The sequence below is a fragment of the Janthinobacterium sp. GW823-FHT06H09 genome (assembly GCF_058794735.1).
This window is the reverse complement of sequence record NZ_JBXAHC010000003.1, coordinates 55578-112532: the sequence shown is the minus strand read 5'-3', so window position 1 is coordinate 112532 and position 56955 is coordinate 55578. Positions and strand designations below refer to the sequence as shown.

The window sequence follows — 56955 nt, the reverse complement described above, 5'->3', positions numbered from 1 at the left end:
CCGATCGCGCCGCTTGCGCCGGGCCGCCCGGCAAAAAAGCCGCGCAGGTCAAAAAATGCCGCCCTGCGCCTTCATTGCGGCTGCAACAGGGCCGCCACTTGCCAGCGCATGTCCGCCGCCAGCTGCACCAGCATGGCGCCGCGGCGGCGCGCATCGGCGCGTTTTTTCGACGGCACCAGCTCCAGGTCGGGCATCCGGCAAGGGCCGCATGGCAGGCGGTAATTGCCGTCGCCGGCAGGCAGCGCATGCAGTTCGCGCCACGCCAGGTCGTAGTCGCACGAGATGTGGCGACGCCGGCGCCAGTTCAGCGCGATGCGGTTGGCGTTGCTGACCAGGTCCAGGTGGCCGCAGCCGAAAAAATCGCCCAGGTCGCGCAAGGCGGCCACCATCAGGTTCTTCGGCCGGCAGCCGTGCAGCGCCCGCGTCGCGTCCTTCACCGCCTGCGCGCCCGCCTGCGAGCGCAGTCCCTGCAAGGCACCCAGCTGGATGACGGCGCCTCCGGGCTGGGGACGGAACAGGAAACTGGCCAGGTACAGCGACACGCCGTCGCGCGTCAGGCGCAGGCACAGGTCGCCCTCGCGGTGGCTGTCGTGGATGGCCGTCAGCTGCAGGCGGTAGGTGGCGCCATCCTTGCCCTCGATGGCGGCCAGCACCAGCGCGCGGCGCGCCGCGTATTCCACCAGCGGCCGGGCGCCCGCCTGCCACAGGAAACGGTAATGCCCGCGCAGCAGCTCCACCCGCGCCGCGCAACCGAGCTGGCGGCTGGCGTAGGGACGGTAAATCTTGTACAGCAGGCTGGGATGGGCGTGCGCGAGCGCCGCCAGGCCAGGCGTGCCTGCGACAAAGGCTTGCCAGCGCGCGCGCTGCAGGGGAAAGACAACGGCGCCCAGCGCGGCCTTGAGGCGGTGGCCATGCTGGCGCAGTGCGGGCAGCGCGGCGCGCTCCTCGATGATGGCAAAAGTATGCATGCGTATGCTTCTACAACAGGTCTCGGCAAACAGAACGCGGCGGGGCCGCGGCAGCCCGAAACAGGCGGCAGCACGCATGCAGCCGCTCTACGCCGGGTAGAGCGGATGATAGGTGGGAGCTAAAACAATGGGGGTTACAAGTTGGTAATGTGCTGCCTGCCTACGCTAGCGCAGCAGGTGCAGGCGCAGCCGCAAGCCCGGCGCCGCATCCTCGATTTCCAGACTGCCGCCATGCAGGGCCGCGATGGCCGCCACGATGGACAGGCCCAGGCCATTGCCGGGCAAATGGCGGCTCTTGTCGAGGCGGTAGAAGCGCTGCGTCAGCTTCGGCAATTCCTCGGCAGGCACGCCGGGGCCGTTGTCGCGCACGGCCAGCCAGCTGCCCTGCGCATCGCTGCCGGCCGACACTTCCACCGTGGCGCCCTGCCCCGCGTACTTGATGGCGTTGTCGACCAGGCTGGCCAGCGCGCTGCCCAGCAGGTTGCGGTCGCCCCGCGCCGGCACGGCCTCGCCATACATCTGCACCAGCAGCACGCCCTGCTCGTCAGCCGTCGCTTCATACATTTCCACGATGTCGGCGCCGATCTGGTGCAGGTCGATGTCGTCGAAATTCTCGGGGCGCATGCCCGATTCAGCCGCCGCGATCTGCAGCAGCTTGTCGAACACGCGCGTCAGATCGTCGATGTCGTCGATGGCCGCCTGCGCCGCGCTCTCGTAGCCGGCCACGCCCTGCTGCTGGCGCAAGGCGCCATCGAGCTTGTTGCGGATGCGCGCCAGCGGCGTGCGCAGGTCGTGCGCGATGGCGTTCGACACGTGGCGCACGCCTTCCATCAGGTGTTCGATGCGGTCGAGCATGCGATTGATGTCGCGGCTCAGCAAGCCGAATTCATCCTCGCTGGAGACGGGAATGCGCCTGCTCAGGTCGCCCGCCTCGATCTCGCCCGCCGTGCGGCGGATCTGCCCGATGCGCGCCTCGAGCTGGCGGCGGAACAGCCAGGCGCCCGCCACCACCAGCACGATGGCCACCCCGCCGCCATAGGCCAGCGAGCGCAGCACCAGCGTGCGGATCGACTTGCCCTCCTCCATGTCGCGTCCGACGAACAGGCGCGCGCCGCCCGTCAGGTCGCGGATCAGCATGCGCGCGGGCACCCGGCGCCCTTCGCGCGTGACGTCGCGGTGCAGCAGGCGGCCCACGGGGCTGCCCAGGTCGGGCCAGGACGACAGATTGCCCGCCACGCGGCGGCCATCGGCATCGACCAGCAAGAAGATTTCCGTGTCGCTGTCGGTGCGGTCGGTCAGCAGATGGGCGATTTCCGCCGTCGTGCGGCTGCTGCCGCCCTGCTCGTACAGCGCGGCGAGGCGCTCCGAGAGCAGGGTCAGCTTGCGATCCACGCTGCGATCGAGCACGCCGATGGTGCCGAAATAGAACACGGCGCAGACGATGCTGATCGACACGACCACCAGCACGCCATAGCCGAGCGCCAGCCGGGCCGCGATCGAGCGGTGCAAGTTACGCACTGTCGAGCACGCCCAGGGTGTAGCCGACGCCGCGCACCGTGTGGATCAGCGGCGGAGAAAACTCCTTGTCCACCTTGGTGCGCAAACGGCTCACCTGCACGTCGATGACGTTGGTCTGCGGGTCGAAATGGTAGTCCCACACGGCTTCGAGCAGCATGGCGCGCGTGACGGACTGCCCCTGGTGGCGCATCAGGTATTCGAGCAGGCGAAATTCGCGCGGCTGCAGCGCGATTTGCCGGCTGGCGCGCGTCACGCGCATGGTACGCATGTCGAGCACCAGGTCGGCCACCTGCAGCTGCGTCGATTCGGGCACGGGCGCGGCGCGGCGCAGCAGCGCCTCGATGCGCGCCAGCAGTTCGGCGATCGCGAACGGTTTCGACAGGTAATCGTCGCCGCCGCTGCGCAGGCCGCGCACGCGTTCGTCGACGCTCGACAGGGCCGACAGCACCAGCACGGGCGTGTTGCGGCCCATGCCGCGCAGGCGCGCGACGATGGCCAGGCCGTCGATCTCGCCGGGCAGCAGGCGGTCGAGCACCAGCGCATCCCAGTCCTCGCCGCAGGCCAGGCGCATGCCGTCGATGCCATTGTCGCAAGAGGTGACGTCGTGGCCCGCCTCGCGCAGGCCGGCACAAATGTAACGGGAAGTTTCGGCTTCGTCTTCGATGACCAGGCAGCGCACGGGGAATTCCTTGTAAAGATCAGGCAGCAAATACGCGCAGCATACGCCAGGCGCGCGCCACTTGCCAGCCCCGGCGTGCGCCGCCAGGCGGCGGCCGGCTAGTTACATTTGCCGCGCAGCTTGGCGATCGCCACGAAGGGCAAGGCATACACGCCGCCGATGCCGATCGGGCCGATGCTGGTGGGCTGGCGCTTCAAGCCGTCGGCGTGCAGGCAGTCGGGCACCTTCGCCTCGGCGAAGGCGGCGGCGAACTGCTCGTATTTCCGGTCGGCGCGTATCGTCACCTGCTGCATGGCCGGCTGCGGCAGCGCGTCGCGCGCCTGCGCCTCTTCCGCCAGTACGGCGCGCACGGCGTCGCGTATCATCGATTGCGTCAGTGGCGGTGCCGCTCCTGCTCCCGGCGTCGTCTCCAGCGCCTGGGCCCCGGCCTGCACCGCCGCGCACAGCCAGACCGCGGTGACAAGCTTGCAAGCTATTTTCATCGTCATCATCCACACATGCCAGGTTTGCAATATTTCCATCAATATAGCAGCATTCGTGCGCGCCGGGGCGTGCGGCGAACGTTGACGGGGTCGGGTACAATACAGCCTCGACAATGTTTGGCCGCGCCCGCGCGCGCATGTTTTATCGGCGCTTCCCGGCTTGCCGCGGCCAGCATCGCCACCACTGCCACTAACGAACATCAGGCGCGCCTGGCGCGCGCCACAGACCAATACAGCCATGAAATCGACCCACTCTCTCGCACTGGCGCTGGCCATGGCCATCACTTGCGGCAACGCCGCCGCAGCAGACACCAAACAAAGCATGCTGTTCGATGAAATCCCCATCGGCAGCTGGAGCACTTCCGCCGAACTGGGCGCCATCACCACCTCGGGCAACACGGTCGGCACCTCCGTCACGGGCAAGATCGACGCGCGCCAGGAACTCGACGACTGGAGCAACCAGTACATCTTCAGCGGCTACTTCAAGGAAGACGAAACGACGAACGACGAAGGACAAAAGATCCGCGAACGCTCGGCCGAACGCTTTTCCGCCTCCGCCAAGGCCGCCTACAAGCTGATGGCCGACCATGAAAAACTGTTCGTGCTGGCCTCGCACGTGAACGACAAGTTCGGCGCCTACACCAAGTACTCGACCCTGGCCGTCGGTCACGGCTCGCGCTGGTACCAGTCCAGCGACAAGAGCGTCGACGTGGAATTCGGTCCAGGCTACTTCAGCGGCACCAATGACGCGGGCGAATCGGAACACGGCCTGACGGTGCGCGGCGCAGCCGCCATGAAGTGGAAGATCAGCCAGTCGGCCATGTTTACGCAGACGGTCAGCGTGGAACGGGGCACCTCGAACACCCACTCGATCGCCGAAACGGCCCTCAGCACGAAGATCAACGGCACCATGCAGATGAAGGCCGCCTTCAGCGCCCGCAACGATACCCGCGTACCGGACGACAAGAAGAACACGGATACGCAAACCTCGCTGACCCTGGTCTACTCGTTCTGAGATGCCGGCCACGCTGATGCGGCGCTTGCGCCTGGGCGCCCTGCTCTGTGCCGCGGCGCTGCTGAGCGGCTGCGCCGCCGTCACCGTCAGCGCCATTTCGCCGGCCGACTACCTGCAGCAGCGGCGCGGCGACATCCTCACCACGGGCAAACTCAGCGCATCGGCCAGCGAAGTGCTGCGCATCATCGGCAGCGACATCGCCGCCTGCGAAGCCAATACGGGCAGCTGTCGCGCCGACCTGGCCCGCTCCGAGCTGCTCAGCGACGAACAGCGCCTGGCAACCCTCTCCGAATTGTGGCTGGAAAGCGCCCTGGCCGAAGAAAAACAGGGCGGCCACCCCAGCGCCGAGCTGCTGGCCGCGTGGCTGGAATCGGCCCGCTATGCCTACGCCTACCTGTTCTACACGACGCGCACGCCGGGCCAGCGCGCCTTCGAGGAACGCCAGACGCAGATCCGCGACTACTATAACTACGCCGTGCAAAAGGCCGTCGGCAACCTGTTCCGCCACCGCGGCGAATACCGCCCGGACGGCCATGTGATCCGCGTCGCCGGCTGGCAGATCGACAGCGAACTGTCTGCCCTGCGGCTGCCCGCAGACGGCACCCTGCCGGAAGAACTGCTGCCGGCCACCTCGCTGACGTTTTCCGGCCTGCGCAATGTGTACCGGCGCGACGGCTTCGGCGCCGACCTGGTGGCCGTCATGCCCAAGCCCCCGGCGTCGACAGGCGACTATGTGCCGTACCAGGAAACCCGCTTCCCCGTCGTCACGGCGCTGATCCGCTTCGACGGCAACAGCCTGCAGGAAGTCCTGGCCACGCAGCAGCTGCTGGTGATGCTGGTCGACCCGACGCGCAGCGAATCGACGCGCATGGCAGGCCAGGAACTGCCCGTGGCAGCCAACTTCACGGCCGGCTATGGCCTGTGGCTGGCCCGCTCCGGCTTCGGCGTGCAGGCGCTGCGCACCCTGTTCGGCCGCGCCGACGGCATTTCGCGCCCGCAGGTGCACCTGATGCAGCCCTACGACCCGAACAAGCGCACCATCGTCATGCTGCACGGCCTGGCCAGCAGCCCGGAAGCGTGGATCAACGTGGCGAATGAACTGATGGGCGACGAACAGCTGCGCCGCCGCTACCAGATCTGGCAGGTGTACTATCCGAGCAATGCGCCGCTGGCGGCCAATAACGCCGCCATCCGCAAGGCGCTCGCCGCGACGCTGGCGCAGTTCGACCCCGCTGGCAAGGCGGATGCCGCGAACGAGATGGTCTTGATCGGCCACAGCATGGGCGGCGTGCTCGCGCGCCTGATGGTGTCCGACGCCAGCAACACCCTGCTCGACGCCATCACGGAAGAATACAATTTGAAGGGCAAGAAGGCGGAAAAAGTGCGCGCCGGACTGGCGCCCTACCTCAATTTCACTGCCATGCCGCAGGTCAACCGCGCCATCTTCATCGCCGCGCCGCACCGCGGCACCTCGTTCGCCAACCACAAGGTGGCGCGCTGGATCGCCAATCTCGTCACCTTGCCCATCACCATGCTCGACCAGCTGTCCGACGCGGCCGGCAGCCTGGCGCAGCTCGACACGGGCAGCAGCGAGCCGCTGCGCATCCCCAACAGCATCGATAACCTCAGCGACAAGGACCCGTTCGTGCGCCTGGTGGCCGACTTGCCCATCAGCCCGAAAGTGCGCTACTACTCCATCATGGGCAACGACACGCCGGACCTGCCGCTGGCCGAATCGAGCGACGGCGTGGTGCCCTACGCCAGCGCCCACCTCGACGGCGCCCTGTCGGAAAAAGTCATTCCGTCCTGGCACAGCGTGCAGGAAAGTCCGCAGGCGATTCTGGAGATACGGCGGATCTTGCGGTTGCCGGACAGCTTGCCCTGACATACAGCGCTGCCTGATGCAGAAAAGATGCGTTTTTCGCTTGATAAAGTTGCGAAACATGATAATCTTGTGTGTAAGACGCCTGGCGCATATACCCGAGGAGCGAACATGACAGCGCATCTGCATCACGACACTCTGGCGCCCGCGCGCCGGGAATGGACCGACAACGACCTGCGGGTAGTGGAACAATTCTCGCAATTGGTGAGCGCACAGCTCGACCTATTGGCGCAAGGTCCCGAGCGCGAGCGCCTGATCGACCTGGCCACGCGCGCGCTCGATGCGGCGCGCGCCTCTCTGCGCGCCACCCCGCCATCGATACCGCTGCAACTTCCCGTGTCAAAACTCAAGGTATCCGATGTCATTGGGCAAGGATGGGTGGAACTGTCGCAGGCGTCGCTGTATCGCGCAGTGGAAAGCCAGCGGTTTTATTGCGTGACGCCCAAGGGGCGCAGTATCGGCAAGGAGTTTCCGGCGTGGCAATTTGTCCAGCCCGTGCCGGAATTGATCGCGCCCGTGCTCGCCATTCTCGCCGGCCAGCCCGGCAGTGACATTCATGCCTTCTGGGTCAGCAGCGCAGACGAACTCAACGAACTGTCGCCGGCAGAGCTGCTTGCAGGCAAATCGTTCGAAACGCGGGCCGAAGTGCATCCCAGTCAGCAGGCGCTGCTGGATCTGCCCGCCAGCGAGAGATTGCGCAAGGTGCTGGCGGCGGCGAAGTGGCAGCATAGGGGCATGGCCGATATCGTAGGCTAGCCTCGCATGACGCTACAACTGAAAGATACGCTTGTCCCGCCAGAAATGATCACGCGCCTGCCGGCGCTGGCATTGCTGCGCGCTGAATTATTGAGTCATATCATCACCCATCCAGCAGGCCAGGCCGTGGTGCGCGCGGCGTGGAACATGGCATCGATCTGGCCATTGAAAGTCCAGCGCACCTACCGCTTCGGCCCGCCCGCCGAACTGGCAGATGCGGCCGGCTTCCCCTATCACTGGGCGTATCTTGCGGACGATGCCTATACGGCTGCCTGGGAAGCCCAGCTTTGCCAGAACGACGTGACGCGTCCGGGCACCTTTTATATCACGCATGGTGCGGAACTGGCCCTGATCGCCACGCTGTCGTTCAGCGCCCCGCTGCAATTGCTCGACCTGACCGGGCTGGCCGCCAGCCGCCTGGGTATCTACGATCAATTGCGCAGTCCCGACCACGGCTGGTGCCAATGGCTGGGCTGGCAGCTGGATCAGATCATTGCGCAGGAGGCAGGCGCGATTCATGGTTTCGTGTATCCATCGCGGCGACAACCCGGCAAACTTGCCTATGCAATATCCTCTCGCCACATGGCAGCCTTGGGCACAAGCATGACATGCGCCCATGTGCAATTCGACAGCACTGAAGCATATGCGCGCTTGCTCGACGACCGCCTGCGCGTGGACCCGCCCTGAGCAGATGCTCCCTACGCCGGCTCGCGCCACTTGTCCTTGATCTCCAGCATGGCCGGCAGCTGCTCGATGAACAGCGCCAGCAGCGCGGGATCGAAATGCGTGCCGCTGTCGCGCTGCATGGTGGCGATCGCGTCCGGCACCGTCCAGGCGCGCTTGTACGGGCGCTCGCTGGTGAGCGCGTCGAAGACGTCGGCGATGGCGACGATGCGGCCTTCATGCGGGATTTCTTCGCCTTTGAGGCCTTGCGGATAGCCACTGCCATCCCATTTTTCGTGGTGCGTCAGGGCGATGGTGCGCGCCATTTTCAGCAGTCCGCCCGCGTGCTCGCCGATGATGGCCGCGCCGATTTCCGCGTGGCGGCGCATGACTTTCCATTCTTCCGCATCGAGCTTGCCCGGCTTTTGCAGGATGGCGTCGGGGATGCCGATCTTGCCCACGTCGTGCATCGGTGCCGCATTCAATAAATCTTCCGCCCTGGCCGCGCTGTAGCCGGCCGCCAGTGCCAGCTGGCGCGCGTAATAGCTCATGCGGATGACGTGCATGCCCGTCTCGTTATCCTTGTATTCGGCCGCCTGGCCCAGGGTCTGGATCACCTGCAGGCGCGAGCGGCGCAATTCCTCGGCGTCCACCAGCGACAAGTGCGTGCGCACGCGGGCGCGCACGATGGGCGGGCTGACGGGCTTGGTGATGTAGTCGACGGCGCCCGCGTCGAAGCCGTCCGCCTCGTCCTTCACGTCGCACAGGGCGGTGACGAAAATGACGGGAATCGCGGCAGTGACCGGCATGGCTTTCAGCTGGCGGCATACTTCATAGCCCGTCATGGCCGGCATCATGATGTCGAGCAGGATCAGTTCGACGGGGTTGTTCTGCGCCAGTTCCAGCGCCTTCTCGCCATCCTTGGCGTACAGCAGGCGGTAATCGTCCTGCAGGATCTGGCGCAGCACCTGCAGATTCGTCGCTTCGTCGTCGACCAGCAGCAGGATCGGTTTGTCTTCTTGTAAGGTCATCGTCAGTCCAGTATCAGGAAAGGTCGGCAGGCGCAGGAGCCTCGAGCCACGCCAGCAGCTGGCGCAGCACGCCCACGGCGCGCGCAAATTCAAAGTCGTCGATGGCGCTGGCCAGCGCCTGCAGGCGCGGCTGCTGGCCATGCGGCGCCAGCATGGCGGCGATCTGCGCCATCAGGGCGTCGTCGAGCTGCCCGCCCTCCAGGCTGGCGATGGCTTGCCGCAGCAAGGCGCCGGCAGCTGGCGCATCGAGGGGCGCGCCGGCGGGCGTCGCGTCCATGGCCACGGCCGGCATATTTACCTCTTCCAGTTCACCGGCCAGCGCCATGAAGGCGGCGGCCAGCTGCACCAGCAATTCGGTGGCCGGCAACTGGCGCGCGATCGCTTGTTCGATGCGTCCCAGCAGGCTTTCGACCTGCACCAGGCACAGATTGCCCGCCGCGCCCTTGATACGGTGCAGCAGGTGGCCGGCCACGCTGCCGCCGCCGCGTTCCAGTTCCGCCGCCAGCATGGCGGCGCAGTCGCCATTGGCCTGCACGAAGCGGCCGATCGCCCGCTGCAAGGCTTCGCGGCCGCCCCACAGGGCGATGCCGCGCTGCCAGTCGACCTGGCCGGCGGCCACGCGCGCCGCCGCGCCGGCGGCCGGCGGCGGCATGGCCACGGCGATATCGAGCAGGCGCGCGATTTCCGCCGTCAGCTTGTGCATTTCCAGCGGCTTCGAGGCAAAGCCGTTCATGCCCGCCGTCTGCGCGGCGCGGCGGTCCTGTTCCAGCACGCTGGCCGTCAGGGCGATGATGGGCGTCGCCTTCAGGCCCTGCTCGCGCTCGTACACGCGGATCAGGCGCGTCGCTTCCAGTCCATCCATGCGCGGCATCTGCACGTCCATCAGGACGATGTCGAAGCTGCCCTTGCTGAACTCGCGCACGGCGCTCTCGCCATCGCTGGCGGCGATCACCTGGTGGCCCGCCGCGCCCAGGCTGATCAAGAGCAGCTCCACGTTCTGCGGCACGTCGTCGGCCGCCAGGATGCGCAGCGGCGGCAAGGCCGCCACGGGCTGCTCGCTGCGGCGCGCCACGGCCTTGCCCGGCGCCAGCGGCAGCAGCACGTGGAACACGCTGCCCACGCCCAGGGTGCTTTCCACCGTGATGGTTCCCCCCATCAGCTCGACCAGCTGCAGCGAAATCGTCGTGCCCAGGCCCGTGCCGCCAAAGCGGCGGCTCATCGAGGAATCGGCCTGCGTGAATGGGGCGAATATCTTGTCCAGGCGGTCGGCCGGAATGCCGATACCCGTGTCGTGCACGGCGATATGCACTTGCTCGCCCTGCATGCCGGCGGCCACGCGCACATGGCCCACTTCCGTGAACTTGACGGCGTTGCCGATCAGATTCGTCAGCACCTGCTGCACCCGGCGCGCGTCGCCGAGGAAGAACTGGCCCATGCCGGGATCGACGTCGACATGCAGCACCAGGTCGCGCGCGTGCGCCGTGACGCGCAGGGAGGCGGCCACGTGGTCGACCAGGTCGGGCAGCGAGAAGTCCACCAGTTCCAGCTCGGTGGCGCCTTTTTCCAGCTTGGCCGTGTCGAGGATGTCGTTGAGCAGCTCGAGCAGCGAACGGGCCGACTGGCGCACGGTGCCCAGGTGGCGGCGCTGCAGGCTGTCCAGGGCCGTCCCCAGCAGCACTTCCGTAAAGCCGATGATGGCGTTCATCGGCGTGCGGATTTCATGGCTCATATTGGCCAGGAAGCTGGTCTTCGATTCGGCGGCCAGCTCGGCGCGGTCTTTCGCCGCGCGCAGGTTTTCCTGCATGGCGCGCCGCTCGCTCACGTCGGTGGCCAGCTTGACCACCTTGAACGGCTTGCCGTCCGTGTTGAAGATCGGATTGTACGACGCCTGTATCCACACTTCGCGGCCATCCTTGCCGATGCGCTTGTACTCGCCCGTATTGAATTCGCCGCCCGCCAGGTGCTGCCAGAACGCGATGTAGTCGGGCGAGATCACGTGGGCGGGTTCGCAGAAGATGCTGTGGTGCAGACCCAGCACGTCGTCGAGCTGGTAGCCGACCAGGTCGAGGAAGTTCTGATTGGCCGCCAGGATGCGCCCCTGCAGGTCGAATTCCGCCACGGCCGTCGCGCGCGAGATGGCTGTCACCTTGCCTTCGTATTCGGCGTTGCGCAATTCGCTTTCCGTGATATCGAGGATCACGCCGTCGATCCAGCGCACCACGCCGTCGTTGTCGAGCACGGGGCCGCTGCTTTCGCGCACCCAGCGCTCGCGCCCGTCGCGGTGGATCAGGCGGTAGACGTTCTCGAAGTCGCGCTGTTCGCCGGCCGCCTGCACGCAGGTGTCGTTGACGCGCTGGCGGTCGTCCGGATGCACGAGGTCGAACAGCCTGACCCGCCCTTCAATGAAGTCCTGCGGCGTCCAGCCCGTCAGGTTGAAGACGGCGTCGCTGATGAAGATCATCTTCCATTCTGGCGCGAAGCTGCAGTGGAAGGACACGCCCGGGATATTGCGGATCAGGGTACGGTACTGGCGCTCGCTGTCCTTGAGCGCCTGCTCCATGCTGCGCGACGAGCGCATGTCCGTGACAAACGCCACGAACAGGGGCTGGCCCGGCGTATCGATCTTGCCGATCGCCACGCGCATGGGCAGCACCGCGCCGTCCTTGTGGCAGCCATCGAGTTCGCGTCCGCTGTCGAGGATGCGCGAAGCGCCCGTTTCCAGATAGTCGCGCAGATAGCCCTCGTATTCGGCCGCGTCGGCCGGTTGCAGCAGCACGCTGGCGTCGCGCCCCACGATCTCCGCTTCGCGCCAGCCGAACAGGCTTTCCGCGGCGGGATTGAAGGAGCGCACCTTGCCCTGGCCATCGATGGTAATGAGGCCATCGGCCGCCGTGTCGACGATGGCGCGCAGGCGCGATTCGCTGGCGCTGGCGTGGCGCAGCAGCTGGCGGTAGCGCAGCAAGCCATTCGCCGCGGCCACAAAGACGGTCAGCGTGACGGTAATCAGGGCCACGGCCAGGGCGACGAACGAGGCTTGCACCGTGATCGTGTTCTCGCCTGCCGTGGGCGTGCCCGAAAAGCGCGCCGCCAGCATGCCCGTGTAGTGCATGCCAGAAATGGCCAGGCCCATCACCACGCTGCTGACCAGCAAGGATGTAAGCGGACTGAGGCGCTGGCGCATGGCGTTCAGGCCGAAGCGCACCCACAGCGCCAGCATGGCCATGGTGACGGCCACCAGCAGCGAGAGCACAAACAGCCAGGGTTCGTAGCGCAGGGCCAGCGACGTCTGCATGGCGGCCATGCCGCTGTAATGCATGGAGCCGATCCCAGCTCCGACGAGCACGCCGCCGACCACCAATTGCCGCCAGTTGATGCTCGGACGGGCCAGCAGGTGCAGCGCCACCCACGAAGCGGCCATGCCTGGAAGCATCGACAGCAGGGTCAGGCCGGGCGCGAAGGACACGCGCGTGCAGATATCAAAGGCCAGCATGCCGATGAAGTGCATCGACCAGATGCCGCCGCCGAGCGCGATGGCACCCGTGATGATGGCCGTCTGGCGCTGGAAGCCGCGCTCGCTGCTGCGCGCCATGCCGGCGATCTGCAAGGCCATGAACGAGGCAAAAATGGCGATGCCGATAGAAAACAACACCAGCCAGGCATTGTGCGTGCCATAGATGTACGGCAAGGTATCGTTCGATACGGCAAAGATGGAACTCAGCATACTGTCGTGAACCGAATAGAGTGAAACGTGACGTCGCAAAACATGACGGCGCACCGCGCGCCGGCGCCGGGCTTTTTAGTAAAGCGGCAACACAGCGAAAATGACAACGGCAGCAGTCGACCAGGGCAAGGCTCGGTCATCACGCCCGCGCCTGCCGCGCGGGGGAAAGGTGCTTTTTACAGAGGGAAAAAGCGGAATGCGTACGAACTCTGGCGCGGATATCTGGCCGCCAGCGTGACGATGATTTTTTAAAGAATCATGAGTATAGTTGCTTTGCGAACATATTCATAGGACTTCAGCAATATAGTTGCCAAAAGAAAAATATTCCGCAGCCCTGATGCGACAATTTCCGGCCGCTCAGCCTGTCGGCCACTGCGCGCGTATCGCGGCAGATTCCTGATAGGTGGGACCGGCCCGCACGGCGACAGGAATACCGGCCAGCTTGCAACGGCGGCTCAACTCGTCCTTGATCTGCCGCAAGGACCAGCGCTGCGGCACGGGCAGATCCATGCCAATCACGCGAATCAGCGGGCAGTCGTCGAGGGTCGTGTGCAGCAACAGCTCCAGGCGCGCCATCGGTGGCCCGCCCCGGTAGACGGTTACCGCGCCCGCGTAGGCGACCACCTCGAGCGCGCGTATCTGCCGCAGTTCCAGCTGCAGCGTCTTCTCATGGCCAGGCAGGCGCCGCGCCACCCGGCGCAGCAACAGGCCGGCGTCGTTGATTTCGACATCAAAGGACAGATGGCGATCCGGCAGCAGGACCAGGCCGACGGTCCAGGCGGCCAGCGCCGGCAGAAGCAGCAGCACCGCATCGCCCGCGTATGGCACGTCGCGCCAGACGGCTTGCAGGACAAAGGCGAGGATCAGGGCGCAGCCGCCCAGCAGCACGCTGCGCCACAGCACGGGACGCAGATTGGCCATCATCGCTGCCTGGGAACCTGCATCGTCGGCCGGCGCAAAGCGTATCCATTCGGCGCGTGCCCCTTTGAGCTTGCGCGACGGCGCTGCGCTCAAGCGGTAGGCGCCAGCATGCCGCGGAACCACGCCAGCTGTTCGCGCGTCAGGTAGTTGGCACCATCGCCGTGCAGAATGACGATCTCGATCTCGGGAGGAATCGACGCGATCAGCTGCGCGCCCGTGACGGGAATCTTGGGAAAATTGATGCCGGCCAGGAAGGCCGGGTCTTCCGCCACCGTCACGCACTGGCGCTCGGGATTCGGCGACGGCACGAGGAACAGGTCGATCTGCTCGCTTTGCCCGCCGATCACGACGTGCAATTGCGCGGCCAGCAGTTCGGGCAGGATCAGCTCGATGTTATTCTCGGCGCGCGATTGCTGGAAAGCGCTTTTCAGGGGCGTGAGGACAGGCGTGGCGGACATGGGAACCGTGTAAAAGTGAAGACGGCGGCAGTGTAGCAGAGGCGCCCGGCCGGGCGCGCTCCGCTGGCGTCACCCCTACAGCTTGTAGTTCAGGGACAGCAGCACGCTGCGCGGCGCGCCGTAGCGTTCCAGCCCGCCCGACCACGCATAGCCGAGGCCCTGGTAGTAGCGGCGGTCCAGCACGTTGTCGACGCTGACGCGCAGCTGCACCTGCTCGCTCAGGCGGTAGCCGGCCGTCAAGCCGACGATGGCGTAGCCGCCCTGTTGCGTCAGGTAGCCCGTGTCGCGGCGGTAGATCTTGTCCTGCGCGTACACGGAGCCGCCCAGATTCCAGCGCGCCAGGCTGCCACGCAGCTGCACAGTCGTGTACAGCTTGAACAATTGCTTCGGCTCATCCGTGGCGATGCGCTGGCCGATGTTCGCCGCCACGCTGTCTTTCGTGTATTTGGCCAGCACATAGGTGTAGCCGCCGGCGATCTGCCAGCCCGGCAAAGGCGAGCCCGAGAGTTGCAGATCGACGCCTTCGCTCTGCACCTGCCCCGCCGCGCGGGCGCAATAGATGGCGCCGCCCGTGGGGCAATTGACTTCATCGGCCATCGCGCGGTTATTCTGCTTGATGCGGAACAGGGCGCCGCCGGCATTGAGGCGGCCGCCGAAGTACTCACCCTTGACGCCCACTTCCAGGTTGGTGCCGCTCAACGGCGGCAAAGTATTGCCGCGCACGTCCAACGAGCTTTGCGGCTCGAAGATCTGCGTGCCGCTCGCGTACACGGAGTGATGCTGGTCCAGGTCGTAGACGAGCCCCGCATACGGCGTAAACTTCGCGTTTTCCGTCAGGCCGCGCCGCCACGTGGGGTTGCTGGCATACCAGCCCGTCACGTCCTGCGCATACCAGCCGAAGCGCCCGCCCAGCACCAGGCGCAGCGGATCGGCCAGACTGAAGTTGCCGGCCGCATAAATTCCCTTCTCATCCGTCTTGCGGCCCCAGTTGTACGGCTCGAACAGCGCGCCGTTCATGCGGTAGGCATGGGGATTCCACTGGCGGATGTCGATCACGCGCGTCCCGGCGCCCTCCCAGCTCTGGCCCGCATCCGAATCGTCGTGGCGGTAGCTGGCGCCCACGATGAGGTCGTGCTGGCGGCCGAACCAGGTGACGGGGCCGCTCAGGCGCCAGTCAGCCACCACCTGTTCCGTGTTGTACTTCCAGCCCGTTTCCGACTGGCTGAGGCGATAGATCTCGCCATCGATGCGGCTGTTGGTGGTATTGCGCGTGCTGGAAGAGGCATCGATGCGCGTGATGGCAAAGCGGCTGCGCCAGCCCTTCTCCAGCCTGGTTTCCAGGTCGGCGAAGACGACGTTGTTGTCGCGTTTCTGGAACGAGTCGGCATTGTTCAGGAAGGTCGAGCGCGGCAAGTCCATGTGGCGGCCGTCGGCAAACGTCGGCAAGCCGACAAACACGCCATCGGTGCGGCTGTGCTGGCGCGAAAAGCCGATGCCGGCCGTGGTGGACGGCGTCAGGTCCGCTTCGACGATCGCATACACGGTGCCATTGCTGTTGTTGACCACGTCGACGAAACTGTCGCTGTCGCGCCAGCTTGCCGCCACCCTGCCGCGCACGCTGCCCGAGGCGTTCAAGGCATTGCTGGCGTCCACCGTCAATTGCCGGTCCTTCCAGCTGCCCAGGTGAGCGGACGCGTTCAGCAGGGGCGTGGCCGTGGGGCGCTTGCGTATCATGTTGATGCTGCCCGACGGCGCGCCCGCCCCTTCCATCAAACCCGTGGCGCCGCGCACCACTTCCACCCGGTCGTACATCAGCATGTCGGCGGAAACATTACGCTCATTAAAACCTGTGACATCGAGCGGCAAGCCATCGACGTTGACGTGGCTCAAGGCAAAACCGCGCGCAAAATACGTGGTTTCCTGGTCGGACACGCCCTGCGTCTTGCCATAGATGCCAGGCGTGGCGCGCGCGACGTCCTGCAAGGTGGTCAAATCGAAATCTTCCATTTGCTGGCGCGCAATCACGCTGACCGTTTGCGGCGTGTGGCGCTGCGACAGGTTCAAGCCCGTGGCCGTCGACATGGCGCGCGCCGTATATAAACCCGTGCCTTCCGTAGCGCGGTCCGCCTCGGCGCTGACGACCACGGCGGGCATGCTGGCCAGGCCGCCATCGGCCGTGCTGGCATTCATTTTGCGCAACATATAATTGCCGCTGCCGCCGTCCACCACGTCCAGGCCGCTGCCTTGCAGCAACGTTTGCAAGCCGGCCGCGACGCCATAACGGCCCTGCAAGCCCGGCGTCACCAGGCCGTCGAGCGCCACGCCCTGCGTGGACAGGTTCACGCCGGCGGCGATGGCAAACGAGGCCAGCGCATCGCGCAGGCTGCCGGCGGGGATGCTGTAGTCGCGTGTGCTGGCTGCCTGGCTGGCCTCGGCCGCCAGCGCCAAGTGCGGCAAAGTGGCGCCGGCGCCGCCCACGGCGAGAAACAAGACCAGCGCGGCGCGCACGGCGCCGGTGGTGGGATGGAGCGTCATGCGTGCTGCTGTCAAAGTGCGGTGCTGCAAAGCCATGTAAACCCTTTCGATGGTTCGGATTGTTCGTTCTCTACCTTGTATGACGAAGCAATTCGAAAAAAGGGACAGGCAAGAAGTAAATTGGAGCACGTCGGCTTACGCCCTGCGGGCTAAGCCGACCTACCATACCCGACAGGCGTAGGTCGGCTTAGCGTGGCAAGGCCACGCGTAAGCCGACAAGCTCAAGCCGCCTCGACACTGATCCAGTAGCGCGTGCGGCGCGCCAGCCGGATCGGCAAGGCGCGCTGCAGCAAGAGCAGAATGTTCTCCGGGTCGTGCAACTGGAAGATGCCGTCCACGGGCATGGCGGCGAGCGCCGGATCGCAGCGCAGCACGCCATAGCGGTAGCGGGCCACCTGTTCGAGCACCTCGCCCAGCGGCATGCGCTCGGCGATCAGCACGCCACGCAGCCAGGCGTCCGCATGCGGCGCCAGCGGCGTCAAGGCGGAAACGGCCGCGTCGTCAAAACTGCCCTGCCGGCCCGCATCGACCCTGCGCAAGGCGTCGGAAGCTTCCCTTGGCCGGATCTCGACGGCGCCCTCGCTGACCCTCACCTGCGTGCGCGGCGCCAGCACGCTGCCGCCCTGGCGCACGCTGAAGTGCGTGCCGAGCGCGCGCACGACGCCATTGCTGCTGCGCACGAGGAACGGGCGCGCCGGCACGGCCCCGTCGTGCGCCGTGGCGACGTGGATTTCCCCGGCATGCAAGACCACCAGCCGCGCCGCGCCGTCAAAGCGCACGTCGATGGCCGTGTCCGTATTGAGTACCAGTTGCGTGCCATCGGGTAATGTCATGTGGCGGATTTCGCCCCTGGCCGTGCGGATGGCCGCGCGCCACGCCTGCCACGGCGCCGACTGGCTGGCCAGCCACAACGCCGGTCCGGCGACGATCAGCCCGGCCAGGCCGTAGAGCACGGCACGCCGCTGCGGCGACTGCGGCGCCCCGTCCGCCGCCTGGCGCAGCGCCGGCGGCACGCTGGCCAGGGTGCCGCACACGAGCTCGGCCCGTTTCCAGGCAGCTTCGTGCGCGGGATCGCTGGTGCGCCAGGCCTGGAAGGCTTGCTGTTCGTCAACGTTCAAAGGCCCCCCGTGCAAGCGCACCAGCCATTGCGCCGCTGCGTGGGCGGCGCGCGGGTCGATGGCAGCCGTGCTGGCGTTCACAGGATCAAGAGGATGCAGCGCTCGAACGCCTGCACCATGTAGCGCTTGATGCTGCGCTCGCTCACGCCCAGGCGACGGGCGATTTCTGCATAGGCGAGGCCATCGACATGCGCCAGCAGGAAGGCGTTGCGCACCAGCGGCGGCAAACCGTCGAGCATGGCATCGATGCGCTGCAAGGCTTCCAATACCAGCAAACGCTCTTCCGGCGACTGCATCAGCAGATCGGGCTGCTGCGCCAGGGTTTCCAGCCACGCCTGCTCCAGCGACAGGCGCCGGTAATGGTCGATCAGCAGGCGCTGCGCCACGGTGGTGAGATAGGCGCGCGGTTCGCGCAGGCTGTGCCTTCCCTCGGGCGGCGCCGTCAGCAGGCGGACGAAGGTATCCTGCGCCAGGTCGGCCGCATGGTCGGCGCACTGCAGCTTGGCGCGCAGCCAGCGCATCAGCCAGCCGTGGTGGCTGCTGTAGATGCCTGCTATCGACTCGCTGGACTGCGCAATGTTCACTCGGGACTCCAATGCGCGCAAGGCAAGGCGCGACTAATTGATAATAATTCTCATTATCACAAATCCTGGCCTCCGGCGTCAATGCCGGCGCCCGCCTATCGCTGAAAACCGTTGTTTCAGCGCGGTTGCCGGCTGCTAAGTAACCCCCAATAAATTATTGTGATTTCTGACTTCCATAACCGGCGCTCTGCAAGGTGGCCGACGAGGCTTGCTCACTGCTAGCAGTGCTCGCACTGCGTCGCAGCGAGCGCCTTGCATAGCATCCGGTTCTGTTTGTCATAAATTCACACTAATTTTCCGAGGATTACTTAGCGGTTGATATACACGCTCTTCATGACCATGCCGCCGCGCATTTTCTTCGCGCCCGGCGCCAACCCGGCGGGACAGGCACCGAGGAATACGCCCGCCAGTTCCGTGCGTTGCACCTCGGTCTTGCCGTTCAGTTCGATAGTGGTATCGGCGGTCAGGGTATAAGCCTTGGCCAGGTCGCCCTTGAAACTGCCCGCCAGCCTGGCGCCAGGACAGCTGGACTGGAAAGTATAGCTGTCGCCCTGGCGGCTTTGCGACGCGATCTGGCATTCCTGCTCGAAATCGCTCCACAAGTCGTCGTCGATCAGGCGGTCGCGTTGCTGATCAACGCAAATTTCCCAGGAAAACGGCGAGGTGGCGGGCGTCACCTTCCACAGCCCCGTGGCACGCTGCAAGCGCTGCGCCGGTTCCGCCGCCGAGGCGGACGCGGCTGCGCACAGGGGAAGGATCATCGTCAGGAACAGGGACGCGCTGCGTTTCATGGGCATTCCATTCGCTAAAAGTTTAAATATAGCAAAGAGGAACGCTCGCAGGCCGCACGCTTAGCCGTGCATCCCGGGCCTGGCGGCCAATACGAAGGGAATGGCAAACGGCCCCAGGAGCACCACCAGGATGGCCCTGACAGCCGTAGTTTTCAAGGAGCGGCGCTTGGCAATGAAGAGGCAAACGAAAGCCGACAGCGACCAGATCAAGGCAGGCAAGTATTCAGTCATCATGCTCTCCAGATGCGCCTTGCAAGGCAGGAGAACCATGCTGACACGGAAACGCGGGCATCGCAATGGCAGATTGGGCATCTGCCATTGCGCCTTGCGGCCAGCGGCCTCTTTTTCAGCCGTTCTTAAGGCTGCAGGCAACTGGCGGCGGGCGAGACGGTCAGTGCTGACCGATCTTCATGATCTTCAACGCATTCGTGCCGCCGACCTTGCCCATCGGCTCGCCCCAGGTCAGCACGACGGTGTCTCCCTTGGTCACGACTTTATGTTCCACCAGCAAATCTTCCGCCTGCTGCAAAACCTTGTCGCGGTCCGTGCCGGACGTCAGTTCCAGGGTGCTGACGTTGCGGTACAGGGCCAGCTTGCGGCGCGTGCCCACGCTCGGGGTCAGGGCCACGATGGGGATGTCGATGTTGCAACGGCTCATCCACAGCGCCGTGGAGCCCGATTCCGTCAGTGTGGCGATCGCTTTCACGCGCAGGTGGTGGGCTGTAAACAGCGCGCCGTAGGCGATCGACTGGTCGATGCGCGAGAACGTGGCGTTGAGGAAATCGGCGTCCAGTTTGCAGGTATCCCACTTTTCCGCGTCCAGGCAGATGGCGGCCATCGCTTCCACCGTTTCGATCGGGTAGCGGCCCGACGCCGTTTCCGCCGACGTCATGACGGCATCCGTGCCGTCCAACACGGCATTCGCCACATCGGACACTTCCGCGCGCGTGGGCACGGCGTTGACGATCATCGATTCCATCATCTGCGTGGCCGTGATGGCTAATTTATTCGACGCGCGCGCCATCTTGATCATGCGCTTTTGCAAGGCCGGCACGGCCGCATTGCCCACTTCCACGGCCAAATCGCCGCGCGCCACCATGATGCCGTCGGAGGCGTCGAGGATTTCTTGCAGCGCGGGAATGGCTTCCGCCCGTTCGATCTTGGCGATCATCATCGGCTTGTGGTCCCACGCTTCGCCGGCGATATTGGCCAGCTGGCGCGCCATGACCATGTCCGTGGCGTTTTTCGGGAAGGAGACGGCCACGTAATCGGCCTGGAAGCTCATCGCCGTTTTCACGTCTTCCATGTCTTTCGCCGTCAGGGCTGGCGCCGACAGGCCGCCGCCCTGGCGGTTGATGCCCTTGTTGTTCGACAATTCGCCGCCGATTTTCACGGTCGTGTGGATTTCGCTGCCGACGACCTTGTCCACCGTCAGGACGATGAGGCCATCGTTGAGCAACAATACGTCGGCAGCGCGCAAGTCGCGCGGCAATTCCTTGTAGTCGAGGCCGCAGCGCTCGATGTTGCCCAGTTCGCCGTTTTCGCCCCATTTCGCGTCGAGGATGAACTTGGCGCCGTTTTCCAGGAAAATCTTGCCTTCTTCAAACTTGCCGACGCGAATCTTCGGGCCTTGCAAGTCGGCCATGATGGCCACTTCGCGGCCGCACAGCGCTGCCGCTTCGCGCACCATGCGGGCGCGGTCGATATGGTCTTGCGCCTTGCCATGCGAGAAGTTCAGGCGCACGACGTCGACGCCGGCCTTGAACATGCGGACGAGGGTATCGATATCGTTCGAAGCGGGGCCGATGGTGGAAACGATCTTGGTGGCGCGTTGCTGTACTTGCATGGTCATGGTGTGCTGCTTTCTATAATGAGTTGCTACAAGGGCCGGCCTTGTGGGCCGGCCGTCCTGGTGCGCTGGATCAGCGGTGATTCTTCTTACTTGGCCGCCATCAGGGCGACCGTGGTGTCGAGCATGCGGTTCGAGAAGCCCCACTCGTTGTCGTACCACGACGACACTTTCACGAGGCGGCCCGAAACCTTGGTCAAGGTCGAATCGAAGTTCGACGAGGCCGGGTTGTGGTTGAAGTCGATGGAAACGAGCGGTTCTGTCTGGTAAGTGAGGATGCCTTTCAGCGCGCCTTCCGACGCCGCTTTCAGCAAGGCATTCACCTCTTCCACCGTCGTATCGCGCTTGGCGATGAAGGACAGATCGACCAAGGAGACGTTGATGGTCGGCACGCGCACGGCGAAACCATCGAGCTTGCCATTGAGTTCCGGCAGCACCAGGCCGACAGCGGCGGCCGCGCCCGTCTTGGTGGGAATCATCGAATGCGTGGCCGAGCGGGCGCGGCGCAAGTCTTCATGCATCACGTCGGAGAGTACCTGGTCGTTCGTGTAGGCATGCACGGTGGTCATCAGGCCCGATTCGATGCCGATGGCGTCGTTGAGGGGTTTGACCAATGGCGCGAGGCAATTCGTCGTGCACGAAGCATTCGAAATCACTGTGTCCGATGCCTTCAAGACATGCTGGTTGACGCCGAACACGATGGTAGCGTCCACGTCCTTGCCGCCCGGCGCGGAAATGATGACTTTCTTTGCCCCGCCCTTCAAATGCGCCGAGGCTTTTTCCTTGGTCGTGAAGAAACCCGTGCATTCAAGCACGACGTCCACGCCCAACTCTCCCCATGGAATCAGGGCCGGATCGCGCTGCGCGAACACGCGGATGCGGTCGCCATTGACGAGCATGTTCTCGCCATCGATGGTGACGACGCCGGGAAACTTGCCGTGCACCGTGTCGTAGCGCGTCAAATGCGCATTCGACTTGGCGTCGCCCAGGTCGTTGATGGCGACGATTTCGATATCCTGCTGCTTGCCGCCTTCATAAAACGCGCGCAAGACGTTGCGGCCGATGCGGCCATAGCCATTGATGGCAACTTTGATGGTCATGCTGTCTCCTTGTTGTTTTGCTTAAAACTAACCCAGGTGCCAAAACCGGGGTCGGACCTTAAGGTCCGACCCCAGCACTTGCCATTGGGTTAAAAAGAATTAACCACTATTCCGCAACCCCGCCGCAATCCCATTGATCGACAAATGTATCCCCGTGCGCGCCGCAGCATCCTGCTTACCTTCCCGGAAACGTTTCAACAGTTCCACCTGCACGTGGTTGAGCGGGTCGATATACGGGAAACGGTTGCGTATCGAACGCTGCATCAGCGGGTTGGCTTGCTGCAACTCTTCCTGGCCCGTGATCAGCTTCAAGGCGTCCAGTGTGGCCGCGTATTCGGTGCGGATGCGTGTAAAGATGGCGTCGCGCAGGGCCTTGTCCTTGACGAGCTCCGCATACTTGCCGGCGATGGCGATGTCGCTCTTGGCCAGCACCATATCCATGTTCGACAGCAGGGACGTGAAGAAGGGCCAGTCCGTGTACATGCCGCGCAGCACGTCCGCCCCGTCGGCGGGATGGGCGGCCAGGTAGGCTTGCACGGCGGAACCGAAACCGAACCAGCCCGGCAGCATCAAGCGGCATTGCGCCCAGCTCAAGACCCAGGGAATGGCGCGCAAATCCTCGATCGAGGTCGACTTCTTGCGCGAGGCGGGACGGCTGCCGATGTTCAGGGCGGCAATTTCCGCGATCACCGTCGATTCCCAGAAGTACTGTTCGAAGCCCTCGGTGCCGTAGACCAGGTCGCGGTAAGCGTTCAGGGCCGTGCCGGACAGCTCTTCCATCGCGGCCAAATGGCCCGCGCCGGCCGAAGCCTTCGGCTGCAGCTGCGCCTGCGGCAGCAGGGTCGACTGGATGGTGGCGGCCACCAGCACTTCCAGATTGCGGCGCCCTACTTCCGGGTTCGCATACTTGGCCGTGATGACTTCGCCCTGCTCCGTCAGGCGGATCTGTCCCTGCACGGCGCCGGCCGGCTGGGCCAGGATGGCTTCGTAGCTGGGTCCGCCGCCGCGGCCGACGGAACCGCCGCGGCCGTGGAACAAACGCAGCTTGATCTGATATTCCTTGAACACCGTCACCAGCTCGATCTCGGCCTTGTAGAGTTCCCAGCCGGAGGTCAAGAAGCCGCCGTCCTTGTTACTGTCGGAATAACCGAGCATGACTTCCTGCTGGTCCGCGCGCGACGCCAGCAAACCCCGGTAGAACGGCAAGCCGAAGGCGCGCGCCATGATGGCGGGGCCGGCGCGCAAGTCGTCGATGGTTTCGAACAGGGGAATGATGTTGACGTCCACTTCGCGGCTGTCCTGGCGCAGCAGACCCACTTCCTTCAGCAACAAGGCCACTTCCAGCAAGTCCGACACGCTGGCCGCCTTCGAGATGATGCAGTTCGGCACCGATTCCTTGCCATATTTGACGTGGGCTGCGCGCACGGCGCGGAAGATATCGAGTTCGGACGTCGTTTCTTCCGAGTACTGCGCATACGGCGACGTCAGCAGGCGTGGCGATTCCAGCTCGGCCAGCAGCAAGCTGATGCGCTGCTCTTCATCGAGGTCCAGGTAGACGAGGCCCGGCTGGGCGCCGGCGAACAGTTCGCCCACGACGCGCTCGTGCACATCGGAATTCTGGCGCAAATCGAGCGGCGCCAGCGAAAAGCCGAAGACCTTGACGGCGCGGCGCAGCTGGCGCAAACGGCCCCGTGCCAGCGCGCGCAAGCCATTGCTGACGAGCGAATGCTGGACCACGTCCAGGTCGGCCAGCAGTTCGGCGGCGGCCGCGTAAGGCTGCACGCCGTCCACCTGCTTGCCCTTGCCAGAGAGCACCACGCGCGTCGCATCGAGGCGCGCATGGATGCCGTGCAGGGCGCGGCGGTACGGCTCGTCGACCCGGTGCGGCGAGGCATCGGCCGAGCGCTCAGCCAGCGCGCGCAGCGGCTCGCTGCAGGCGTTCAGGATTTGTGCCAGCGACAGTTGCGAAGCGAGCTTGCGCAATTCACCCAAGTAAAAGTCGAGCACCTTGTCGGCTTGCGTCTGCAGGGTGCTGCGCAGGATGTCGGCCGTGACGAAGGGATTGCCGTCGCGGTCGCCGCCTATCCAGCTGCCCACTTTCATGAAATTGGGCAATTCCGCATCTTCCCAGCGGGCATCGCGCTGGGCCAGCATGGTTTCCAGCGAGGAATATAATTTCGGCAATTCGCGCAAAATCGTGTGGTCGTAGAACGACAGGCCGTTGGCTACTTCATCCATGACGGACAGCTTGCTCGTGCGCAACAGGCGCGTTTGCCACAGGGTCACGATGCCGCGGCCCAGCGCTTCTTCGTTCTGCTCCGCCTCTTCCGGTGTCATTTGCACGCGGTCGCGCTCGCTCAACAGGCGCGCGATGGCCATCTGGCAATTCTGGATGCTCTTGCGCTGCACTTCCGTCGGGTGCGCCGTGAACACGGGGCTGACAAACGCATCTTCAAAGAAGGTTTCCAGCGCATCGGCCTTGCCCGCGTCAAACACATTGCCGACGGCATGGCTGAGACTGCCCTGGCGCGGCGGCGAACCGGCAATCAAATGGGCGCGCGTGCGGCGGATATGGTGTTGATCTTCCGCAATGTTGGCCAGCAGCGAGAAATAGCTGAAGGCGCGTGTCAATTGCGTGGTTTCTTCCTGCGACAGCGCTTGCAGCGCGTCCGACAGCTGCGCGCGCGCCGCTTCATCATTGTCGCGGCGGAAACGAATGGCCAGCTGGCGCACATGTTCGATGCGCTCGAAGGCGGGGTCGCCCAGGTGGTTGCGGATGGCGTCGCCCAGCAGACGGCCCAGCTGGCGGATATCGCTGCTCAGCAGCTCGTCTTTCACTTCATTCATTTGCATGGTATGTATTTCCTGGGGCGGCCACGGTGGCACCGCACAGATTGCGTAGTACGCGCTCCCCGGCCGGGAAACGCCCATCATCCGATTTTTGTAGTAAATTTACCTTATTGCTTCACCATCCTCTTGATTTTCATCAATAAAATCTATGCTCAAAGGGCCAACAAGGGCCTGCAAGCTATTTACCAGGGCAACAATATGAAAATTTACTACGCATTTAAGCGAAAGGCAATCAACTTTTGTCTTTCGAGGATCAAAAGTGACGGCGCAACACACAGGGCCGGCGCTCTCCTGTATGCTGCGGATGAAACAAGGATGTAATCCACATCTTATGAACGATGCCCATGCGACTGACTGCCTACACTGACTACACCCTGCGCACCCTGATGTACCTGGGCGTGCACCGCGACCACCTTGTCACCATCCAGGACATCGCCGACCTGCATGCTATTTCCAAGAATCACCTGATGAAGGTGGTGCACCAGCTGGGCCTGTCGGGCATCGTGGAAACCGTGCGTGGGAGGAATGGCGGCCTGCGCCTGGCGCGCGACCCGGCCGAGATCAATATCGGCACCGTGGTACGCGAAACGGAAAATGACTTTTTTATGGCGGAATGTTTTAACAAGGAAAACAATACCTGCCCGCTGACGCCCGATTGCCTGCTGAAAGCCAAGCTGGGCCAGGCCACGGCCGCCTTCCTGGCCGTGCTCGACACGGTAACCCTGGCATCGATACTCGAAGCGACGCCGGGCGCGCCAGCGCTGGCGGCGGGCGTGATTCCCCTGCACGTGGCAAAGTAAGGCCATACCAATGTTGCGCAACTGCCGCGCCGGGAAGTAGCATGCGAAACGTGGGCTGAAGAAATGGCAGAAAACACTGCCCTGACTGCCGGCTAATTGATGCGGATATACCAATACACAGCGGCATTGCGAGGCCGGGTTTCCGGGCCACCCTTGTTTTCAACGGAAACCGCTGTCGATCCGTTCTCAGACGCTGCCACTACCCTGGCAGCGATCCCCCCATAAGCGGCAGCTTCGATCCTTTCGGCTATCCTGGGAAGAGCGGCAACATGATTATGCGCGGCAAAGGAATCCGGCTGCACGCTACCGGCCATGCGTTCGCCGTCTGGATCATTCCTTGCACCTTCATTTATTCCGCGCAAGAACAAACCACGCAGATCGGGGACCGTGCGCTTTCCGCTGGAAATTTTTTCGTACACCGAACGCGTCACATCCCGCCCATCCGCGAGAACCCACGTGTATTTTTCAGGAACATAGGTGGAATCAAGCCCTGCCTGACGGTAAAACTCGGCAGGCGGCAGCATCGAGCCGATGACCGCGCCTATCGGAATGAGATTATTACCGATAACTTTTTGCGCTGTTTCCGTAGCCACTCTTTGCGTTTGGATGTAACTGCTGCCTAATGCTGAGGCCAAGCCGATCAATGCAATCATTATGGAAGGCAACCAGTGAGAAGAATGAGTCCCTGATGCATTCATGACATCCCCTTCCAGACGTACGTCCACACTTTGCGCCAAAGACATAGATAGCCGCTCATTGTCACAGCCTCTTACTTCGCGGGCACCGCTCACCGGAAGTACTCTCTTTATAGGTCAAACAGCCTCAATCCTTACTGACCTTTCTCAATTCATGAGCAAAGCGCCCGACTGCAAGATGCACAGAAATGAATTGCAGGCGCGCAAAACAATCACGCCCGGCGAACCGGGCGTGATTGTTTTCTTCAACAACACTTCTTTACATCAATGCGCGCTGGCGCCTGCCGCGCCGATACCCGTTTCCGAGCGCATTTGCTGCGCTTCGTAGCCGGCGCGGTCGATGCGCGCGCGGGGGCTCTTGTCGAGCACCGAGAACAGCCAGATGCCGACGAAGCCCGCCGTCATCGAGAACAGCGCCGGCGAAGCGTACGGGAACAGCGCTTCGCCATGACCGAGCACGTCGACCCACACGGACTTCGACACCACCGTCAGGGCGACGGCCGTGATCAAGCCCAGGAAGCCGCCGATGGTGGCGCCCCGCGTGGTGCAGTCTTTCCACAGCACCGACATGAACAGCACGGGGAAGTTGGCCGAAGCGGCAATCGCGAAGGCCAGCGAGACCATGAAGGCGATGTTCTGCTTTTCAAAAGCGATGCCCAGCACCACGGCGATAATGCCCAGCACGATCGTCGTCACGCGCGACACTTTCAATTCATTGGCGCCCGTGGCCTTGCCCTTCTTAATGACGGTGGCATACAGATCGTGCGACACGGCCGACGCTCCCGACAGGGTCAAGCCCGCGACCACGGCCAGGATGGTGGCGAACGCGACCGCCGACATGAAGCCCAGGAAGACATTGCCGCCCACGGCCTTGGCCAAGTGCACGGCCGCCATGTTGTTACCGCCCAGCAATTTACCGGCCGCATCCTTGAACTCGGGATTGGTGCTGACCAGCACGATGGCGCCAAAGCCGATGATAAAGGTCAGAATGTAGAAATAGGCGATCCAGGTGGTGGCCCAGAACACGGACTTGCGCGCTTCCTTGGCGCTCGGCACGGTGAAGAAACGCATCAGGATGTGCGGCAGGCCGGCCGTGCCGAACATCAGCGCCATGCCGAACGAGATGGCCGAGATCGGGTCCTTGATGAAGGAACCAGGGCCCATGATCGCTTCCTTGGTGGCATGCACGTCCACGGACTTGGCGAACAGCGCTTCCGGGCTGAAGTTGAACTGCGCCAGCACGGCCACGGCCATGAAGGTGGCGCCGCCCAGCAGCATCACGGCCTTGATGATCTGCACCCAGGTGGTGGCCGTCATGCCGCCGAACAGCACGTAGATCATCATCAAGGTACCGACCAGGACGACGGCGATCCAGTATTCGAGGCCGAACAGCAGCTTGATCAGCTGGCCCGCGCCCACCATCTGCGCGATCAGGTAAAAGGCCACGACGACGAGGGTGCCGGAGGCCGAGAAAATGCGGATCGGCGCCTGCTTGAAGCGGTAGGCGGCCACGTCGGCAAAAGTGTAGCGGCCCAGGTTGCGCAGGCGCTCGGCCATCAAAAAGGTGATGACGGGCCAGCCGACGAGAAAGCCGATGGCGTAGATCAGGCCGTCATAGCCGTTCAGGAAGACGGCGGCGGAAATGCCGAGAAACGATGCGGCCGACATATAGTCGCCCGCGATGGCCAGGCCGTTCTGGAAGCCCGTGATGCCGCCGCCGGCCGTGTAGAAATCGGAAGCCGACTTGGTCTTCTTGGCCGCCCATTTGGTGACGAACAGGGTAAAGATGACGAAGACGGCGAACATGATGATGGCCGTCCAGTTGGTCGGCTGCTTGACTGCCTGGCCCAGGTCGGCGCCGGCTGCGAACGCGGCATTGCTGGCCCCCAGCAAGGCCAGCGCGCTCAGGCCGGCCACGCCGCGCAGCGCATGCTTGGCGGCGCTCATGCCTGCACCCGAGCCTGGATGGCGCTGGTCAGGTCGTCGAATTGCTTGTTGGCGCGGCGCACGTAGATGCCCGTGATCACCACGGTAAACACGATGACGAACAGGCCGATCGGCATGCCCCAGGTCATCACGCCCGTGCCCGTTTTAGCAGCAAGAAATTCCTTGTCGAACGCGATGAGGAGGATGTAGCCGTAGTACACCAGCATCATCAGGCCCGTCAGAGCCCAGCCGAAGCGCGAGCGCACCTTGACCAGCTGATGATAATTAGGGTCGCGCTTGATTTGTTGCACAAGATCGTCATGCATGGTGTTGCCTCCGTTATGTAAAAAACTGCTCTTTTCTTGTCGAGCTTGCATTCACGATACGGCGCGAGGCTTACCCGCCCCTTACGGCGGCGGTTTTTTCTCGCAGGGGCAACACAAGGCAGTAGAAATCAGTTCAAGGCGGCTGCCGGTCCGAAGAATTCATGGTGCGTCTGCCGTTCCGGCACGCCCAGTTCGCGCAGGTATTGCTTGACGGCCCGCATGAACGGCTGCGGCCCCAGGAAGTAGGCGTCGACGTCGCGCGAGGCCGGCAGCCAGCTTTTCAACTGCTCTTTATTCAACAATCCGACGGCATCGGGCGCATCTTGCTCGCCGGCATGTTCCGCGTAGCAGTAATAGCGCTGCAGCTGCGGGTGCTGCGCGGCCAGTTCGTCGATCTGCGCGCGGAATGCATGCACGCCGTGGTGGCGCGCCGCGTGGATGAAATGCACGGGACGCGTGCCGCGCAGGGCCGCCGTCAGCATGGCCAAGGTCGGCGTGATGCCCACGCCGCCGCTGATCAGCACCAGCGGCTTGTCGCTCTCGGTCAGGACGAAGTCGCCCGAGGGCGGCGTCAGCTGCACCGTGTCGCCCGCCTGCACGTGGTCATGGAAGAAATTCGACACCTTGCCGCCCTCTTCGCGCTTGACGCTGATGCGGTAGGTCTGGCCATTGCTGGCGGCGGACAACGAGTACTGGCGGCGCATGGGCACGCCATCGACGTTGACCAGCACGCCGATGTATTGACCCGGCGCAAAGTCGAGCACGGGCTGGCCATTGGCGGGCGCCAGCAGGAAGGACGTAATCTCGCCGCTTTCCACCGTCTTGCTGCGCACGGTAAAGTCGCGTGCGCCGCTCCATCCGCCCGGCGCGGCCGCTTGCGCCTTGTAGATGCGCCCTTCCTCACCGGCCAGGATATCGGCCAGCTGGCCGTAGGCCGCGCCCCAGGCGTCGATGACGGCGTCGCTGGCCACCTCTTCGCCCAGCACTTCACGGATCGCCTGCAGCAGGCTGGCGCCCACCAGCGGATAGTGCTCGGCGCGGATCTGCAGGGCCACGTGCTTGTTGACGATGGTGGCCACCAGGTCGCCCAGCGCGGCAAGCTGATCGATATGTTTGGCATACATCAACACGCCATTGGCCAGCGCGCGCTGCTGGTCGCCGCTGTGCTGGTGCGCCTGGTTAAAGTACGGCAGCACTTCGGGATGGTCGCGGAACAGATTCTTGTAGAAATGACGGGTCAGCGCTTCGCCGCCCTGCTCGAGGATGGGGACGGTGGCCGTGATGATGGCGCGTTGTTCTTGGGTCAGCATATGGAATTCCTTTAGATAGATGAGCAGGCGGTTTTCAGACCAGTGATTCGATGGCGGGATAAAGATCGTGGTCTTCGCGGCGCATGCGCTGGAACAGCGCATGCAGCACGGTATTGGCTTCGCTGCAGAAGGCGTCCGGTTCGGCTGCCAGGCGCACGGGCGTATTCCAGCGGCCCGCGAAATCGAGGTAGGCGCCGGCGATGCCGTGCATCTCGTGTTCGTACTGGCGCCCCAGCCGGGCCACCGTGGCCACGCCGGACGCCTGCGCGGCCGGATACAGGTAGCGCTGCTCGACGGCCAGGTGCAGCTTGATCAAGCCGCTCATGGCGACGATCTGTTCGGCGATGGCCTGCGCCTGCGCGGCGACACCGCCGCGCGCCAGCCGGCGCAAGTCATCGATGGCGGCCAGGATGGCCAGGTGCTGCTGTTTGAATTTGTCGATATTCATGGCGTGATTCTCTTGTTGAGTGTTGCCAGTGTAGCGGAATTCGCTTAAACATGCAAATTACATGCATCTTTAAAAGTCGCAAATGTTTCCCATAGGAATGTACATCGACATGCGCCACTATGTGCGGCACAGAACACAAGCCATGGCCATGTCTGCCTATAATTTATTCATCACAGCGCGTGCCCGTTTGCGGCCGTGCCGCACCCTCCACTCAGCGAAGGATCAGCATGAACATCAAGACGGGCATGGGCCAGGCGCAACAACTGGCCGGCATCATCAACGAACACCACACGGAACTGCTGGACGGCTGGATGGCCGGCCTGATCGCCCGCCTGGTGCGGCGCGACAAGATCGCCGAAAACGAGCTGCGCCAGCAGGCATCGCAATTCCTGCCGCTGCTGGCGGGCGCGCTGGATAGCGGCGACTCGTTCGACATCGAGGGCGGCGCCTGGGACGACACGCGCCAGCTGCTGGCCGAAATATCGCAGTCGCGCGTGCGCCAGGGCTATTCGCCGATCGACACGGCCAGCTTCATGTTCGCCCTCAAGGAACCGCTGTTCGCCTACCTGCGCAAGGCAATCACGGCGCAGCCGGAGCAGCTGGGCGACGCCATCGTCAGCACCAGCAAATTGTTCGACGAGCTGGGCCTGCTGACCATCGCCGTCTACCAGAAGGCGCGCGAACAGGTGATATTGCGCCAGCAGCAGGAATTGCTGGAGTTATCCACGCCCGTGGTGCAGCTGTGGCAAAACGTGCTGGCCCTGCCCCTGATCGGCACCCTCGACAGCGCCCGCACGCAGGTGGTAATGGAAAGCCTGCTGCAAAAGATCGTCGATACGGGCGCCCTGATCGCCATCATCGACATCACGGGCGTGCCCACCGTCGACACCCTGGTGGCGCAGCACCTGCTGAAGACCATCGCCGCCGCGCGCCTGATGGGCGCCGACTGCATCATCAGCGGCATCCGCCCGCAGATCGCGCAAACCATCGTGCACCTGGGCGTCAACCTGGAAGACGTGATGACCAAGGCCACCCTGGCCGACGCCTTCGTCGTGGCCCTGAAACGCACGGGTTCCAGCATCACCTACCAGCAGCAACAACACTGAGGCGCCTATGGAAAGAATCCCCATTTTACGCATGGGCCGGCTGTTGCTGGTGACGATACAGGTGGACATGCACGACCGCCTGGCGATGACCCTGCAGGACGACCTGACCACCCGCATCGTGACGGACCGCGCCACGGGCGTGCTGATCGACATTTCCGCGCTCGACATCGTCGACTCCTTTATCGGCCGCATGATCAGCAATACGGCGGCGATGGCGAAAATCCTCGACGCGCGCACCGTCGTCGTCGGCATGCAGCCGGCCGTCGCCATCACCCTGGTGGAACTGGGGCTGACCCTGGAAGGCGTGAGCACGGCGCTCAACGTGGAGCTGGGCATCAAGCTGCTGGAACGGGGCGGCGCATGCGCATGACGGGGGCGCCATGCTAGGCGCGCAGGCACAGGAGCGGGCGCAGCCGGGGGCGCAACAGATCCTGCCCCTGCATAACGACGAAGACGTCGTGCGCTTGCGCAAGCAGGTGCGCGACAGCATGGTCGCCATGGGTTTTGGCCTGATCGAACAGACCAAGATCATCACGGCGGCCAGCGAACTGGCGCGCAACACCCTGCGCTACGGCGGCGGCGGCGAGGCGCGCATCGCGCGCGTCAGCGATGGCGCGCGCCAGGGCCTGGAACTGCGCTTCGTCGACGCGGGACCGGGCATTGACGATATTCCCCTGGCGCTGACCGATGGCTATACCAGCGGCGGCGGGCTGGGATTGGGGCTGGGCGGCGCCAAGCGCCTGGCCGACGCATTTCACATCGACACGGCGCCCGGCGCGGGCACCACCGTCACCATCGCGAAATGGAAGCTGTTTTGAACCACCAGGAACCACAGCCTGACATTCTCAGGCAAAGAAGTTTTCCCATCGGCGAACCGAGCGAGATCGCCGCGGCCCGTCGCGCCGGCAACGAACTGGCGCGCCGCATCGGCTTCGACGACGTGCGCACGGGCCAGCTGGCCATCATCATCAGCGAGGCGGCCACCAATATCGTCAAGCATGCGCAGCGCGGCGAGATCCTGCTGCGCAAGGTGCTGCGCGGCGGCACCAGCGGCATCGAAGTGCTGGCCATCGACAACGGCCCCGGCATGGCCAATGTGCGCCAGCACATGCAGGATGGCCATTCCACCACGGGCACCTACGGCGTGGGGCTGGGCGCGATACGCCGCCTGAGCCAGGAATTCGACCTGTACACGGGACCCGGCAAGGGCACGGTGCTGATGATGGTGGTATGGGGACCCAACGCCAGCAGCGCCATTCCCGCCCATCCGAACTGGCGCATCGGCGCCGTGTGCCTGCCGCTGGCCTCGGAACAAGTGTGCGGCGACGCGTGGAACGTCGTGTGCGAAGGCCATGAACTGAGCCTGATGGTGGCCGATGGCCTGGGCCACGGCCCGCTGGCGGCGCGCGCGTCGGAACGCGCCAGCGCGCTGCTGGAACACGACACGCCCGGCCTGCCGCCCCTGCCCGCCCCCTTCATCGAACTGGCCCACGGCGCGCTGCGCACCACGCGCGGCGCGGCGCTGGCGGTGGCGCATATCGACAGCGCGCGCCGCGAATTGCGCTATGCGGGCGTGGGCAACATCGCCGCCTGCGCCTTCGACGCGCAGCAGCGCCGGCATCTGCTGTCGCATAACGGCATCGTCGGCAGCAATCTGCGCAAAGTGCAGGAATTCTGCTATCCGTGGCAGCTGGGCACGACCCTGATCATGCACTCGGACGGCTTGCACACGCGCTGGGACCTGGAACAGTATCCGGGCCTGGCGCAATGCCACCCCAGCCTGATCGCCGCCGTGCTGTACCGCGATTTTTCGCGCGGGCGCGACGACGTCACGGTGGTGGTGCTGCGCGAACATGAGGAACATCAGGCTGTAACGGCAGAAAGGACAGGTGGGGCATGACACAACGCATATTGACAGCCCATATCGGCAGCGAACTCGATGTGGTGGGGGCGCGCCAGCGCGCGCGGCAGATCGCCGCCCTGTGCGGCTTCGGCGTGCAGGACCAGGTGCGCATCGCCACGGCCGTGTCGGAACTGGCGCGCAACGTCTACAACTACGCGGGCAGCGGCAAGGTGCATTTCGCCATCGATGGCCAGACGGCGCCGCAGGTGCTCAGCATCCGCATCGAGGACCAGGGTCCCGGCATCGCGCAGCTCGACCGGATACTGGCCGGCACCTACCGCTCGCCCACGGGCATGGGCCTGGGCATCCTGGGCGCGCAGCGCCTGATGGACCGCTGCCATATCCACAGCGCGCCCGGCGACGGCACGCAAATCACGCTGCACAAGCTGTTCCCGCGCGACGCGCCCCTGCTCGACGGGCAAAGCATCGGCACCCTGTCCGGCAGCCTGCAGGCGCTGCCGTCGGATATCACGCTGTCCGAGGTGCAGCAGCAGAACCGCGAACTGCTGAGCACCTTGGCCGAACTGAAGACGCGCCAGGACGATTTGCTGCAACTGACGCGCGAACTGGAAGACACCAACCGGGGCGTGGTGGCGCTGTTCGCGGAACTCGATGAAAAAGCCGACCACCTGCGCCGCGCCGACCAGATGAAGTCGCGCTTCCTGTCGAACATGAGCCATGAATTCCGCACGCCGCTCAGCTCCATCCGCGCCCTGTCCAAGCTGCTGCTCGACCGCATCGACGGCGAACTGTCGGAGGAACAGGAAAAGCAGGTGCTGTTCATCCTGCAAAGCGCCGTCAGCCTGAGCGACCTGGTGAACGACCTGCTGGACCTGGCCAAGATCGAGGCGGGCAAGGTCGACGTGCACGCCAACAGCTTCCAGGTGGCCGACCTGTTCAGCGCCCTGCGCGGCATGCTGCGCCCGCTGCTGGTGTCCGATACGCTCACGCTCACCTTCATCGACCCCGACCCGGCTCTGCAGATCCATACGGATGAAGGCAAGCTGTCGCAAATCCTGCGCAACTTCATCTCCAACGCGCTCAAGTTCACGGAGGCGGGTGCCATCGTCGTCAGCGCCACGCCCTTGCCGGAGCAGGACGCCATCCGCTTTTCCGTCTCCGACACGGGCCTGGGCATCGATGCCGAAGACGTGCAGCTGATCTTCGAGGAATTCAGCCAGGTGGAAAACCACATGCAGCGCAAGGTCAAGGGCACGGGCCTGGGCCTGCCCCTGTGCCGCAACCTGGCCACCCTGCTCAATGGCACGGTGTCCGTGGACAGCACGCCGGGCCACGGTTCGCTGTTTTCCGTGGTCCTGCCCACCAGCTACCATGCGCCCGAAGGCAGCCTGCCGCCGAGCGCGCCGGCCAACGACAACGGCAACGACCAGCGCATCGGCGTGCTGGTGGTGGAAGACAATCCGCCCGTGCGCCTGCTGTATGAAAAATTTTTGGCCGGCAGCGAATTTCGCGTCGTCCCCGCACGCAGCGTGCGCGAGGCGCAGGAACGCTGGGAACAGCAGCGACCCGCCGCCGTCATCCTCGACATCCTGCTGCACGGCGAAACGGCCTGGCACTGGCTGGCCGAGCTGAAAAACGACCCGCTGCGGCGCCAGGTGCCCGTCATCGTCGCCACCGAGATCGACGACGTGCGCAAGGGCCTGGCCCTGGGCGCCGACGCCTATTACGTCAAGCCGCTGTCGCGCCAGCAATTGCTGGCGACCCTGCGCGCGCTGATCGGCAACCAACACCACCGGCAAGAGCCGGTTCCGCCGCAAGGCACAACCACCTGGGACAATGCGCATGCTACCGGATAACAACAGCGATGCTCTGATCCTGAACGTCGATGACAGCGATGGCGCACGCTACGCCAAATCGCGCATCCTCAAACGCGCCGGCTTCAAGGTCATCGAAGCCTCGAACGGCGGCGACGCGCTGCTGCGCGCCCGCCAGGACCGCCCTAACCTGATCCTGCTCGACGTCAAGCTGCCCGACATCAACGGCCTGGAAGTGTGCCGCCAACTGAAGGGCGGCGCCGAGACGAACACCATCCTGGTGCTGCAGACGTCGGCCTCGTGCATCGGCACGGCCGACAAGATCCGCGCCCTCGATGGCGGCGCCGACAATTACCTGGTCGAGCCGATCGAGGCCGATGAACTGATCGCCAACGTCAAGGCGCTGCTGCGCCTGGGCCGGGTCGAGCGCGCGCTGCGCGACGTGGACCGCCGCAAGGATGAATTCCTGGCCACCCTGGCCCACGAATTGCGCAATCCGCTGGGCCCCATCCGCACGGCGCTGGCCCTGTTGTGCAAGCTCGACCCCGTCGTGCCGGCCGTGCAGGACAATGCGCGCCGCACCATCGGCCGCCACACGGACCACCTGGTGCGCCTGGTGGACGACCTGCTCGACGTGTCGCGCATTTCACAGGGCAAGATCTCGCTGCAATGGGAAAGCGTGAGCCTGCTCAGCGTCATCCGCAGCGCGCTGGAAACGAGTTCGCACAGCATCGAGGCGCGCGGCCATGCGCTCGACGTGCATCTGCCCAAGGAAGAACTGTGGGTCTGCGGCGACGCCGTGCGTCTGTCGCAGATCGTCGCCAACCTGCTGCTCAACGCGGCCAAGTTCACGGCGCCGGGCGGACGCATCGCGATTTCCGCCGCGCGCGAAGGCGACAATGTGCGCATCCGCCTGAGCGACAACGGCATCGGCATCGCCGCCGCCAGCATCGACAGCATCTTCGGCCTGTTCGAGCAGAGCGGCCATTCGCCCGACCGGGTGCAGGACGGCCTGGGCATCGGCCTGTCGCTGGTGCGCAACCTGGTGACCTTGCACGGCGGCCAGGTCAGCGTGCACAGCCCCGGCGTGGGACTGGGCAGCACCTTCGAAGTGATGCTGCCCCTCGACGCCAACGTGCCCGTGCCGGCCGCCGCGCCGGCGCCCGAAGCGGCCAGCGGCGGCAGCCAGCGCATCCTCGTGGTCGACGACAACAGCGATGCGGCCGACACCCTGGCCGAACTGCTGGAGATGTACGGCCACACGGTGCGCACGGCCTACACGGGCGCGCAAGCGACCGAGCGCACCCTGGAATTCAAGCCCGACATCGTCTTTCTCGACATCGGCCTGCCCGACATGAGCGGCTACGACGTGGCCGGCAAATTGCGCCAGCTGCCGATACCGCAGCAATTCCAGCTCGTGGCGCTGACCGGCTACGGCCAGGAACACGACCGCCAGGCGGCACTGCAGGCCGGGTTCAACGAGCACTTCGCCAAGCCAGTCGATTTCGGCAAGCTGGCCATGCTGGGGCTGCATATCACGCCATAAGCGCAGCATGAGCGGGGGGGCCGGCTGCCGGTTGCCGAGGCGTCGGCTATAATCGGCGGTCGGCGATGGCGCCGCATCGCATCCGCCGCGCCGGGCACCCCCACCATTGGAACGATCACATGAAAACCCGCACGCCGCTGCTGCGCATCACCATGATACTGGGCGCCCTGCACGCCCTGCTGGGCTGGCTGCTGCTGCCAGCGCTGCCCGTCGGCCTGGCCGGCTGGCTGCTGGGCGGCGCCGTATTGCTGGCCTCGACCATGCTGATGCCGATGACCATCTTCGCCCGCGCCGTCACCAACGATGCGCGCCTGGCCGACCGTTTGAGCTGGGCCGGCTCGCTGTGCATGGGCTTTTTTTCCTCGCTATTCGTGCTCACCATGCTGCGCGAACTGCTGATGCTGGTTCCCGCCACCCGCCCCCACGCCCAGGCCTCCGCCGTGGCGGCGCTCGCCCTGGCGCTGCTGGCCACCGTAGTCGGTTTCATCAACGCCCGCCGTGTGGCGCGCGTGCGCGAAGGGACGGTGCCGATTACCGGCCTGCCGGCCGCCCTGCAAGGTTTTAGCATCGTGCAGCTGAGCGACATCCACGTGGGCGCCACCATCAAGCGCGCCTATGTGGACGCCATCGTCGCGCGCGCCAACGGCCTGCAAGCGGATGTCATCGCCATCACCGGCGACGTGGTCGACGGCACGGTGGCGCAACTGGGCAGCCATACGGCGCCGCTGGGCGAGCTCCGGGCGCGCCATGGCGTCTTTCTCGTCACGGGCAACCACGAATACTATTCGGGCGCCGCGCCATGGGTGGCGGAGTTCCGCCGCCTGGGCTTGCGCGTGCTGATGAACGAACATGCGGTGCTCGAGCACGACGGCGCGCGCCTGGCGCTGGCCGGCGTCACCGATTTCAATGCCGGCGCCTTCGATCCGGATCAACGCAGCGACCCGCAGGGCGCCATCGCCGGCGCACCGGCCGATATCCCCCGCATCCTGCTGGCGCACCAGCCGCGCAGCGCGCCCGAGGCGGAAGCGGCCGGCTACGACCTGCAACTGTCGGGCCACACGCACGGGGGACAATTCTGGCCGTGGAATCTGTTCGTGCCGCTGCAGCAGCCTTACGTGGCGGGCCTGCACCGGCGCGGCCGCCTGTGGATTTATGTCAGCCGCGGCACCGGTTACTGGGGCCCGCCGAAGCGCATCGGTGCGCCGGCGGAGATTACAAGACTCAGGCTGGTGGCAGCGTAGAACCTAGTCGGCCCAGCTGGCCATCCATGCCTCGAAACGCGCCACCACGGCCGGCGGATTCAAACGCGCCAGCGCGCCTTCCACCGGCTCGCTGTCGCTGACCTCGAACAGCAGCAGATTTTCATCGCGCGCGGCGCCCGTGCCGAATACCCCTTCGGCGTCAAGCTGCGCCAGCGCCGCGATGCAGGCGTCGAACACGCCGGTGCGGAAGGTGGCGAATGCGACGTCGAACGGCAAGCCACGGTGCGCCTGCAGCAGCAAACGGTAGGCGCTGTCGAAGTAGGCGCCGCCGTCGTCAAACGTCCATTCGGCCGGGTTCCACAGCATCTCTTCGCCGTATTCCGAGGCGGCCAGCGCTTCGCGGCTGTTCGCCATGGGGCCGATGGTCATGGCGCTGTCGTCGCTGACCAGCGCGAAAGCGTCGATATGCTGCTCCGGATGCGCACGGCGCACGCAGTCGAAAGCCAGGCGCGCGGCCTGCGCCACCAGGGTTTGCAGCAGCGCGAAATCGAAGACGGCCGGATCGATGGCGCTCGCCCGCGCCAAGCTGTAGCCATCGGCCAGCGCCGCCTGGCAACGGGCTACGTGCGCGGCGTGCGCCTCGGCATCGCTGGCGTAGTCCTGGCGCGTCTCCGCGCCCCAGGTCATGGCCGCGCCGGCGGCCGTCCAGACGGTCGTACCGAAAACGCGCGCTTCGCGGAAATGCAAGGGTTGATCGCCGTCGAAGGTGTAAAACAGACTGTAGTTATCAGGCATGAGAATTTTTCTTTGTTTAATCGGGCCGCATCTGCGCGGCGAAATCGCGCTGGCGGAACTGCTCCAGCAAAAAATCGACGAAGACGCGCGTCTTCGCGGGCAGCAGCTTCTTGCTCGCATAGTACACGGACAAGGGGCCGGAATCGGCATGCCAGCCGGGCAGCAGGCGGATCAACGCGCCGCTGCGCAAGTGGGCCAGCGCGTGCGGCATGGGCAGCAGCGCCACGCCGACACCCTGGATGGCCGCCTGCGCCATCGCTTCCGGATCGTCGAAGATGGCGCGCGGCCGGCATTCGGCCACGCCTTCGCCGCCCGCTCCATCGCGCAATATCCAGCTGCGCAATCTGCCGCTGCCGGCCGAGCGGCGCGCCACGCCGTCGAGTTGCGCCAGATCCGAAGGATGGGCGGGCATGCGTTTCCCCCGCATGAAGGCGGGCGACGCCGTGGCGACGACGAGGGCGTGACCTAGTTCGCGCGCCACCACGCCGGGAGTCAGCTCGATGCCGCCGCCGATGGCCACGTCAAAGCCCTCGCCGATCAAGTCCACTTGCCGGTTGTCGAAATGGCAGTCGGGAATGACGCCCGGGTAGCGCGCGATGAAGTCGCCCAGCAAGGGCACCACGTAGCTGCGCCCGAACGACGGCGCCATGCTGATTTTCAGGATGCCGGCCGGCTGGCCGCCCTCTTCGGCCACGCCGGCGATCGCCTCGCGCAAGGTGGACAGGGCGCCGGCTATCTGCTGCAGGAAGCGTTCGCCCCCTTCCGTCAGGGTCAGGCGGCGCGTGCTGCGCTGGAACAGGCGCAGTCCTAGGCTCGCTTCCAGCCGCGCCACGTTCTTGCTGACGGCCGCCGGCGTCAGCCCCAGGCGGCGCGCGGCCGCCGAAAAACTGCCCAGCTCGGCGGACAGCACAAACGATTGCAAGTGATTGAGGGCATCCATGCGCCTATTCTACCCGCTCACTTGATCGTTTTAGTTGAAAGTGATTGTAGCGATTCATGGCTAGCGCGCCAGGAATGAAACCTAGATACTGAATTCCTCGACTCCTCACACAGAAAGCCCATCATGCAAACCCAAAGCAACCATACCCAGTCACTGCTGAACAAGATCGCCTTTGTGACGGGCGGCTCGCGCGGCATCGGCGCGGCCATCGTGCGCCGCCTGGCCAGCCAGGGCGCCCATGTCGTCTTCACCTATCAAAGCTCGGCCGCCGAAGCGCAGGCGCTGGCCGCCAAGGTGGAAGCGGCCGGCGGCAAGGCGCTGGGCGTGCAGGCCGATGCGGCTGATGCCGCGGCCCTGACGGCCGCCATCGACCAGGTGGCTGCGCAATTTGGCCGTGTCGACATCCTCGTCAACAACGCGGGCGTATTCCTGCCCGGCGCCATCGATGATTTTTCGCTGGCCGACTTCGACAAGACGATTGCCGTCAACGTGCGCGCCGTGTTCGTGGCCATCAAGGCGGCCGTGGCGCACATGCAGACGGGCGGGCGCATCATCAATATCGGCAGCACGAATGCGCACCGCATGCCCTTCGGCGGCGCGGCCGCCTACGCCATGAGCAAATCGGCGCTGAGCGGCCTGACGCAAGGCCTGTCGCGCGACCTGGGACCGCGCGGCATCACCATCAACAACGTGGAACCGGGCCCCGTCGCCACCGACATGAACCCGCCCACGGGCGACTTCGCCGACCTGATGCACGGCCTGATGGCCCTGCCCCGCCACGGCACGGCCGATGAAATCGCCGGCATGGTGGCTTACCTGGCCAGCGACGAAGCGGCCTTCGTCACGGGCGCCGGGCTGAAGATCGACGGCGGTTTTGCCGCCTGATCCAGCCCGAACATCAGCGAACGGTGCGCCGCCACACCCGCCATGGCGCCGTCGGCCACCGCGAACGCCACGCTGCCGGCCATGCGGCCCGCGTCACCGCAGCAAAAGATGCCGGGCACGCTGCTGGCCTTTTGCTCGTCGGTGCGCACGAACGGACCCATGGCGCCCTCTTCCAGCGCGCAGCCCAGCGTCACAGCCAGGGCACTGGCCAGGCGGGTGCGGGTGGCCACGAACAGGCCGGCCATCGCATGGCGGCTGCCGTCGGCCATGACCACGTCGGCCACGCCGTCGATCCGCGCCACGGGCGTGCGCACCACCGTCACGCCGCGCGCCTCGAGTTGCGCCAGCTGCGCCGCATCGGGTTCGAACGCGCCATTCAGGAAAAAAGTGACCGTGCCCCAGTCGGGCAGCATCAGCGCATGGTGCATCGACAGTGGCCCCGTGGCCAGCACGCCGATGGCGCCATGCTCCAGTTCATAACCGTGGCAATAGGGGCAGTGAAAGACGCTGGCGCCCCAGCGCTCGGACAAGCCATCGACGGGCGGCAGTTCATCGATCACGCCGGTGGCCAGCACCAGGCGGCGGCCGTGAACGACATTGCCGTCCGCCAGGGTCACGTCGAAGCCATCGCGGCTGGCTGCCGCCAGCACTGCCGTGCCGTCCAGCCAGGTGACGGTGGCATACGCCAGCAGCTGCGCCTTGCCCTCGGCGGCGATGGCGGCCGTCCCGCTGCCGTCCTGGGTCAGGAAACCGTGGGAATGGCTGGCGTAGCGGTTGCGGCGCTGGCCGCCGTCGATCACCAGCACGCGGCGGCGCGCGCGCGCCAGTTGCGTGGCGGCGGACAGGCCGGCGTAGCTGCCGCCGACGATGATGGCGTCAAAGATGTGCATGGGGTGCTCCTCGGTGGATGGCATATTCTTGGCTGAAACGGTCGGCCAGCTCGGCCAGGGTAACGGCGCCGAAGCGCCGGATCAGCAGCGCCTCAGCTTCGTCGAAGGCGCCGGCCAGCGACTGGTTGACCACCTGCTCCACCAGACAGCCCGGCTGGTCGACACGGTTTCCCATGGCGAAGATGGTGGGCGAACCCACGGCCACGTAGATGTCTTGCAAGGTGACGCGGTGCAGGTCGCAGACGATACGCCAGCCGCCGCCATGGCCCTTGACCGAGGCCACGTAGCCGCGTTCGCGCAAGCCGGCCATCACGCGCCGCACCAGCACGGGGTTGGTGTCCAGGCAGCCGGCGAGTTCCTCGGACGTCATCGGGCGTCCCGCGTGGGCCATGTGCAGCAGCACATGGAGGATCGATGATAGTTTGCTGTCGCGTCTCATGTAACTCATGATAGTACATAAGTCCCGCATATGCAAACGAGTTGCAAAATCCTGCGAAAAAAAAGGGGTCAGACCCTGTCGGGTCTGACCCCAGCCTTTGCTTCAGGGTGATTTTTTAAGCTGCTGATGTTTCCTTGCGCCGCCGTCCCCGCCACCACAGCAGCAAGGCCAGCAACACCAGCACGGCGACGATGATGGCGGCGCGGGCCAGGCCGATCAGGTTCGAGGCAGGACCGCCATTTCGCAGGGTCGTCACCTGTTCCGCCGTCACCTTCACGTCAGGATTGCCGTACATCTTCTGCACGTAATTGCCGAGGGTGACGATCTGCTCGTCCGACAGGGTCTGGCGGAAGGCTGGCATCAGGTGTCCCGCAGTATGATTACCCTTGCCATCCTGCCGCTCCACCCCATCGAGGATTGCCATCACCAGATTGTTGCTGTTGCTGCGGCCCGTCACCGAGTTGTGGAACAAGGGCGGCAAGCTGCCGTCGAAACTGCCCTCGCCCCTGGCCTGGTGGCAGCTGGCGCACTGCGCATCGTACAGCTGCACACCCGACATCTTGTTCAAGTCCTGCGGCAGCGCCACGCCGCGGATCGCATTGAGCTCGTCGCCCGCCTGGCCCCATTGCGTCACCGGTTTCGTATCCGCCTTGTCGCGGATGGCGGGTACGCTCTTGATGTAGTGCGCGATGGCGCTCAGGTCCGCGTCGCTCAGGTGCTTCAGGCTATGGTCGATGGCTTCGGCCATCGGTCCGGCAGCCTGCCCCCGGTGCGCGGCGCGGCCCGTGCGCAGGTAATCGACCAGGTCCTGCTGGCTCCAGCTGCCGATGCCGCTGTTGGCGTCCGAGGTGATGTTCGGCGCAAACCAGGTACCCAGATCAAAGCCCCCCAGCTCCTTCGACAGCTGCTCGGCCATCAGCGCGTTGCGCGGCGTGTGGCAGGTGCTGCAGTGGGCCAGCCCTTGCGCCAGGTAGGCGCCGCGGTTCCACTCCATGCTCTTGGCCGCATCGGCCACGAACGGCTTCTTGTCGAGGAAGAGCCAATTCCAGCCCGCCATCGACAGGCGGATGTTGAACGGGAACGGCAAGTCCGTCTGTGTTGCCGGCGCCGTGTCCACCGCCGCCACGCCATGCATGAAGTAGGCGTACAGGGCGGCCGTGTCGTCATCCGTCACCTTGGCGTAGGCCGTGTAAGGCATGGCCGGGTACAGGTGCGCGCCGTCGGCCCGCACGCCATGGCGCACGGCGTCGGAAAACTGCTTGAGCGTGTAGTTGCCGATGCCGTGCGTTGTCGACGGCGTGATGTTGGTGGCGACGATGGCCCCCAGCGGCGTGGCCAGGGCCAGGCCGCCCGCCATCGGCTTGCCGCCAGGGACGCTGTGGCAGGCGATGCAGTCGCCCGCCGTCGCCAGGTAGCGGCCGCGCTCGATGGCCTGCACGTCGGCGCCAGGGGCGTTCGCCGCCAGCACGGGCAAGGCCAGTGCCAGCAAGGCGGCGCCGGCCGCCGTTCTGAAGGTCGCCATCATGCTGTTCCTCCCTGTTGTTCGTCGAGGATATGCTTGACGGTGCGCAGTGCCACGGCCAGGCCGTTTTCCGTCGAATTGCAGGTGCCGGACGTGGGCAGCACGCCGGTGCTGCACAGGAACAGGTTGGCATGATCAAACGTGCGGCCCCACTGGTCGCACACGGCCTTGGCCGGATCGGAACCCATCGACAGGGTGCCGCAGATGTGCTGGTTGTTGGCGAACACGCCTTCCTTGCTGTGGCGCAGATTGGTGCCGCCCATCAGTTTGGCGATCTGCTCGAAATCCTGCTTCGAGCGCTCGTGGCCCCGTTTCGTGTAGTCGTCGATCGCATAATGCGCCTGCGGCTTGGGGATGCCCATGGCATCCTTCTCGCTGCTGAGGGCGATGCGGTTTTCCGGGTTCGGCAGCACTTCCAGCACGTTTTTCAGGCTCATTTCGCGCGCCGAGCGGAAACGCAGCTGCTGTTCGAATTCCGCGCCAAACACGCCCTTGCCGATCAACTCCCTGGTCGCGCCATCGACGCGCGAGATGTTCGTGAAATCGAGGCGGTATGGCGAATGCTGGCTGCGGAAGTCGCCGTCGCGCATGGTATTGATGGAATTGGGGCTTTGCGGGCCCCGGCCCAGCCACAGGTCTTCATCGGCGTCGAAGGTGATCGAGGTGCTCGGGTGGTCCATCAGGTTGCGGCCCACCATGTCGCTGCTGTTGGCCAGGCCGTTCGGGTACTTGTCCGTGGCGGAAACGAGCAGCAAACGGGGGCTTTCGATGCCGTTGGCGGCCAGGATGAAGGTCCTGGCCGTGACCCGGTGACTCTTTTTATCCACGTCGTAGTACAGGGCAGCCGTGATGCGGCCCTGCGCGTCGTGTTCCAGCTTGTAGACGTTGGCGTTGCAGACGATCTTCACGCCCGCGTCTTCCGCCTGCTGCGCGGCGATGCCGCCGTGGTATTGCGCGTCGATGGGGCAGATCGGCTGGCAGCTGTTGTTGCCGCAGCAGGCCGGGCGGCCATCGTAGCTGACGCTGTTGCGCGCCACCGTATTGCCCACCACCTTGAACGACGGGTCGAGGCGTTCGCGGATGCGGCGCATGGCGTACGGCTCCGTCACGGCATCCATCGGGAATGGCTGCTTGCGCGGCGAACCCGTGTTCTCGGCGCCCGAGACACCCATGATCTCTTCCGCTTCCTGGTAGAACGGCTCCAGGTCTTCGTAGCTGATGGGCCAGTCAACGCCCACGCCATACAAGGTATGGATGCGGAAATCGTTCGGCACGTTGCGCCACGCCTGCGCGGCCCAGTGCCACGAGGTGCCGCCGAACTGGCGGATGTATTCGGCCGGGTACGGGTACGGGCCCGCCTGCACCAGGTAGCCGTTATCCTTCGGCTGGTAGATCGGGTGCGGCGCCGTGGCGACGGACGGATACGGCGACATCCAGTCGCTGCGGCGCGTCGTGTTGCGGAAACGGGCGACGATTTCGCCGCGCGACACGCGCGGGCCCGCTTCGAGGATCAGCACCGAGGCGCCGGCCAGCGCCAGTTTGCGCGCGGCCAGCGAACCGATGATGCCGGAGCCGATCACGAGGTAATCGGCGGAGAGTGCTTCAGCCATGATGGCTCCTTAAATGGGTTTTCTGGCCCAGCTGCCGTAGGCGCCGTAGGAATACGTGGGAGGCTTCAGGACGTCGGCCACGACGGCCGCGTTCAGCGCCTGCTCGTAGGCGACGCAGACGGCCGCTTCGCCCGTGCCGACGATGCCCAGGTACCAGGCGCTGGCGATCTGGCGCGGCAGGGCCGCCAGCGGCGACTGGGCCGGGTCAAGCGCATCGAGCGCTTCCTGCAGGCCGGCCGCCTGCAAGCCCTGCGCATTGATCAGGGCCAGCAGCGCGCGCACATTCGCGGGGAAGGCGGCGTCCTGCGCCACCAGCGCCTCATACAGACGCCGGGCCAGCACGGGATCGAGCACCTGGCGCCCCACCAGCATGGCCGACACGCCGAGGAAGGCGCCCTGCTCCGCACTGGCGACCGGCTCGGCCAGCGCCCAGGGAATCAGCGCCGCGGCCGAAGCCGACAGCAAGCCGGCCAGCACCATGCGGCGGCCGGGATTCAGGGGGCCGCGGCCCTCCTTGTTGTGTATAGCGTCCAATTGAAGCTCCCGTGAGTTCAGCAACCGTTCAGAAAGAATGCTTGAGACCGACCATCACCACCGTCTGGCCGCCGTTCGACGACGGCGTACCGTTTTGCGAATCGCCGACCGAGGCGACGGCGTCGACGATGGCGCCGTTCTGGCCCAGGGTCTGGCCGCGCGCCAGCTGGCGCGCTTCGATCAGGTAGATCGCCGTGCGCTTGGACAGTGCGTAATTCTGTTCGAACGACAGCTGGCGGTAGCGCGCGCGGTCCGACACGCCGTTGGCGCGGCTGGCGTAGGTATCGCTGTAGCCGGCGCTCAGGAACCACTGCGGCGTCCACTGGTAGCTGGCGATCAGGCCGGCCGTGTTGAAGATGGCCGTGTCGCGGAACGTGGAATGGCTGCCCGCCTGGTATTGCACGTTGCTGGCGTTGGCGCCCACCATCCACTTGCCCATGGTGTAGCGGGCGCTGGCGGCGATGAATTCGATGCTGTCGGCCGAGGCGTAGCCCTGGTTGATGGCGGAGATGCCGAAGCTGGCCGAGGCCTTGTCGCTCCAGCCCGTGCCGTTCTCGCCATTTTTCAGTTTCAGATAGCCGAGCGCAAATTCCGCCGGCGAGGTGCTGTACTTGACGGCGGCGCTGAAGCTGCTGCCCACGGCATTGCCGTCGGCCGCTTCGCCGAAACCGTATTGCGCGCTGGCCTGCAAGCCGCGCCAGGCGGGCATGCTGTAGCTGACGGAATTGCTGATGCGCACGGTCGTATCGAGGCCGTCGATATCGCCCGGGTGGGCGCCGGTGGCGCCCGTCAAGACGTTGCTCGATGCCAGGGAACCCACGAGCAGATAGTACGGCGTGTACTGGCGCCCGGCCGTCAGGCTGCCGTAGGCGTGCGATTGCAGGCCCACGTAAGCCTGGCGGTTGAACAGGGCGCTGGCCGAACTTTGCGCGCCCGTATCGCTTTCAAAGCCGTTTTCCAGCAGGAACAGCGCCTTCAGGTCGCCGCCCAGGTCTTCCACGCCCTGGAAACCGATTTTGCTGGCGGACAAGTTACCGCTGCGCATATAGGTATTCGACTTGCCGCCCTGGTTGCTCGCGTACGCGGTGGCCGCGTCGACCACGCCATAGATGGTGACATTGCTTTGGGCGCAAACGTTTGCGCCGATGAGCGTGGAAACGGCCAGCGCCGCAGCGCGCATGCATGTATGGTTCATTTTTTTCCTGACTTTCCTGTTTTATCTGGCGAAATACGGGCGTGGCGCCCCGTTGCCGCCCCATCAACAATGGGGCATCCGCTGTTCTTCTTGATTTAGATCAAGTGCGGCAAATTATACGCTTATTTACTCACATGTAAGTGATTGACTGTAGAGCATAGTCTTATAGCAAAACATTGATGAGTCTTATAGCAAAACCGGCAGGCGCGCAGGCGTGAGCCCGGCAAGGTGCGGCAATGCGTGGAACGGGCATGGCAAAAGCAGCGGCGGCGCGTGTCGAAAAACACGCGCCCGATGATGCTCAGGCAAGGAGAAGTTCGGGGTTCAGCGCAGGATGGCGGGCGCCACCGGCAGGGTTTCGAGGGCAATGAAGGCTTCCAGGGTGCGGCGCATGTCTTCGAACACCTGCTTGCCGTACGCTTCCTCCAGGTGGGCATATTGCAGGTCGATCAATTTACCCATCTGCAGCAGCAGGCTGGCACCCGCTTCCGACAGGTGCACCTTGCGGCGGCGCTGGTCGCCTTCGAACTTGCTGCGCCCGATCAGGCCGATTTCTTCCATGCGCGCCAGGATGCCGCTCATGCTGGGGCTGGAAATCTGGCAGATCTCGCACAGTTCGCGCGGCTCCAGGGTGGGGCTTTCGTTCAGCGCGCGCATGATGCGCCACTGCTGCTCCGTCACGCCGAAGTGATTGAGGATGGGGCGGAAATGCTGAAGCAGGCTGTCGCGCGCCTTCAGCAGCAGTTGCGGCATGTTCGGATAACGGATCGGTAGCTGCAAGCGGAACTCCCTGGGTGACCGGCAAATGAGCGTCATTATACGGCCGGCCCAGGGCAAACGGCGGACTGGCAACAATGTATTTTTCGCTACGTCCGCCCTGCCCCACGCCCGTCTCCCCGCCCCTCTGCCCGCCCCTCTACCTCCTCGTGCGCATGCCGCTGCACGGACCACAGCACGCCCGCCGTCAGCAAGAGCATGGCTGCCCACTCCAGCGGGCGCGGCATGCGCTGCGCGTAGACGAAGCCGTACAGCAGCGCGAACAGGGTCTCCGACAGGATCAGCTGGCCCGACAGGGTGACGGGCACCCGGCGCGACGCCAGGTTCCACAGGTAGTTGCCGATCACGGAAGCGCCCAGCGCCAGCAGCAGGCACACAAACCAGAAGCGGGGCCAGTCGCGCGCCGGACCGCCATCGGCGATACCCGTGGGCTGCAGCGCCAGCATCACGGCGCCCACGACCAGCGCGATGACGCCGCTGGCCAGGCCATACAGCATGGCCCACTCCGCGGCGCTGACATGCGCATGGCGCTTGAGGAAACGGGCATTGTCGAGCGCATACCAGGTCCAGCACGCGAGCGCGCCGATGGCGCACAACACGCCGGCCAGCTTGTGCGCCAGGCTGGCGCCATCCGCGCCCGCGCCGCCTGCCTGGCTGAAGATATCGACATTGATGCAGGCGATGCCTGCGGCCACCACCAGCAGCGGCAAGGCCAGGCGGCGCAAGGGCGGCGCGCCGTGGTCCTTGTGGCCGAACAGCGTCACGCTCAGGGGCAGCAAACCGATGATCAGCGACGTGGGCGCCACGCCGGCCAGCTTGACGCCATACGCCAGCAGCAGGTAATACACGACATTGCCCGCCAGCGCCTGGCGCAGCATGGCCAGCCAATCGCCGCGCCGCAGCCGGCGCAGCAGGGGCAAGAGGCGCGGCAGCATCAGGCCCGCCGCCAGCGCGCCATAGCAGATGTAGCGGCCCATCATCAGCTCGGCCGGAGAAAAGTCCGGCAGCAAGACGGGCACAATGAAAACGGCGCCCCAGAAGGCGCCGGCCAGCAAACCAGATACGATCCCACGCCACATGCAGCCACGCTCACGTCATTAATTCAAGGACGCCAGTATAGGGTATGCGGTGCGAGTCGCCCGCCGTCAGCCCTTCGCTTTTCTCTGCCCGGGGATGAAGTGTTCGCGCACGGCCTTGGCCAGCAAGTCCGGCGGCAGCAAGCCCTGTCCCAGCAGGAAGTTGTTGAAGGCCAGGCGGTCGAATCGGTCTCCCAGCGCCAGCTCCGTTTCCGCGCGCAGCTGCAGGATGCGCGTATAGCCGTAGAAATAGCTGCCCGCCTGGCCCGGCATGTTGAAGGTGTAGCGGTCCAGCTCCTGGCGCGCCATCGGTTTCGACAGCATCACTTCGTCGGTCAGGATGCGCCCCGCCTCTTCACGCGTGACTTGTCCCAGGTTCAGCATCGGGTCGAGCATGGCGCGCGCCGCGCGCAGCATGCGGAACTGCAGCGCGATGAACTGGCCCTCGGCCGGCTCGTACGGGATCATCTCCGCTTCCGCGTACAGCGCCCAGCCTTCCACGTTGACGCTGTTGAACGCATACAGGCTGCGCGCCTGCGACACGCCCCGCTCCACCATGGCGCTGAACTGCAGCTCGTGGCCGGGACGGCCCTCGTGCGCGCTCAGGGTCCAGGCCGCGCCCGCGAAATTGAAATCGTCATACGCTTCGCCCTTGCCGCTGGCGGCCGGATTGCTGACGGGGAGGACGAACTGGCCGTGCTCTCCCGTATTGCCGATCAGCGGAGGCGGACGCATATGCGGCGCCGGCTGGGCCGCCGATTCGGCGGCGGACGCCAGGCGCATGGTCATGGCGCGCGCAGGGATATCGACCACGCGCTGCCGGGCGATGCGTTCCTCGAGCTGCGTATTGACGCCCTTGTAGTGCGCTTCGAGCTGCGCGTTCGGGATCGAATCGCTCTTCAGCGCGCGCAGCACCTGGCGGTAGTCGCTACCGTCGACGCCCTTCAAGGCCAGCCTGGCCGCTACCACGGGCGCCAGCGCCTGCATGGCGGCGCGCGTTTCCAGGTAGGCCACCTGCGCCCGTTCCACCAGCGCGTGCGGCTCGATGTCGATGCCCACCTGCTTCAGGCGAAACGCATACAGCTCGGGCGCCATGCGGAAATCCGTGCGCGCCAATGGCAGCACCACCTGCTTTTCCCATGCCGCATAGTCGTTCAGCTGCTGCTCCATGGCGGCCAGCGCGGGTTCGGCACCTGCGATCTTCATGTCGGCGAACAGCTTGCGGATGCCGGCGATATACGTGGGCACGTTTTCCAGCGACTGCGCCACCTGCAGGCGCACGGGACCGGCCAGGCCAGGCGTGCCGATTTTCTCCGTGAAGCGCGCCTTCGCCTGCTGCGTGATCGGCGTGCTGCCCGGGAACTGGCCCACATAGCGCCGCAGGCGCTCAAGCGCCTTGGCGCGGCGCGCGGCCGGGCGCTGCTCCTGCAGCAGGCTTTGCATGCTGCCAAAGACCATCTGCGGCACATCGACCCACGGCAGGGTGTATCTGGCTTCCAGCTCGGTGCCGGCGATTTCCTGATCGACGGCGCCGATCAGAATTTCCAGGTCCTGGCGTATGCGTTCGTCGCGTTCCAGTTCCAGCTTCTGCTGCAACTGCGCGCGCGCCTTCCGCATGGCCGCGACCTGGCGCCCGATGATGTCCGGCCCCAGGTCGGCGGCCATGCCGTCGTACTGGGCCAGGCCCCTGTCGGACGCGTCTTCGGGCGAGAACTGCGCCTGCGCCGCCAGCACGATGGCCGCGTTGCGGTTGCTGGCCTCGACCCAGGCGGACGACGCGGAAGCCGCTGCGGAAACGACGGGGTCGGCCGCCATGGCGGGCATGGCCAGCGCGGCTGCAAGCGCGGCGGCAAGTACGGTCTGCTGCAATTTCGGCGTGACGGACATCGGGGGATTCCTTCCTGAGGTGAACGATGAGCGAAGCGGCGAGTATCGGCCAGCCTCGCAGGCCTGTCAATTCACCCCGTTCAGGGCAGGCAGATTCCACGGCGTGACGATCTGGATGGCGGACAGTGACGGCGATTGCGCCAGGGCCGGCAGCGCGCCCTGCGCCCGCAGGATTTCCTGGCAGGCGCGGCGCATGTCCTGGCCCAGGTCGTGGTGCAGCACGGCCTGGATGGCGCCCGACTTGAGCAGCGCCACGTTGTCCGCATCGAGGTCGTGACCGATGAAGACCTGGCAGGGCCGGCCCGCTCGCGCAAAGGCCTGCACGATGGCGGCATTGCCGCCGCCGATCGAATACACGGCGGCGATGCCCGGATGATCTGCCAGGGCTAGACGCACCAGCGCCCCCGTGGCCCCGTCGATGCCGTGGCCCTCGCTCACTTCGACGATGGATAAATGGCGGTGACGTTCGCGCAGCGCGCGGCGAAAGCCGATCTCGCGCTCTTCCTCGCCATGAAAACGGTTGCTGCTCAAGGTTACCAGCACCTGCTGTTTCCTTGGACGCCTGCCCGCGCCCAGCCACTGGCCGACCAGGCAGGCGGCCGTCTCGCCCGCCGCGCGGTTATCCATGCCCACGTAGCTGCGGCGCGCGGAGCCTGGCAAGTCCGTCACCAGGGTCACGACGGGGATGCCGGCCGCCGCCAGCCGGTTCACCGCTTCCGCCACCGCTGGCAAGTCCGGTGCTTTCAGCAGCACCCCGTGGCTGCCGTTCTTGCGGATGCGCTCCAGCAGGTCGACGATGCCGTCCACCTCCAGGGTTTCATGCAGGTGAAAGCGCGAACGCAGCACGGCCGGATGCAGCGACGGCAATTCGACCTCCAGCGCGGCCCGCACGGCGTCCGTGAAGCGGCGCGGCGCCACCATCAGCACATCGAGCATGAATTTTCTGCCGGCCAGGCCCACCTGCGTGCTTTGCCGCGCCAGTTCATCGAGCGCCTGCATCACGCGGCGCACAGTATTGGCGTGCACGCCGCCGCGCTGCTTGATCACGCGGTCGACGGTGGCCACGCTGACGCCGGCCTGCAGCGCCACGACCTTGACGGGGAACGGATGCGTCATGCCATATCCAATTCAGATTGATGGTTTTTTGATGGATTTTTTGATGAAAAATGCGGATTTTCATCCCTATACTGATTCTACAACTTAAACAACGGAGACACCGCATGCCCACCACAGACGCCGCCGCAGCGCCGCCCAGCCCCTTCTGGCTGGCATCAGAAAACTGCGATCTGCAGGATTTCATCGCCACCGTCAGCCTATGCACGGCGCTGGCCGACTATCCCCACGCCGCCGCGGTGAAAGAAAACATTCTCGTCTACGACTGCGACCGGGTGCGCGCGCTGGCCGCCAGTGCGGTGTCGCTGCGCGCGCTGCAGGCCGAATGGGGCCGGGCGCTGATGGATGGTCCCGGCGTCATCGTGCTGCAACGCGCCGTCGCCGACATGGACACGCTGGAACAGGTAAGCGGCGTGTTTCGCGCGCTGATCGCCGAGCAGCATGCGAGCGGCCAGGCGGGCGGAGACCATTTCGCCAAACCAGGCGCGAATGACCGCATCTGGAACGCCCAGCAAAAACTGTGTCTGCGGGCACCCGAGGCGTTCGCGCGCTATTACGCCAACCCCGTTTTCGCGTGGATCGCCGAGGCCTGGCTGGGTCCCGCCTACCAGATGACGGCGCAAGTCAATGTCGTCAACCCGGGCGGAGCGGCCCAGGCGCCGCACCGCGACTATCACCTGGGCTTCCAGAGCGCCGCCAGCTGCGCCGCCTATCCCGCGCCCGTGCACCAGATGTCGACCCTCTTGACCTTGCAGGGCGCCGTCGCCCATTGCGACATGCCGCTGGCATCGGGCCCCACCCTGTACCTGCCCGGGTCGCAGCGCTACCGCGCCGGTTTTCTCGCCTGGCAGCAGCGGCCATTCCGCGACTACTTTGCGCAGCATTGCGTGCAGCTGCCCCTGTCCCAAGGCGACGCCGTGTTCTTCAACCCCGCCCTGTTCCACGCGGCCGGGCATAACCGCTCGTCCGACATCCGCCGCATGGCCAACCTGCTGCAAGTGGCGTCGCCGTTCGGGCGCGCCATGGAAGCGCTGGACCGCCGCGCCATGAGCGCCGCACTGTATCCGGCCCTGCAGGCGCTGCGCGCGCAGGGAGTCCTGGATGACATTGGCATCAGCCACGCGATTGCCGCCTGCGCCGAAGGCTATGCCTTCCCCTGCAACCTCGACCGCGACCAGCCCATCGCCGGCATGGCGCCGCCCACGCAGCAGCAGCTGATGCACGAAGCGCTGGCGCAAGACTGGCCCGCTGCGCGCTTTATCGACGCGCTGGACAGCCACGCCTGGCGCCGGCAAGCCTGAATCCCTCACCGCGACACGAACGGAGTACCCGCATATGCAAGACATCCACATCGGCCTGATCGGCGCCGGCTACATGGGCAAGGCCCACACCATCGCCTATAAAACTGTGCGCAGCATTTTTCACACGGCGCTGAATCCCGTGTGCGCCTGCATCGCCACCAGCAGCGAACAGAGTGCGGCGCGCAGCGCGCAGGAACTGGGGTGGAACCGCTCCACGGGCGACTGGCGCGCGCTGGTCAATGATCCCGCCATCGACGCCGTCATCGTCGCCACGCCGCCGGCCACGCACAAGGACATCGTGCTGGCGGCGCTGGCCCTGGGCAAACCCGTATTCTGCGAAAAGCCGCTGGGCATGACGGCCGCCGAATCGCTGCTGCTGGCGCAGGCGGCGGAAAGCGCGGGCGTGGCCAATATGGTCGGCTATAACTACATCCGCACGCCCGCCAGCCAGCTGGCGCGGCAGATCATCGAATCGGGAGAGATCGGCGAGATCATCCACGTCGCCGCCGAACACGTGGAAGACTACCTGCACGACCCGCGCGCGCGCGCTTCGTGGCGCACGCGCGAAGCGACGGCAACGCGCGCCGGCGCGCTGGCCGACGTGGGCTCGCACCTGCTCAACCTGGCCCTGCGCCTGGGCGGTCCCGTCGACGCGCTGGTGGCCGACATGAACACCGTGCACGCGCAACGCCAAGGCCCGCACGGCATGGAAGCGGTGGAAAACGACGACCAGGGCAATGTAATGCTGCGCTTTGCCAGCGGCGCGCTCGGCGCCCTCACCTTCAGCCGCGTGGCGGCCGGGCGCAAGATGGGCTACACCTACCGCATCACGGGGACCAAAGGCGCGATCGCCTTCGATCAGGAAGACCAGAATGCACTGTGGCTGTACGACGCCGGCCGTCCCGCGCAGCGCCAGGGTTTCCAGCGCCTGCTGATGGGGCCCGCCCACCCCGACTACCTGGCGTTCAGCCAGGGCGCGGGGCACGGCACCGGGTACAACGAGCAGATCGTCATCGAAGCGCGCGATTTTCTGCAGGCTATCGCCAGCGGCGCGCCCGTCTGGCCCACCTTCCGCGACGGCTACGAAGTCGACCGGCTGATCGATGCCGCGCTGCGCTCCGCACGGGAGCGCAGCTGGATTTTCGTGCGTTGACAACAGGGACGGTTTAGTAAGCCAGCCCGTAGCCGAACTTGTACAGCGGATGGGCCGTGTCATACGGCACGTCCGATTTCTGCACCTGCACTTCGGCCATCGACGACGGCAGCTCGAACGGCAGCTTGCCCTGCGGCTTGGCCTTGCCCGTCAGGACATCGAACAGCGCGCCGTCGCTCACGCCGAAGTTGGCGAGGATGGCGCTGGCCTTGTCCTGCACGTTGCCTAGGATGGCCGGGCGGTCCAGGTACACGGTGACGACCGTCTTCGGCGCATACTTGGCCGCATTCTTGATCGCTTCATAGTCGGCGTTGCCATCGACGTAATCGAGGCGGCCCTCGTGCTGCATGCTGCCGAAGATGTAGTTCGGGTGCAGGGTTTCATACGGCGCGGCCACGCGCAGCAGGGCCACGTCCGCTTCCTGCGGCGTGGCGACCACCGTGTAGCCATACTGCTGCGCCACGGCCGCATCGATGCCGTACAGGTAGACCTTCTTGACCGTGGCGGCCAGCGGCAAGACCTTGTCCTTGTTTTCCAGCAAGACCAGCGAGCGGCGCTGGGCTTCCAGGCCCGCTTCGATGAAGTCCGCCTTGCCCACGGTGGCGGCCGCCTTGGCCGCATCGACGAACGGATGCTCGAACAGGCCCTGCTTGAATTTCTGGATCAGGATGCGCCGCGCCGACGCGTCGATGCGCGCTTCCGTCAGCTGGCCCCGTTGCACCGCTTGCGTCAGGTACGGCGCTTCCGTCACGCCGCCAAACTGGTCCATCCCCGCCGTCACGGCCTTCACGTAGCGCTCGGCCTTGGTGGCGTCTTCCATGCCCCACGGCGTGCCGAAGCCGATGAAGGAAGGCGCGACGCCAGGCGCCGTGCCGTTGCGGCAGTTGGCGTCGCAGTCGGACGTGATGCCCCAATCGGACAGGATCACGCCCTCGAAACCGTATTTTCCGCGCAGCAGATCCGTCAGCATGGTCTTGCTGAAGCCGGCCGCCACTTGTTCCAGGGTGATGCCGTCGATGGTGATATTGCCGTCCGGCAGGGCGTAGGTCGGCATGACGGAAGCCGCCTTGGCCGTGAAGGCGCCTTCGAACGGTTTCACGTGGTAGGCGAAGTTGTTGCCCGGGTAGGTCATGTAGCGGCCATAGTAATTGTGGCCGTCGAAGCCCTCTTTCGTGGCGCCATAGCCGACCCAGTGCTTGACGACGGCCACCACGCTGCCGTCATGCAAGCCCGTGTTGCCGTCCTGGAAGCCCTCGATATAGTGCTGCACCATGCGCTTGGCCAGGTCCGCGTCTTCGCCAAAGGTGCCGTTGATGCGCGACCAGCGCGGCTCGGTGGCCAGGTCCGCCTGCGGCGACAGCGCTTGCGTGATGCCGACGGCCAGGTATTCCTGGCGCGCGATGTCGCCGAAGCGGCGCACCAGCGCATCGTCGCCGATGGCGGCCAGGCCCAGGGTTTCCGGCCACTGCGAGAAACCCTTGGTACCGGCGCTGGCGCCCACCGTGTACTGGAAATGGTGGCGCGGGTCCGTGCTGATGGAGACGGGAATGCCGTGGCGCGAGGTTTCGCTCAGGGCCTGCACCTTGTTGTACTGGGCAGCCATATTGGCCGTGTCGCCCGCCATGCGGGTGATGAAGGTATTGACGTATTGCTTGACGATCAGGTCTTGCAGCGCCGTCAAATCGTAGGCGCCGCCCAGGCCGATGCCGGTGGGGTCGGCCACGGTGGGCGCCGTGCCGTGCATCATCAGGCCCGCCTTTTCATCGAGGCTCATGCGCGACAACAGGTCGTCCGCGCGCGCCTCGGCCGGCAGGCGCCAGTCTTCGTACGGGTCGATCTTGCCGTTGCGGTTCATGTCCTTGAAGGTATAGCCGTCAACCTTGAGCTGGGTGTAGGTGGTGGCGCCGAACACGGGCTGCGTGTATCCCTCGCTGCCGGTGTGGTTGTTGCCGCAAGCGGCCAGGGCAAGCGTGGCGACGCAGCCGGCGACCACGCGGGCCATCGGTTTCAAAGTGCAATTCATCATTATCTCCAAGACTGTTTTTGTAGGTATCAAGGCGCGGCAGCAAGGCCGGCCGAAAACAATATAGCGTGAGAATGCGTGAGTTTCTTGACTGCGCAGCACGCGTTTTATACCCGCGAGAACAATTTTTGGTTAGATGGCACAACAACCAACAATCTCCTACAAAGTGCTAATATTTGTGAAAAATTACTACAACAAACGGAATACGCTGAATAAGCAGGAGACAGCCTTGCACAAACCCGACACGCGCACGGTTTCGAACCGCATCGCGCAGCAATGCGCGCGCGCCATGCAGGCCGATGGCCACGATCCCGCCGACTTTTTTCGCCAGACGGGCATCACGCCGGCGCAGCTGAACGAGCCGGGCGGCCGCATCAACGCCGAGCGGCACCGCCGCATGACGGCCTACGCCCAGCAGCTGCCGCAGCACCGCGGTCTGCTCGATCTCGACGTGACGCACTGGTTCGCGCATTACTCGGGCATCGCCCACGTCTGCTTCAATCGCCCCACCCTGCGCAGCGCGCTGCACGAGCTGCTGCACTTGCGGGGCCTGATCGGCGAATTCGACTTCATGCTGATGAGTGAAAATGGCACGCGCATCGAGATCGAATACCTGTCCGAATTCTGCCAGCTGGGGGGCGCCATGCAGGCGCTGGCCAATTTCCGCATGCTGTCGCTGGTGGCGCGCGCCTACGACGACGGCACACCCACCGCCTTCCATGCCGGCTTCCAGGGCAAGGCGCCGTGGTTCGCGCCGGCCATTGCCGAATGCTTCGGCGCCGCCGTCACCTTCGGCCAGGCGCGCAACACCCTGACGTTCGACGCGCCTGCGCTGGACCGTCCCTTCGCCCAGTTCA

The 56955-nt window shown here is 65.1% G+C and carries 51 protein-coding genes (1 of these 51 cut by a window edge); 17 read left to right on the top strand and 34 right to left on the bottom strand.

The genetic code is table 11. The features are described from left to right. Nucleotides 1-71 precede the first annotated feature (71 nt). From AC1Q6X_RS05260 to AC1Q6X_RS05245, 4 genes are all read right to left on the bottom strand, one after another. Nucleotides 72-968, bottom strand: a complete 897-nt coding sequence (locus AC1Q6X_RS05260; RefSeq protein WP_492495546.1) for a VirK/YbjX family protein — start codon at nt 966-968, stop codon at nt 72-74. A gap of 165 nt (nt 969-1133) precedes the next feature. Beyond that, nucleotides 1134-2486, bottom strand: coding sequence for a sensor histidine kinase (locus AC1Q6X_RS05255; protein WP_492495544.1), 1353 nt, complete (start codon nt 2484-2486; stop codon nt 1134-1136). After that, nucleotides 2479-3165: a winged helix-turn-helix domain-containing protein gene (locus AC1Q6X_RS05250; protein ID WP_070291437.1), complete on the bottom strand. Its 687-nt coding sequence runs from the start codon at nt 3163-3165 to the stop codon at nt 2479-2481. The genes AC1Q6X_RS05255 and AC1Q6X_RS05250 overlap by 8 nt, the downstream gene beginning before the upstream one ends. 98 nt (nt 3166-3263) lie before the next feature. Further along, the gene (locus tag AC1Q6X_RS05245; protein WP_230502899.1) at nt 3264-3647 is read right to left on the bottom strand and encodes a nucleoside/nucleotide kinase family protein; all 384 of its coding nucleotides are present in this window, start codon (nt 3645-3647) and stop codon (nt 3264-3266) included. A gap of 238 nt (nt 3648-3885) precedes the next feature. On the opposite strand from AC1Q6X_RS05245, the gene AC1Q6X_RS05240 reads away from it, so the two are divergent. The 4 genes from AC1Q6X_RS05240 to AC1Q6X_RS05225 all read left to right on the top strand — a co-directional run bounded on the left by AC1Q6X_RS05240 (nt 3886) and on the right by AC1Q6X_RS05225 (nt 7987). Beyond that, nucleotides 3886-4662, top strand: a complete 777-nt coding sequence (locus AC1Q6X_RS05240) for a DUF481 domain-containing protein (protein WP_070218454.1) — start codon at nt 3886-3888, stop codon at nt 4660-4662. Nucleotide 4663: 1 nt separating this feature from the next. Continuing rightward, on the top strand, nt 4664-6547 hold the full coding sequence (locus AC1Q6X_RS05235; protein ID WP_492495541.1) for an esterase/lipase family protein: 1884 nt from the start codon (nt 4664-4666) through the stop codon (nt 6545-6547). 108 nt (nt 6548-6655) lie between these two features. Continuing rightward, the gene (locus AC1Q6X_RS05230; protein WP_227741975.1) at nt 6656-7300 is read left to right on the top strand and encodes a hypothetical protein; all 645 of its coding nucleotides are present in this window, start codon (nt 6656-6658) and stop codon (nt 7298-7300) included. A gap of 6 nt (nt 7301-7306) precedes the next feature. After that, nucleotides 7307-7987: an RES family NAD+ phosphorylase gene (locus AC1Q6X_RS05225; protein ID WP_492495539.1), complete on the top strand. Its 681-nt coding sequence runs from the start codon at nt 7307-7309 to the stop codon at nt 7985-7987. Nucleotides 7988-7998: 11 nt separating this feature from the next. On the opposite strand, the gene AC1Q6X_RS05220 is transcribed toward AC1Q6X_RS05225, so the two are convergent. Then, complete coding sequence (locus AC1Q6X_RS05220) at nt 7999-8994, bottom strand: response regulator (RefSeq protein ID WP_492495537.1); 996 nt, start codon at nt 8992-8994, stop codon at nt 7999-8001. A 13-nt stretch (nt 8995-9007) separates the two neighbouring features. Further along, nucleotides 9008-12715 (bottom strand): PAS domain S-box protein, encoded by a 3708-nt coding sequence (locus tag AC1Q6X_RS05215; protein ID WP_492495535.1) that lies wholly within the window; start codon nt 12713-12715, stop codon nt 9008-9010. Nucleotides 12716-12742: 27 nt separating this feature from the next. On the opposite strand from AC1Q6X_RS05215, the gene AC1Q6X_RS05210 reads away from it, so the two are divergent. After that, nucleotides 12743-12967: a hypothetical protein gene (locus tag AC1Q6X_RS05210; RefSeq protein WP_492495533.1), complete on the top strand. Its 225-nt coding sequence runs from the start codon at nt 12743-12745 to the stop codon at nt 12965-12967. A gap of 105 nt (nt 12968-13072) precedes the next feature. Here the strand turns inward: AC1Q6X_RS05210 and AC1Q6X_RS05205 are convergent, their stop codons facing one another. The 10 genes from AC1Q6X_RS05205 to ppc all read right to left on the bottom strand — a co-directional run bounded on the left by AC1Q6X_RS05205 (nt 13073) and on the right by ppc (nt 24924). Beyond that, nucleotides 13073-13729, bottom strand: coding sequence for a hypothetical protein (locus AC1Q6X_RS05205; RefSeq protein WP_492495531.1), 657 nt, complete (start codon nt 13727-13729; stop codon nt 13073-13075). After that, nucleotides 13726-14094, bottom strand: coding sequence for a hypothetical protein (locus tag AC1Q6X_RS05200; RefSeq protein WP_070291444.1), 369 nt, complete (start codon nt 14092-14094; stop codon nt 13726-13728). The genes AC1Q6X_RS05205 and AC1Q6X_RS05200 overlap by 4 nt, the downstream gene beginning before the upstream one ends. 75 nt (nt 14095-14169) lie before the next feature. Beyond that, a complete protein-coding gene (locus tag AC1Q6X_RS05195; protein WP_492495529.1) occupies nt 14170-16629 on the bottom strand; it encodes a TonB-dependent siderophore receptor in 2460 nt (819 codons plus the stop codon). Nucleotides 16630-16850: 221 nt separating this feature from the next. After that, entirely contained in the window at nt 16851-17828 is a 978-nt protein-coding gene (locus AC1Q6X_RS05190) for a FecR domain-containing protein (RefSeq protein WP_492495527.1), read from the bottom strand. Continuing rightward, nucleotides 17825-18331 carry a sigma-70 family RNA polymerase sigma factor gene (locus AC1Q6X_RS05185; RefSeq protein WP_492495525.1) on the bottom strand — a complete coding sequence of 169 codons (507 nt, stop codon included), beginning with the start codon at nt 18329-18331 and terminating at the stop codon, nt 17825-17827. Before AC1Q6X_RS05185 ends, AC1Q6X_RS05190 begins: the two co-directional genes overlap by 4 nt. 308 nt (nt 18332-18639) lie before the next feature. After that, nucleotides 18640-19122, bottom strand: a complete 483-nt coding sequence (locus tag AC1Q6X_RS05180) for a DUF3617 domain-containing protein (RefSeq protein ID WP_492495522.1) — start codon at nt 19120-19122, stop codon at nt 18640-18642. Nucleotides 19123-19182: 60 nt separating this feature from the next. Further along, nucleotides 19183-19434 carry a hypothetical protein gene (locus AC1Q6X_RS05175; protein ID WP_492495520.1) on the bottom strand — a complete coding sequence of 84 codons (252 nt, stop codon included), beginning with the start codon at nt 19432-19434 and terminating at the stop codon, nt 19183-19185. Between the two features lie 79 nt (nt 19435-19513). Beyond that, on the bottom strand, nt 19514-20974 hold the full coding sequence (gene pyk, locus AC1Q6X_RS05170) for a pyruvate kinase (RefSeq protein WP_175444767.1): 1461 nt from the start codon (nt 20972-20974) through the stop codon (nt 19514-19516). 86 nt (nt 20975-21060) lie between these two features. Next, nucleotides 21061-22071 (bottom strand): type I glyceraldehyde-3-phosphate dehydrogenase, encoded by a 1011-nt coding sequence (gene gap, locus AC1Q6X_RS05165; protein ID WP_492495518.1) that lies wholly within the window; start codon nt 22069-22071, stop codon nt 21061-21063. Nucleotides 22072-22170: 99 nt separating this feature from the next. After that, nucleotides 22171-24924 (bottom strand): phosphoenolpyruvate carboxylase, encoded by a 2754-nt coding sequence (ppc, locus tag AC1Q6X_RS05160; protein ID WP_492495516.1) that lies wholly within the window; start codon nt 24922-24924, stop codon nt 22171-22173. Nucleotides 24925-25265: 341 nt separating this feature from the next. Here ppc and AC1Q6X_RS05155 point away from each other — a divergent pair, with 341 nt between their 5' ends. Then, nucleotides 25266-25721: an RrF2 family transcriptional regulator gene (locus AC1Q6X_RS05155; protein WP_070218567.1), complete on the top strand. Its 456-nt coding sequence runs from the start codon at nt 25266-25268 to the stop codon at nt 25719-25721. A gap of 92 nt (nt 25722-25813) precedes the next feature. Here the strand turns inward: AC1Q6X_RS05155 and AC1Q6X_RS05150 are convergent, their stop codons facing one another. From AC1Q6X_RS05150 to AC1Q6X_RS05130, 5 genes are all read right to left on the bottom strand, one after another. Beyond that, nucleotides 25814-26464: a hypothetical protein gene (locus AC1Q6X_RS05150; protein WP_139143689.1), complete on the bottom strand. Its 651-nt coding sequence runs from the start codon at nt 26462-26464 to the stop codon at nt 25814-25816. Nucleotides 26465-26680: 216 nt separating this feature from the next. Next, complete coding sequence (locus AC1Q6X_RS05145) at nt 26681-28363, bottom strand: cation acetate symporter (protein ID WP_070218469.1); 1683 nt, start codon at nt 28361-28363, stop codon at nt 26681-26683. Beyond that, nucleotides 28360-28668 carry a DUF485 domain-containing protein gene (locus AC1Q6X_RS05140; RefSeq protein WP_070218470.1) on the bottom strand — a complete coding sequence of 103 codons (309 nt, stop codon included), beginning with the start codon at nt 28666-28668 and terminating at the stop codon, nt 28360-28362. The genes AC1Q6X_RS05145 and AC1Q6X_RS05140 overlap by 4 nt, the downstream gene beginning before the upstream one ends. 128 nt (nt 28669-28796) lie before the next feature. Beyond that, entirely contained in the window at nt 28797-29978 is a 1182-nt protein-coding gene (hmpA, locus tag AC1Q6X_RS05135; protein ID WP_492495512.1) for an NO-inducible flavohemoprotein, read from the bottom strand. A gap of 34 nt (nt 29979-30012) precedes the next feature. Then, a complete protein-coding gene (locus AC1Q6X_RS05130; RefSeq protein WP_492495510.1) occupies nt 30013-30426 on the bottom strand; it encodes a hemerythrin domain-containing protein in 414 nt (137 codons plus the stop codon). Between the two features lie 227 nt (nt 30427-30653). Here AC1Q6X_RS05130 and AC1Q6X_RS05125 point away from each other — a divergent pair, with 227 nt between their 5' ends. The 7 genes from AC1Q6X_RS05125 to AC1Q6X_RS05095 all read left to right on the top strand — a co-directional run bounded on the left by AC1Q6X_RS05125 (nt 30654) and on the right by AC1Q6X_RS05095 (nt 37997). Then, entirely contained in the window at nt 30654-31532 is an 879-nt protein-coding gene (locus AC1Q6X_RS05125) for an STAS domain-containing protein (RefSeq protein ID WP_070291455.1), read from the top strand. 7 nt (nt 31533-31539) lie between these two features. Continuing rightward, entirely contained in the window at nt 31540-31902 is a 363-nt protein-coding gene (locus AC1Q6X_RS05120) for an STAS domain-containing protein (protein WP_034785745.1), read from the top strand. 10 nt (nt 31903-31912) lie between these two features. Then, nucleotides 31913-32350 carry an ATP-binding protein gene (locus AC1Q6X_RS05115; RefSeq protein WP_070291456.1) on the top strand — a complete coding sequence of 146 codons (438 nt, stop codon included), beginning with the start codon at nt 31913-31915 and terminating at the stop codon, nt 32348-32350. After that, on the top strand, nt 32347-33432 hold the full coding sequence (locus tag AC1Q6X_RS05110; protein ID WP_227741978.1) for an ATP-binding SpoIIE family protein phosphatase: 1086 nt from the start codon (nt 32347-32349) through the stop codon (nt 33430-33432). Before AC1Q6X_RS05115 ends, AC1Q6X_RS05110 begins: the two co-directional genes overlap by 4 nt. Then, nucleotides 33429-35252, top strand: coding sequence for an ATP-binding protein (locus AC1Q6X_RS05105; protein WP_409028589.1), 1824 nt, complete (start codon nt 33429-33431; stop codon nt 35250-35252). The genes AC1Q6X_RS05110 and AC1Q6X_RS05105 overlap by 4 nt, the downstream gene beginning before the upstream one ends. Continuing rightward, nucleotides 35239-36756 (top strand): ATP-binding response regulator, encoded by a 1518-nt coding sequence (locus AC1Q6X_RS05100; protein ID WP_083287872.1) that lies wholly within the window; start codon nt 35239-35241, stop codon nt 36754-36756. Before AC1Q6X_RS05105 ends, AC1Q6X_RS05100 begins: the two co-directional genes overlap by 14 nt. Before the next feature lie 119 nt (nt 36757-36875). After that, a complete protein-coding gene (locus AC1Q6X_RS05095) occupies nt 36876-37997 on the top strand; it encodes a metallophosphoesterase (protein WP_492495506.1) in 1122 nt (373 codons plus the stop codon). A gap of 3 nt (nt 37998-38000) precedes the next feature. Here AC1Q6X_RS05095 and AC1Q6X_RS05090 read toward each other — a convergent pair whose 3' ends face one another. Continuing rightward, complete coding sequence (locus tag AC1Q6X_RS05090; RefSeq protein WP_492495504.1) at nt 38001-38753, bottom strand: DUF4303 domain-containing protein; 753 nt, start codon at nt 38751-38753, stop codon at nt 38001-38003. Between the two features lie 16 nt (nt 38754-38769). Further along, nucleotides 38770-39693: a LysR family transcriptional regulator gene (locus AC1Q6X_RS05085; RefSeq protein WP_492495502.1), complete on the bottom strand. Its 924-nt coding sequence runs from the start codon at nt 39691-39693 to the stop codon at nt 38770-38772. Between the two features lie 123 nt (nt 39694-39816). Between AC1Q6X_RS05085 and AC1Q6X_RS05080 the strand changes: the two genes are divergently transcribed. Continuing rightward, nucleotides 39817-40578 carry an SDR family oxidoreductase gene (locus AC1Q6X_RS05080; RefSeq protein ID WP_070218481.1) on the top strand — a complete coding sequence of 254 codons (762 nt, stop codon included), beginning with the start codon at nt 39817-39819 and terminating at the stop codon, nt 40576-40578. Here the strand turns inward: AC1Q6X_RS05080 and AC1Q6X_RS05075 are convergent. The 10 genes from AC1Q6X_RS05075 to AC1Q6X_RS05030 all read right to left on the bottom strand — a co-directional run bounded on the left by AC1Q6X_RS05075 (nt 40506) and on the right by AC1Q6X_RS05030 (nt 51624). Beyond that, nucleotides 40506-41468, bottom strand: a complete 963-nt coding sequence (locus tag AC1Q6X_RS05075) for an NAD(P)/FAD-dependent oxidoreductase (RefSeq protein WP_492495500.1) — start codon at nt 41466-41468, stop codon at nt 40506-40508. The genes AC1Q6X_RS05080 and AC1Q6X_RS05075 overlap by 73 nt on opposite strands. After that, nucleotides 41455-41907, bottom strand: a complete 453-nt coding sequence (locus tag AC1Q6X_RS05070) for an RrF2 family transcriptional regulator (protein WP_492495498.1) — start codon at nt 41905-41907, stop codon at nt 41455-41457. The genes AC1Q6X_RS05075 and AC1Q6X_RS05070 overlap by 14 nt, the downstream gene beginning before the upstream one ends. 115 nt (nt 41908-42022) lie before the next feature. Beyond that, nucleotides 42023-43432, bottom strand: a complete 1410-nt coding sequence (locus tag AC1Q6X_RS05065) for a c-type cytochrome (protein ID WP_492495496.1) — start codon at nt 43430-43432, stop codon at nt 42023-42025. Next, complete coding sequence (locus AC1Q6X_RS05060) at nt 43429-45039, bottom strand: GMC family oxidoreductase (RefSeq protein WP_492495494.1); 1611 nt, start codon at nt 45037-45039, stop codon at nt 43429-43431. The genes AC1Q6X_RS05065 and AC1Q6X_RS05060 overlap by 4 nt, the downstream gene beginning before the upstream one ends. A 9-nt stretch (nt 45040-45048) precedes the next feature. Then, nucleotides 45049-45573: a sugar dehydrogenase complex small subunit gene (locus AC1Q6X_RS05055; RefSeq protein WP_492495492.1), complete on the bottom strand. Its 525-nt coding sequence runs from the start codon at nt 45571-45573 to the stop codon at nt 45049-45051. Between the two features lie 28 nt (nt 45574-45601). After that, nucleotides 45602-46768: a porin gene (locus tag AC1Q6X_RS05050; protein WP_492495490.1), complete on the bottom strand. Its 1167-nt coding sequence runs from the start codon at nt 46766-46768 to the stop codon at nt 45602-45604. 324 nt (nt 46769-47092) lie between these two features. Continuing rightward, a complete protein-coding gene (hpaR, locus tag AC1Q6X_RS05045) occupies nt 47093-47548 on the bottom strand; it encodes a homoprotocatechuate degradation operon regulator HpaR (protein ID WP_257218015.1) in 456 nt (151 codons plus the stop codon). Between the two features lie 86 nt (nt 47549-47634). Beyond that, nucleotides 47635-48624, bottom strand: coding sequence for a DMT family transporter (locus tag AC1Q6X_RS05040; protein ID WP_230502838.1), 990 nt, complete (start codon nt 48622-48624; stop codon nt 47635-47637). A gap of 66 nt (nt 48625-48690) precedes the next feature. Then, nucleotides 48691-50508, bottom strand: coding sequence for a DUF885 domain-containing protein (locus AC1Q6X_RS05035; RefSeq protein ID WP_492495487.1), 1818 nt, complete (start codon nt 50506-50508; stop codon nt 48691-48693). Between the two features lie 66 nt (nt 50509-50574). Beyond that, nucleotides 50575-51624, bottom strand: coding sequence for a LacI family DNA-binding transcriptional regulator (locus tag AC1Q6X_RS05030; protein ID WP_070312293.1), 1050 nt, complete (start codon nt 51622-51624; stop codon nt 50575-50577). 104 nt (nt 51625-51728) lie between these two features. Here AC1Q6X_RS05030 and AC1Q6X_RS05025 point away from each other — a divergent pair, with 104 nt between their 5' ends. Together AC1Q6X_RS05025 and AC1Q6X_RS05020 are read left to right on the top strand one after the other, a co-directional pair. Then, nucleotides 51729-52922: a phytanoyl-CoA dioxygenase family protein gene (locus AC1Q6X_RS05025; protein ID WP_492495484.1), complete on the top strand. Its 1194-nt coding sequence runs from the start codon at nt 51729-51731 to the stop codon at nt 52920-52922. A gap of 34 nt (nt 52923-52956) precedes the next feature. After that, nucleotides 52957-54075: a Gfo/Idh/MocA family protein gene (locus AC1Q6X_RS05020; protein ID WP_492495482.1), complete on the top strand. Its 1119-nt coding sequence runs from the start codon at nt 52957-52959 to the stop codon at nt 54073-54075. Nucleotides 54076-54088: 13 nt separating this feature from the next. Here the strand turns inward: AC1Q6X_RS05020 and AC1Q6X_RS05015 are convergent, their stop codons facing one another. Further along, a complete protein-coding gene (locus tag AC1Q6X_RS05015; RefSeq protein WP_492495480.1) occupies nt 54089-56101 on the bottom strand; it encodes a glycoside hydrolase family 3 protein in 2013 nt (670 codons plus the stop codon). A gap of 226 nt (nt 56102-56327) precedes the next feature. On the opposite strand from AC1Q6X_RS05015, the gene AC1Q6X_RS05010 reads away from it, so the two are divergent. Then, nucleotides 56328-56955 carry the 5' portion of a helix-turn-helix transcriptional regulator gene (locus AC1Q6X_RS05010; RefSeq protein ID WP_492495478.1) on the top strand. It continues 410 nt past the right edge of the window, so 628 of the gene's 1038 nt are visible here — the first part of the coding sequence; it begins with the start codon at nt 56328-56330; its stop codon lies off the right edge, out of view.

Excerpts from the sequence above, each read along its gene's own strand:
- AC1Q6X_RS05260 (WP_492495546.1), bottom strand. The coding sequence starts at position 968 with ATGCATACTTTTGCCATCATCGAGGAGCGCGCCGCGCTGCCCGCACTG.
- AC1Q6X_RS05245 (WP_230502899.1), bottom strand. The coding sequence starts at position 3,647 with ATGAAAATAGCTTGCAAGCTTGTCACCGCGGTCTGGCTGTGCGCGGCG.
- AC1Q6X_RS05240 (WP_070218454.1), top strand. The coding sequence starts at position 3,886 with ATGAAATCGACCCACTCTCTCGCACTGGCGCTGGCCATGGCCATCACT.
- AC1Q6X_RS05235 (WP_492495541.1), top strand. The coding sequence starts at position 4,664 with ATGCCGGCCACGCTGATGCGGCGCTTGCGCCTGGGCGCCCTGCTCTGT.
- AC1Q6X_RS05230 (WP_227741975.1), top strand. The coding sequence starts at position 6,656 with ATGACAGCGCATCTGCATCACGACACTCTGGCGCCCGCGCGCCGGGAA.
- AC1Q6X_RS05225 (WP_492495539.1), top strand. The coding sequence starts at position 7,307 with ATGACGCTACAACTGAAAGATACGCTTGTCCCGCCAGAAATGATCACG.
- AC1Q6X_RS05220 (WP_492495537.1), bottom strand. The coding sequence starts at position 8,994 with ATGACCTTACAAGAAGACAAACCGATCCTGCTGCTGGTCGACGACGAA.
- AC1Q6X_RS05215 (WP_492495535.1), bottom strand. The coding sequence starts at position 12,715 with ATGCTGAGTTCCATCTTTGCCGTATCGAACGATACCTTGCCGTACATC.
- AC1Q6X_RS05200 (WP_070291444.1), bottom strand. The coding sequence starts at position 14,094 with ATGTCCGCCACGCCTGTCCTCACGCCCCTGAAAAGCGCTTTCCAGCAA.
- AC1Q6X_RS05195 (WP_492495529.1), bottom strand. The coding sequence starts at position 16,629 with ATGACGCTCCATCCCACCACCGGCGCCGTGCGCGCCGCGCTGGTCTTG.
- AC1Q6X_RS05180 (WP_492495522.1), bottom strand. The coding sequence starts at position 19,122 with ATGAAACGCAGCGCGTCCCTGTTCCTGACGATGATCCTTCCCCTGTGC.
- AC1Q6X_RS05175 (WP_492495520.1), bottom strand. The coding sequence starts at position 19,434 with ATGCCCAATCTGCCATTGCGATGCCCGCGTTTCCGTGTCAGCATGGTT.
- pyk (WP_175444767.1), bottom strand. The coding sequence starts at position 20,974 with ATGACCATGCAAGTACAGCAACGCGCCACCAAGATCGTTTCCACCATC.
- gap (WP_492495518.1), bottom strand. The coding sequence starts at position 22,071 with ATGACCATCAAAGTTGCCATCAATGGCTATGGCCGCATCGGCCGCAAC.
- ppc (WP_492495516.1), bottom strand. The coding sequence starts at position 24,924 with ATGCAAATGAATGAAGTGAAAGACGAGCTGCTGAGCAGCGATATCCGC.
- AC1Q6X_RS05155 (WP_070218567.1), top strand. The coding sequence starts at position 25,266 with ATGCGACTGACTGCCTACACTGACTACACCCTGCGCACCCTGATGTAC.
- AC1Q6X_RS05150 (WP_139143689.1), bottom strand. The coding sequence starts at position 26,464 with ATGTCTTTGGCGCAAAGTGTGGACGTACGTCTGGAAGGGGATGTCATG.
- AC1Q6X_RS05145 (WP_070218469.1), bottom strand. The coding sequence starts at position 28,363 with ATGAGCGCCGCCAAGCATGCGCTGCGCGGCGTGGCCGGCCTGAGCGCG.
- AC1Q6X_RS05140 (WP_070218470.1), bottom strand. The coding sequence starts at position 28,668 with ATGCATGACGATCTTGTGCAACAAATCAAGCGCGACCCTAATTATCAT.
- hmpA (WP_492495512.1), bottom strand. The coding sequence starts at position 29,978 with ATGCTGACCCAAGAACAACGCGCCATCATCACGGCCACCGTCCCCATC.
- AC1Q6X_RS05130 (WP_492495510.1), bottom strand. The coding sequence starts at position 30,426 with ATGAATATCGACAAATTCAAACAGCAGCACCTGGCCATCCTGGCCGCC.
- AC1Q6X_RS05125 (WP_070291455.1), top strand. The coding sequence starts at position 30,654 with ATGAACATCAAGACGGGCATGGGCCAGGCGCAACAACTGGCCGGCATC.
- AC1Q6X_RS05120 (WP_034785745.1), top strand. The coding sequence starts at position 31,540 with ATGGAAAGAATCCCCATTTTACGCATGGGCCGGCTGTTGCTGGTGACG.
- AC1Q6X_RS05115 (WP_070291456.1), top strand. The coding sequence starts at position 31,913 with ATGCTAGGCGCGCAGGCACAGGAGCGGGCGCAGCCGGGGGCGCAACAG.
- AC1Q6X_RS05105 (WP_409028589.1), top strand. The coding sequence starts at position 33,429 with ATGACACAACGCATATTGACAGCCCATATCGGCAGCGAACTCGATGTG.
- AC1Q6X_RS05100 (WP_083287872.1), top strand. The coding sequence starts at position 35,239 with ATGCTACCGGATAACAACAGCGATGCTCTGATCCTGAACGTCGATGAC.
- AC1Q6X_RS05095 (WP_492495506.1), top strand. The coding sequence starts at position 36,876 with ATGAAAACCCGCACGCCGCTGCTGCGCATCACCATGATACTGGGCGCC.
- AC1Q6X_RS05090 (WP_492495504.1), bottom strand. The coding sequence starts at position 38,753 with ATGCCTGATAACTACAGTCTGTTTTACACCTTCGACGGCGATCAACCC.
- AC1Q6X_RS05085 (WP_492495502.1), bottom strand. The coding sequence starts at position 39,693 with ATGGATGCCCTCAATCACTTGCAATCGTTTGTGCTGTCCGCCGAGCTG.
- AC1Q6X_RS05080 (WP_070218481.1), top strand. The coding sequence starts at position 39,817 with ATGCAAACCCAAAGCAACCATACCCAGTCACTGCTGAACAAGATCGCC.
- AC1Q6X_RS05075 (WP_492495500.1), bottom strand. The coding sequence starts at position 41,468 with ATGCACATCTTTGACGCCATCATCGTCGGCGGCAGCTACGCCGGCCTG.
- AC1Q6X_RS05070 (WP_492495498.1), bottom strand. The coding sequence starts at position 41,907 with ATGAGACGCGACAGCAAACTATCATCGATCCTCCATGTGCTGCTGCAC.
- AC1Q6X_RS05065 (WP_492495496.1), bottom strand. The coding sequence starts at position 43,432 with ATGATGGCGACCTTCAGAACGGCGGCCGGCGCCGCCTTGCTGGCACTG.
- AC1Q6X_RS05060 (WP_492495494.1), bottom strand. The coding sequence starts at position 45,039 with ATGGCTGAAGCACTCTCCGCCGATTACCTCGTGATCGGCTCCGGCATC.
- AC1Q6X_RS05050 (WP_492495490.1), bottom strand. The coding sequence starts at position 46,768 with ATGAACCATACATGCATGCGCGCTGCGGCGCTGGCCGTTTCCACGCTC.
- AC1Q6X_RS05040 (WP_230502838.1), bottom strand. The coding sequence starts at position 48,624 with ATGTGGCGTGGGATCGTATCTGGTTTGCTGGCCGGCGCCTTCTGGGGC.
- AC1Q6X_RS05035 (WP_492495487.1), bottom strand. The coding sequence starts at position 50,508 with ATGTCCGTCACGCCGAAATTGCAGCAGACCGTACTTGCCGCCGCGCTT.
- AC1Q6X_RS05030 (WP_070312293.1), bottom strand. The coding sequence starts at position 51,624 with ATGACGCATCCGTTCCCCGTCAAGGTCGTGGCGCTGCAGGCCGGCGTC.
- AC1Q6X_RS05025 (WP_492495484.1), top strand. The coding sequence starts at position 51,729 with ATGCCCACCACAGACGCCGCCGCAGCGCCGCCCAGCCCCTTCTGGCTG.
- AC1Q6X_RS05020 (WP_492495482.1), top strand. The coding sequence starts at position 52,957 with ATGCAAGACATCCACATCGGCCTGATCGGCGCCGGCTACATGGGCAAG.
- AC1Q6X_RS05015 (WP_492495480.1), bottom strand. The coding sequence starts at position 56,101 with ATGATGAATTGCACTTTGAAACCGATGGCCCGCGTGGTCGCCGGCTGC.